The sequence below is a fragment of the Brevibacillus panacihumi genome, assembly GCF_003710985.1.
GTDB lineage: Bacteria > Bacillota > Bacilli > Brevibacillales > Brevibacillaceae > Brevibacillus > Brevibacillus panacihumi.
On the sequence record NZ_RHHT01000015.1, the window covers coordinates 57,672 to 115,342 of the forward strand.

Consider the following 57,671-nt stretch of genomic DNA (forward strand, 5'->3'; position numbering starts at 1 on the left):
CTTCATTATCTACTGTCTCGTTTCCCAGCAGAGCAAACGTAACCAGGCCATCTGCTTGATTTTGAACAAAATTGGTCACATCAAACTCAACCCAGCCATCGGATGTCTGTAGGTCAACTTTCTTTTTCTTCTGTAGCAAAGGATCTGTTTCTTTCAGTGGAAATGTCGGGAATGAGGCTTCCCAATTGTCAATACTGGAGCCATATACAGCGATAAAGACGTCTGCATCCTCGACAGTGGAATTGATGGAAGTGATTCTGATGCGAAGGGTTGCTTTGGTAACCGTCTTGCCTTGGAGGTCAGGCAACCTGAACTGGATAGTCGAGCGATCATATTCAAGACTGGGGTCATTCGGTTTGCCAATATAGTTCTCATAAAGTTGATGATCAAAGATACCTTTTGACCATGTGGCGTCTTGCAAGGGTTTCAGTGGAGCAGGGTCCGAAGCGGCCTCAGCTAATTGCGGAGCACAGAATAGTAACGAAGACATTGTCAGAACCGTCGAAACTTTTTTCACATTCCCATCTCTCTTTCGTGATCTAAAATGTTTTCTCATGATGGATTCAATACCAATACAAATCACGAACCAGTTTCACGGCAGAATGAGTGGGAGAAAAGGAGTATGATTATGATTATGGGCATTCAGACCTGAAAAGGCGAAATTTGTCGATTGTAATTTTATCAGAATCGTGAAAAAAGAAATAGAAAATTTTTCGCTTATGTCATACATTTTCCACAAGAAAAACCCTCCTCGGTTTTTCTCCCGGGAGGGTCGACTTTCGAAGCATAGACTGCCATGTTTCCTTCCTCAATAAAACGCCCACTCCAAACCTAACGCTACGACAATGCTGATCAGGATATACACCACACCGTACCCGACGTTCCAGCCCGCCATGCGGAACGGGTTGATTTTCAGCTCGCTGGATAAAAGCGAGACAGACAGGTTGAACGGGCTGTACATGATGGTGGATAGGCCGCATGTCACAAGGACGACAGCGAGAGGCAAGGTTGCCACCTGCGGCAGGATCGGAACGAGAAACTCGGCCAAGAAGGTTTGAGAAATCAAGGGATGAAAGCCGATGAACGCCGTTACCAAAAAATAAGCCCCGATAAAGAGATAGAGAAAGACTGGCGTCTCGGCTGCGTACTGGAAGAGCGGCTCCAAAAACGACAGCATCCCGGAGATTGCCAAAACCCCCACGAACAATCCGGCACTCAAAAACATGAAAAAGTAATTGGCCAACCCATCGACGCGCACCTTCCAATGCGGAATGGTTGCAGACAGAAAAATTTTGGTCTTCTTCAGGCATGCTGCCCAGAAGATAGAAAACGGAACCAGCAGCAGGACTACAGAGAACAGAAAGCCTTGCCCCAGCATTTGCTGCGTAATCGTTACCAGAACAATGAACAGAAAGAGCATGCCCAGCATCTGCGCCACTTTTTTGATGACCTTTTTGAGATCGACTTCCTGCGTCTGCGTCATGGACACCGGGATCTCTTTGTAGCGGCGGCCGGACAGGACAAAGTCCACACCCGTGGCGATCGCTGCGATCCCCAGAACGATGGGAAGAATCATATAGTACTGCGCTTGGGTAATATCGATCGATCTGCTCACGATGACTTCCATGGGGCTCCACGTCAGGCACAGGGCGTAGGCGCGAAGCAGATTTTTCGTGAAAAACTGGTTGATTTCATCCCTGGACATGGTAGGAAGGGATGGCTTGACCGACTGGATCAGCAGGGGCAGGGCAGCCATATTCAAGAACACGCCGAGAAAATGGCAGACCAGAAAGCTACGCTTGTACAGACTGGTCAAGCGCGTCACCCGGTCCTGCAAAAGTTGGCTCAAGCTTTTGTCGTAACGCCCGATCCGAATGAGCGAATTGATAAAGGGCAGGACGACAAAAAGCGACAGAAGGCCCAGCATGGATTGAAACTGCAGGAAAAACGTGTACCACTCCAGGTCGTTGTAGATAAAAAGAAAGATCCCGAGCACGAGAAAAACAAAGCCTGTAATGCGATGCAGACCCCTTGCATGAAAGGCGGAAATGAAGCAGGTTATGACTGCAATGACGCCGATCGTGTAGCTTAGGTACAAATGAGGGATGAATTGCGACAGCATGTACAACAGTATCAAGGTAGTATACAAGAAGACCCGCATTTCATGACTTCCTTTCATAGACGAAACAATAGGTGTTTTCTGAAAATTGTATTGACACCGCTTTCATGTGGAGAATATAATGCTACTAGATCGATCTAGTGCATGAAATCTGCACAAGAAAGGTGGAGTCAGTACAAATAATTTCTCTATTTTATTAGATCGATCCAGTTAAGTCAATATAGACTGCGAGCATGTTCGTGCAGCTCATATCACGGGGCGAGCATATATTTTTTGAGTATTATTAGATCGATCTAATAAAAGGTGAATAACAACATGGTGGTGGGATCAGGTGTTGGAGTTGTTTTTAGAGAAACCAAAAGAAATGAAAATCAGGGAAATGGAGCCTCTTGCAGATCCTGTAGGGGATGAAGTGAAAATCCGTGTCATCTACGGCGGGATCTGCGGTTCCGATGTCGGTGTCTATCTCGGGAAGCTCAAGCATGCTGTCTATCCTCTGCGACCGGGCCATGAATTGGTAGGCACGGTCATCCATGCGGGGCCGGACGCCTCTGTCGAGGTAGGAGCAAGGGTTGTCATTCTGCCCAATACGTTTTGCGGGGAGTGCAGCTACTGCCGGAATGGAGACACCAATATATGTGAGCGCAAGAAATCGCTCGGTGTCAATATGGACGGCGGTTTTTCGCAGGAGTTCCTGATTTCATCCAAATACGTGCTGCCTCTCCCGGATGATCTGCCGAACGAAAAAGCGGTGCTCATCGAGCCTTTTGCGGTTGTCGTGCATGCTTTCAAGAAGGTAAAAATTACGAAGGAGACTACAGTCTGCATTATCGGCTGCGGCAATGAAGGCATGCTGGCAGCGGCATTGGCGCATCATCTGGGAGCGCGGGTCACCGCTGTCGATATCAACCCGCACAAGCTGGAACTGGTAAAGCAGATCGGGGACATCCGCGCAGTATTGCCGGAGGATTTGGCTCTCGAATCCAGGCGCTTTGATGTGGTGATCGAAGCCGGAGGCACAAGCAGCTCTGTGGAGAATGGCATACAGCTCGTCCGTCCAGGCGGTTCCATGGTCGTCATCGGTTTGGCGCCAGAGGCGATCCTCCCTGTGGCCTATGTGGTTCGCAATGAACTGACCCTTTACGGCACGATTATCTATAACTTCCCTTCCGATTACCTGCAAACGATTGAATATTTGCGTGACCCGCATTTTTGCGTCGATGCAATTGTTTCAAGTATCATGCCGTTCACATCTTTTCAGCAAGCATTTGAAAACGCTTTAACAGGCAATTATGGAAAAATCATTCTGTCCTTCAACGGGGTGTGAAACTGGCAGACAGGCATGAATGTTGGGAGAGCGACGTTTGCAGTCAGGGGGGGATCGCCAAAACCTAAAGAGAGGCATTGACCAATAGGTGAGTTAAGCAAAGCAAAATAAAAAAAGCGAATGAGGTGGATGTTTTATGAAAAAGTTTGTTATTTTCTCCGTGTTGACCTGCATGCTCGCTCTGGCTGGATGTTCGTCACAATCTGCAGCTCCGCAAGGCACTAACGGCAGTGGTGAACAGAAAGCCGCCGAGACCAAGGTTGTCAAGCTTGCGGTCGTGACAGCCCAGGACAGATCGCTGACCAAAGGCTTGATCAAGTTTGGCGAAATTCTCGAAAAGGAATCCGCGGGCGCTTTCAAGGTGGAAGTGTATGCCGACGGGAAGCTGGGCGGGGACCGCGCAGTATTTGACGCGATGAAGGTGGGCACGATCCAGGGTTCTACGATGTCCAGCGGACCGATTGCCGTCGACGTCGAACGCTTTACCGCGCTCGACCTGCCGTTCCTGTTCAAGGATGAAAAGACGGCGTACGAGATTTTGGACGGACCGATCGGAAAAGAACTGCTGGATGAATTGCCGGCTGCAGGCGTAATTGGTTTGAACTACTGGGAAAATGGCTTCCGCAACCTGACCAATAACAAGCGGGAAGTCAAAACAGTCGACGACATCAAGGGTCTGAAGATTCGGACATTGGAAAATGAGCTCCACATCGACATGTGGAAGGAAATGGGTGCTACCCCTACGCCAATGGCTTTCACCGAGCTGTTTACCGCATTGGAGCAGAACGTAGTTGATGGACAAGAGAACCCGGCCGGGAATGTCACCTCCTCCAAGTTCTACGAGGTGCAAAAATACTATACCAAAACAGGCCATGTGTACAACGCAAGTCCGTTTTTGCTGAGCAAGAAATTCTGGGATTCGCTTTCGGATCAGGAGAAAGAATGGGTCAAGAAGGCAGCCGACGAGGCGAAAAACTACCAACGCCAATTGAATCAGGAAGAGACCAAGCAGGCAGAGGAGTACCTGGCGAACAACGGCATGACAGTCACTGAACTGACGGCGGAAGAAAAGCAGCGCTTCTTCGAGGCGATGAAGCCGATCTATGATAAATACGCTGCCAAACTGGGAGAAGACCTGGTCAACAAACTGAGAGAAGCAAACAAATAGAGACGGGGGTTCATTTTCTTCTCGAGGAGGGGCATCTATGGCGAAACTTTTCTCCCTGTTTTCCAAAATCACAGATGTGTTGATGGCGATCTGCTTGTCCGGCATGGCGATTCTAGTCTTCGGCAACGTCGTGCTGCGCTATGCCTTCGACTCCGGCATTACCTGGTCGGAGGAAATGTCCCGCTTCTTCTTCGTCTGGCTGACGTTTCTCGGGGCGATCGGGGCCTTGAAGGACAATGGTCATCTTGGAGTCGACATGTTCATTAAAAAGCTGCCATTGCAGGCGAAAAGAATCGCCTTCACCATCAGCAATCTCATCGTTTTGTACGTGCTATGGCTTGTCCTCGACGGCAGCTGGAAATTGACCCTGGTCAGCACGACTGCCCATGCGCCTGCTACGGGACTGCCGATGTCCTTGATTTACGGGATTGGAATCGTCATGAGTGTGGGGATGGGAATTGTCGTACTGCATCATTTGTATATCGCTTTGTTTCATAAGGACCGACTGCATGAATTGATGAGGACCAGGGAGTCTGAAGAAGAGATCATGCTTGAAGCATTGGACACAAATCATAATCAGTCTGTGACGGGAGGGAACCGGTAGATGACACTGGTTGTATTTGCGGGTTCGCTGCTTGCCGTCATGGCGCTGGGAATGCCGATTGCGCTGGCGTTGCTCGTCAGCGGAGTCGCCCTGATGATTTTGCTGGGCCTGTTCGACAGCCAGATTATCGCGCAGAACCTGATCAATGGAGCTGACAGCTTTCCGATGATGGCGGTGCCGTTCTTCATTTTGGCAGGGGAACTGATGAATGCCGGCGGGATTTCCAGCCGGATCATCAACTTCGCCATGTCGATCTTTGGTCATATTCGCGGAGGACTGGGCTATGTGGCTATTCTCGCCAGCGTTCTGTTTGCAGGTCTGTCTGGTTCTGCTGTAGCGGATACCGCAGCACTCGGAGCCATCCTGATTCCGATGATGATCAAAGCGGGGTATGATCGCAACCGTTCGGCAGGTCTGATCGCAGCCGGCGGGATTATCGCTCCCATCATTCCGCCGAGCATTCCATTCATTATATTCGGGGTGACGAGCGGAGTATCGATCACCAAGCTGTTTATGGCGGGGATCGTCCCGGGGCTTCTGATCGGAATCGGGCTGATGGTTACCTGGTGGCTGGTAGTCCGAAAAGACGATGTCCAAGTATTCCCGCGCAAGACACCGAAAGAGATTTGGCTTGCAGCACGCCAGGCGATCTGGGCACTGATGCTGCCAGTCATCATTATCGCCGGACTGCGCGGAGGGATCTTTACGCCGACGGAGGCTGCGGTCGTGGCGGCATTTTACGCCTTGTTTGTGGGGCTATGCGTCTATCGCGAGCTGAAATTGGGCGAGCTGTACAGGGTGCTCGTCGCTGCAGCGAAGACGACAAGCACCGTCATGTTCCTGGTAGCAGCCGCGATGGTGACAGCCTGGCTGATTACGGTGGCCAATATCCCTGACCTGATGAACCATCTGCTTGCGCCGTTGATTGAGCATCCGCTGCTTCTGCTGCTTGCGATCAACGCATTGGTCTTGATAGTGGGGACTGCCATGGATTCAACCCCGACTATCCTGATCCTGACTCCTGTGCTGATGCCAATTGTGAACGCAGCAGGGATTGACCCTGTGTATTTCGGAGTCATTTTCGTCCTCAACAACTGCATTGGTCTGTTGACGCCTCCAGTCGGCACGGTTCTGAATGTGGCATGTGGCGTAGGAAAAATCGGAATTGATGACATCATGAAAGGGATCTGGCCGTTTTTGCTGGTGGAAGTGCTGATCCTCCTGTTGCTCACCTTGTTCCCGTCCATCGTATTGGTGCCGCTGGAGTGGTTCATGTAGTCGCCATTTCAAACCATAATTGCTTCTATGCCAATGTTTGAGACAATGGTAAAATATTGATGTTCATTGACTACATGCGGCAAGCAGGTGATTCCAATCGAGAAACGGGAAAAAAGACGCCGCGTTACGCTTCAACAGGTAGCAGAACACGCCGGAGTCTCACGCGCTACCGCTTCCTTGATCGTGCGCGGCAGCACCAACATTTCCGAGGCTACCCGCAAGAAAGTACTGGAGTCGATGCGGGAATTAGGCTATGTCTATGATCGTGTCGCCGCTAATCTGCGGTCCCAGCACTCGTCAACAGTCGGGTTGCTCATTACCGAGATCGACAACCCGTTCTTTTCCGAATTGCTGGTCGGTGTCCATCAGTCGCTAGATAAGGATGGCTATACGGTTATTCTCGGAACCACCTTTGACTTGAAGGACAAGCAAGACACGCTCTTGTCCACCATGCTGGAATACCGAGTCGGTGGGGTGATCCTGAGTCCAGTCTCCAAAAGCACGATGGAAACCATCGAGCGTTTGCGAAAATGGGACATCCCTGTCGTGCTGGTCGCCAAGGACATTCCCGGGTCCAATTGTGACTACGTGGGAATCGACAACGTCGAGGGCGGAAAACTGGCCGTGGATCACCTCATCAGATTGGGGCATCGACGGATCGCTTTTCTCGGGGGACCATCGGAGTCTACGGCATGGAAAGACCGGAATCGCGGCTATTTGCTCGCACATGAAGAGGCCGGTTTGGCCGTCGACCGATCTCTGTGGATTGAGGGACATGCCACTGTGCAAGGTGGGGTAGAAGTATTGCGGAAGGTCCTCAACAGCCCGAATCCGCCGACTGCGGCATTTTGCTACAACGACGTCGTCTCGTTTGGCGTCATGCACGGCTTGAAAGAGGCGGGATTGACTCCCGGCAAGGATTTGGCCATCGTGGGCTTTGACAATATTAAAGAGGCAGCCATCTACAACCCCAGTCTGACGACGATCGCGGCCACCCCCGAGCTGGTCGGAGCGCATGCCGCAGATCTTTTGCATCAGCGTATACGCGGATTGGACGAGGGTCCCCAGCGGATTATTTTGAAGCCACAGCTCGTGGTGCGTGAATCATGCGCCTCCGGATTGGCTGGTTCCGCTTTCTGAACAAAAAATCCAAATCGGTACAAAAAAAGTCTTCAGATCCATGTTGGCATTGGGTCTGAAGACTTCTTTGTTTTTCTGTTTCCTCTACACCTCAATAGAAGCAGGTACGGTTACTACGTTTTCATTAATCAAATATACTGCGATTCGGCTCGTATATGTCCCACGCCAGCTTCAATGACTCGACGATCTGATCGGCTACGGACTCGGCGTCCAGCTCGCTGGTCGTAATCCGGGAATGATGGATATTGTAGGCGGACCGTCTGTTCAGGAACAGCTCCTCGATTTCATCCAGAGACTTGTTTTGCAGAATTGGCCGGCTGTCGATGATCAGCGGAATCCGTTCTTTCCAGGACTCCCAGGACAGATCGAGGAAAAAGACGATGCAGTTGGCCAGGCAAGCCTTGCGCACTTCTTCTTGAAGATACGCCCCTCCGCCCAGAGACAGAATCTTGACACGAGTATTTTTGCAAAGGGAGACGATCAGCTCGCGCTCCATCTTGCGGAAGCTCGCTTCTCCCATTTCCTTGAAAATCTGGGAGATCGGCATCTGATGAATGCGTTCGATCTCCTCGTCGATGTCGATGAAATCCCGGTACAGCTTTTTGGCGACAAGCTGGCCGATGGTGGTTTTGCCGGCACCCATGAAACCGATGAAGGCAATGTTTTTCTCGCGAATCGATATATCTATATTTTCAGTCATTTTTTTACTCTCTTTCCTTGTTCTTGTAGCTCACTGGCGAACTTTATAACGTCCATTATGAAGCGAAAAAGCAGTTTGTGTCAATGTAAATTGGCCGGATTTCTTTATTGATTTACATTCCTAAAGCTGGGTGGAAAAAATACGCAAACAGAGATGGAGGAAAGGGCAATTTTCGAAAAATTGATATTTGTTTGACAAGGTGAAAGTGGCCTGATTATAATCTACTGTATCGATATAGTATATCGAAATACTAAATCGATACACTAATTGTTTTTACAGTGCTTTTGCGCAGAAAGTCAAACAGAGATGGGAGTGATTGGGCTGTGAAACCATTGCGAAAGGGAAATGCGGTTTTGGTTGTCAGCGCCGATGAGGCGGTCAAGTGGATTCCCTCGGGAGCGACTATCACTTTTTGTGGCGCCGGTGGCGGTTTGCTGGAGCCGACACAGGTGATCGATGCTCTTGCTCGGCGTTTCCGGGACACCCAGGAACCGTGTGATCTCACATACTGGCATTCGACAGGCCTGGGAGATCGTGCAGAGCGTGGGATGTCCCCGCTGGCTCAGCCTGGAATGGTCAAACGCATTATCGGCGGACACTGGGGACAGTCGCCACGCCTTGCTGAAATGGCGGAACGAAATGAGATTGAAGCCTACAATTTTCCACAGGGTGTCATGAGCCAGCTGTTGCGGGCTGCAGCAGCAGGACATCCGGGAATCCTTAGCCATGTTGGTTTGGGAACCTTCGTCGATCCGAGGCAAAAGGGAGGGAGATTGAACGAGCGGACACAGGAAGAACTCATCCGACTGATGGAAATCGATGGAGAAAAATGGCTGTTCTATCCGGCAATACGGCCTGACGTCGCGATCATCCGGGGAACGACAGCCGACACCGAAGGATATATCAGCATGGAAGACGAGATCGCTTATCTGGATGCGCTGGCGATGGCTCAGGCTGCTCACAACAACGGGGGAATTGTCATCGCGCAGGTCCAACGCCTGGTCAAGTCGCGCACGCTGCATCCGAAGTCGGTCAAAATTCCGGGCTATCTCGTGGATGCGGTCGTCGTGGATCATGATCAGCCCCAGTTGTACGCCGGTTCGGTCAATCGATTTTTTTCCGGGGACTATGTCATGGAGACGGGAGAGGTCATTCCGCTTCCGCTTAACGAGCGCAAGGTAATCGCTCGTCGTGCCCTACATGAAGTGAAGCCAGGCGATGTCGGAAATGTCGGAGTGGGGATCTCGGACGGCATCGGAATGGTCGCTCGTGAAGAAGGCGTGAGCGAAGAGATGACATTGACGGTGGAGACGGGTCCAATCGGCGGGGTTAGTGCCCAAGGCATCTTTTTCGGGGCAAGCGTGAATATGCAGGCATTGCTGGACATGCCGGCGCAATTCGACTTTTACGACGGCGGAGGGTTGGATGTCTGCTTCTTGAGCTTTGCCGAGGCAGATCAATCGGGACATGTGAACGTCCATAAGTTCAACGGAAAAATCATGGGGACAGGCGGGTTTATCAATATCAGCCAGAACACGAAAAAAGTGATTTTCAGCGGTACCTTGACGGCTGGCGGATTAAAGACAGAAATCGAAAACGGGAGTGTGCGGATTGCCCAGGAGGGACGCTTTCAGAAACTGGTTCCACATGTGTCAGAAATCACATTTAACGGCATGGATGCCCTTCGTCGCGGACAGGAAGTCATCTACATAACAGAACGTGCCGTCTTTCGTCTGACGCCAACAGGCCTGGAGCTGTGTGAAATCGCTCCGGGACTGGACGTGGAGCAGGACGTCATCCGTCACATGGGTTTCCGGCCGCAGATAGCGGATGATCTCAAAGAAATGGACCGCCGCCTGTTCCTGCCGCAGCCGATGGGGATTCGCAACGAGTGGATAAACAAAACGAAATGAACGAAAAATCCGAGGAGGAATGAACATGAGTAACGTATTGCCTTTTCAAGTAGGGGACACCTGCTCTTTTTCCAAAACAATCACAGAGACAGAGGTGTATCAATTCGCCGACATCACCGGAGATTACAGCCAAATGCATACCGACGAAGAATTCATGAAAACCACCAAATACAAGACGCGGATCGCGCACGGCATCATCTCGCTTGCAATCGGTTCCACGGCTTCGACCCTGATCCAGGTGCAGGCAAAAGCAAGCCTGCCGAGCGTCTCTTACGGGTATGACCGACTGCGCTTTATCAAGCCGGTCTTTTTTGGAGACACCCTTACAGCCAAGTACACGATTATCGAGGTAGATGAAGCGAATTTGCGAACGAGAGCCAAGGTGGAAGTGTTTAACCAAAACGACGAGATCTGCACCTATGCAGAGCATATCCTGAAATTTTTCCCAGTCTAGCAAGCTATTCGTAAAGGAGGCTGTGATATGTTCCGTTTTCGCAAAACATTCACTTTTCTGATCGTTTCTGCTATGATGTTGACCGCAGGATGCGGATCGTCAACCAGTACATCTGCCGGACAATCCGCAGTGGATGACTACCCAAGGCAAACAATAACGGGTGTGATCCCTTGGGGGGCCGGCGGCGATACTGACACGATCACACGTGCAATTGTGCCGTTGGCTGAGAAGAATTTGGGGCAGTCCATCGTTCTCAGCAATAAAACAGGTGCCAATGGGGCGATTGGTTTGCAGTATGTCGCAGATAAAAAGCCGGACGGCTACCATCTGCTCTTCACGGCTGAAAATGCAGCGAGCTACGGTGTGCTGGGCATTTCCAAAACGGATTTTGCAGACTTTTACCCGATCAATATTATGGCGAGTGCCGTACCGGCAATTATTGTCTCGACAGAGTCTCCTTATCATACGATCGATGATCTGATTCAGGAAGCGTTGGCGAATCCAGGAAAAGTCAAAATGGGTTCGACCGGACAGGCTACCATGGATTTCATTGTCAGTACCATGCTGAGCGCAGCAACGAATGTGGAGTTTAACATGGTTCCTTTCGAAGGCGGCGGACCGGCCTTGACGGCAGTACTCGGCGGTCACGTCGATGTAACAGTGACCGGATTGACGGCAGCGTTGGAAAACATGAAAGCCGGAAAAGTGCGAATCCTCGCAGTCGTGAACGAAGAGCGTGTCGAACAGGCCAAAGACGTGCCGGCCATTTTGGAATCGGTTCCAGACATTAAGAAGTTTTTGCCGTGGGGTCCTTTTTACGGCGTCTGGGTCAAAGCCGATACCCCTGACGAGATCAAGCGCAGACTGGTTGCCGACTTTGCAAAAGCACAGCAAGAGCCGGAATTTCAGGAATTTTTAAAGCAAAGAGGAGCTGTCTCGTTGGGGTTGTCCGGTGAAGAAGCGGTGAAGTTCTGGAAGGACTGGCAATCGACGACTGCATGGCTGCTGCAAGATGCGGGAGTGGCAAAAGTCCATCCAGAAGAACTCGGAATCAAGAGAAAAGACTAAGCAAGTAGAATCGAAAGCAGTCTGTGGGGGGAGCAAGGTGAAAATAGCGATTCTGGGATCAGGGGCATTGGGCAGCGTCATCGGTGGTGTCTTGACCGAAGCGGGATCAGAAGTGTATCTGATTCGGCGATCTGCGGAATATGTCCACATCATGAACAGGGAAGGACTGACCCTGCATGAAGGCACCCATAGGCGTAATGTCCGGGTGCGGGCAACGACAGACTGTTCGTCGATAGGTACAGTCGATCTGGTGATCGTGTTGGTGAAATCCTACCACACGAAAGAAGCGATCGAGATGGCTCGCCCGATGATCGGGAAGCATACCATGGTGATGTCTTTGCAGAACGGACTTGGCAACGAAGAAATGATCGCAGAGGCAGTAGGGAAGGAGCATGTGCTGGTCGGGCGGACATACGTCGGCGGGGTTATGCTCGATCCTGGACAAGTCAGTGCTGGCACGAAAGGCAAACACACCTATATTGGCGAGCTGGACGGTCAGGTAACCGAGAGGGTCAAGCGCGTAGCCGATGTGTTCAATCAGTCCGGCTTGGAGACGACGGTCAGCGACAATATCATGGGGATCATGTGGGACAAACTGCTGATCAACCTAGCTACCGGTGCCTTGTGCAGCATTACTAGGCTGCCGTACGGCGGATTGTACAGCGTCCCGGAATTGCGGAATTGCGCGCTTTCAGCGGTAGCAGAAGGGATCGCAGTGGCGCAAGCAGCAGGGGTAGAGCTATCGATCCAAGCCCCAGAGCAAGCCTGGATCAAAGCCGCCGAGGGGTTGCCGGATGATTTCAAGCCTTCCATGCTGCAGAGTATCGAAAGCGGAATGCCGACCGAAATCGATTTTATCAATGGCTCCGTCGTGCGCTGGGGAGCGAAGTGGGGTGTACCGACGCCGGTCAACAGTGTGCTGATGGCCTGCGTGAAGGGAATCGAATACGGGTTGAGGCATAAACGCTCTTGACCGGTCTGGCTCATCTGAGGAAAAAGCGCTAGAGGGGGAGCTTTGGGTGTATCCAAAAAAATCGTATGTGGAGCATGTCGCCTTTTCTGTGAAGGATATCCACTGGCATATCCGCTTTTTTCAGGAGGCATTGGGCTTGCCGCTCGTCAATGTCGATGGGACTAGAGAGGAGCCAAAACAGGCTTGGCTGCTGGGTGGCCTGCAATTGATCGCGGATAGTGATTTTTCCGGCGGTCAGGGGCGGTTGGGTCATATCGCCATCATGACAGAGGATCTGGAACAGGCGTTGGAAGAGGTGTACGCCTGGGGCTGCACTTCTCTACCAAAAGGAAAAAATTGGGTCTTATTGCCGGACGGGCTGGTTCTGGAGTTCATTCAGGCGAAACCGGGCGCCATCGACAAGCTGTTGGATGTGGAAGTAAGCTATAGAAAGTGATAGTTGCATAAAGGCTGTCTCCCGAGGCAAATCTTTGGGTACAGCCTTTTTTGCTTTCATGGAAGGCAGGGGAGGCACGAAGCGGCGCGGGACCGCCGTTCCTTTACTTGCTGTTCTTTTTGGTTTAGGATGAATTTGTGCTGTTCTATATGATTACGAGGTGGTACCCAATCGTGAAACAGAAAAAAAGAACACGTGTGACGCTGCAGCAGGTAGCAGATCACGCAGGTGTATCGAAGACGACTGCCTCCTTGATCGTCAGAAACAAATGTCAGAATATTTCTGAAGCTACTCAAAAAAGAGTCCTCGCATCGATGAGCGAACTGGGGTATGTATATGACCGCGTCGCAGCCAACCTGCGCAGCCAAAGCTCATCGACCGTAGGGATGATTATAACGGAAATTGCCAATCCGTATTTTTCCGAACTTCTGGACGGGGTTCATCAGGAACTGGACAAGCACGGCTACACGGTCTTGCTCGGGACGACATCCGAATCGGGCAAAAAGCAGGACAGCCTGCTTTCTACGATGATGGAATACCGGGTGGGCGGCGTCATCCTCTGCCCTGCTACGAAGAGTTCGATCGAAACGATCAACAAGATGGTGAATCTGGGAATTCCGGTTATTCTGGTCGGCAAGGAGATCTCGGGAACAGATACGGATTATGTCGGCGTTGATTTTAGACCGGGAGCCAAGATCGCTGTGCAGCATCTCATCGCAAAAGGGCATCGTCGCATCGCATTGCTGGGAGGCCCGATGGAAGCTCATTCGTGGAAGGACAGAGAGGCCGGGTACCGTGAGGCTTTTGAAGAAGCCGGACTGGAAGTAGACGAATCGTTGATGATCGGAAGTACCATGACGAGAGAGGGAGGGCTGGAAGCGGTAAGGGAAATCCTGCGTCATCCCGAACCGCCGACTGCCATCTTCTGCTATAACGATGTCATTGCTTTTGGTGCGATGGTAGGACTGAAGGAGGCGGGGCTGAACCCGGGCAAGGACATTGCAGTTGTCGGCTTTGACGATATTAAAGAGGCGGCAACCTCTATTCCCAGCCTGACGACCGTTTCTTCGTCTCCGCAGTTGATCGGTACTTATGCGGCAGACCTTCTCCATAAACGAATAGAAGGGCTGGATATGAAGTCACAGCGTATCATACTGCAGCCGCAAATCGTAGTCCGTGATTCCAGTGCATACGAGATCGGGTAGAGGAGGCAGCGATACATGGAATGGCAGCAGCTTGAGTATTTTCAGGCATTGGCCAAGCATCAGAATTTTACCAAGGCAGCGGATGAACTCGCATTGACCCAATCGGCACTCAGCCGCTCCATTGCCAAGCTGGAAGAGGAGCTGGGCGTTCCCCTGTTTGATCGCAAAGTAAGGGGCGTGACGCTGAATCAATATGGAGAAATTCTGTTGCCATATGTGAACCGGGTCATTCAGGAGATCAACCAGGCCAAACAAGAGATCAGGGATTTGGACAATCCATATCAAGGCACGATCTCTCTTGCCTTTATCCATACCTTGGGATCAAGCTTCGTCCCCGATCTGATCAGTGTTTTTCGCGAAAAATACCCCGGCATCCAGTTTCAGTTGACCCAGGACTCGACCCGCAAAATCATGAATCTGCTGGAGGCTGGCGAAATCGATCTGGGTCTGTGCTCGCCCAATGAGCAGATGAAAAACAAGTATATCGAATCGGTCGTGGCGATCGACGAACCGCTCTATCTGATCGTGCCGAAGGAGCATCGATTTGCTGCACGGACAAAAATTGAACTGCAGGAAGTGGCGGACGAGCCATTCGTCTCCTACAAGCATGAGAGCGGCATTCGCGAAGTGATCGAAAGGCTTTGCCAGGAAGCGGGCTTCAAGCCGAACGTCACGTTTGAAGGCGTCGGGGATGAGACGATCGCGGGGTTTGTGGCTGCCAACTTCGGCGTAGCGCTGATTCCGTATATTCCGGGGCTGGACATGGAGAAAATTTCGATTCTGACCGTTACCAAGCCAGTATGCAAACGCGTGATTCAGATGGTCTGGCGCAATGATCGCTACATGTCCCCGGCAGTCGTCCAATTCAAGAGGTTTCTCAAGCAAAGTCACGGCATAATCAAATAACCAATTCCTAAAACTCATGGATACCATGAGTTTTATTCATTTTATTCCTAGCAAAGTAACAGCTATACTGTGAGCAAGAGATTTCATGAGAGCAAAGAGAGGTGGAGAGACCGATGAGCAGGAGTGCATTGAGCGCCTATAAGGATGGAGCTGTCTGGTGGGATACCTCCATTAGCCAAATCAAAAAAAATGAAATTATCATCCGCGGTTATCCGATCGAAGAATTGATTGGCACCCTGTCGTATAGCCAAATGCTGTACCTCCTCCTTTGTGGAGAGGTCTTGAGTGAGAAAAAAGCGCGTTTGCTTGAAAGCGTTTTAGTAGCCGGTGCTGATCACGGACCGAGAGCTCCCTCGATTGCAGCAGCTCGCATGGCAGCGACTTGCGGGATTTCGTTCAACTCCTGTGTAGCTACAGGCATCAATGTGCTGGGCGACATTCACGGAGGAGCAGCGGAGAAGGCCATGGCCTTGTTCTACAAAACAAACGCAAGACTCGAAGCCGAGCCTGATCTGGGATTCGATGAAGTCATCGCGGAAGAGCTGGATCTTCTCGAACAGAAGAAAGAGAAGCTGGGCGGCATCGGTCACCAATTGCATGATGACGATCCGCGCATCAGAAGATTGTACGCGCTTGCAGAGGCTCTGGTCGAAGAAGGAGAAATTTCAGGAAAATACCTGAAAATTGCGGAAACGTTCAGGAGTCAGCTGGAAGCGCGCAAAAATAGAAAAATGACCATGAACGTCGACGGGGTGGCTGCAGCGATTCAATGTGAGCTGGGCATACCGGCAGAATCGGCGAAAGGAATCTTTGCACTGTCCCGCGGGATGGGTATCGTAGCCCATGCGCTGGAAGAGTTGCAAAATGGCTTGCTGATCAAAGGGCCTTGCCCGAATCGCGACGATCTGGTCGGGTATTCCGGTCCAGCACTCAGACATCTGCCACAGGAAGAAAAATAAAGCCCTGAACACTCCAGAAGATAAAGCCGAACAACAAGGTGGTGAACAAACGAGTGTTGGAACTGTTGCTAAAAAAGCCGTTCGAAATGGAATTGCGAGAAGCAAACTCACTGCCTGGCCCTGTCGGCGACGAGGTGAAAATCAAGCTGATTTACGGCGGGATCTGCGGCACAGACCTGAGTGTGTACAAAGGCGGACTCACCTATGCCACCTATCCTGTCCGTCCGGGACATGAGCTTCTGGGCACGATTATCGAGGCAGGAGAAGAAGCCCGATACCAGCCCGGCACCCGGGTAGTCGTTCTCCCCAATACATTTTGCGGAACCTGTGTGAAATGCCAAGCGGGCAAGACGAACATCTGCCTGAACAAGAAGTCGCTGGGGATCAACATGGATGGCGGTTTTTCAGAAGAATTCGTCATTTCCTCAAGGTTCGTATTGCCTGTCCCTGATGATTTGCCAGACGAAAAAGCCGTCTTGATCGAACCGTTTGCCGTCGTGGTCCACGCACTGAAAAAGGTGGAGATCCAAAAAGGCACCTCCGTCGCGGTGATCGGCTGCGGCAACGAAGGAAAACTGGCGATCCTGCTCTCTCAATATCTGGGCGCAGAGGTGACGGCGATCGACATCCAGCCCAGGAAGCTGGAAAAGGTCAAAGAGCTCGGACCTGACATCCGTACTGCTTTGCCCAAAGAAGTCAGGGGAGAGACGTTTGATGTGGTCATCGAGGCGGCCGGTACGAAATCTTCCATAGAGGATGGGATCAAACTGGTCACGTCAGGCGGAGCCATGGTCATGATCGGAATCACGCAAGAATCAAGCTTGCCCGTGGCCCATGTCGTGCGAAGCGAGATTACCCTCTACGGCTCGATCATCTACCAGTTCCCGGATGACTATCTGCAGACGATCGAATATTTGCGCAACAAAGCTTTTCACGTCGAACCGGTCGTCTCCAAGATCATGCCGGTGTCAGCTTACAAACAAGCATATGAAAACGCTTTTTCTGGCGACTATGGAAAAATCATTCTCGATTTCAGGGGTGAATCTATCAAATGAAAAAAGATCTGATTTCGCATCAACTGGTCAAGTATTTGGAGGATCGCGGCGTCGAGCATCTTTTCGGACTCTGCGGCCATACCAACATCGCGGTGCTGACAGCCCTCGAATCCAGCAAGATCAAATTTGTGAACACGCGTCATGAGCAGATTGCCGCGCACATCGCAGACGGCTATGCCCGCGCGAAAAAACAGACGGCAGTCGTACTCAGCCACCTGGGACCTGGTCTCACCAATGCGGCCACCGGTGTAGCCAACGCGGCTCTCGACTCGATCCCGATGGTTGTCATCGCCGGGGACGTGCCAAGCCACTACTACGGCAAGCATCCACACCAGGAAGTCAACATGCATGCGGACGCAGCCCAATACGAAATCTATCGTCCTTTCGTCAAACGCGCGTGGCGTGTAGATCGTCCTGACCTGTTCCCGCAAATTCTCGAGAAAGCATTCCAGCTGGCGGAAAGCGGCAGACCAGGACCGGTGCTGGTATCCGTGCCGATGGACATCTTCTCCATGGAGATCGAAGTCGAACTCTTTGAAAAAGTGAAGCAGCACACCAGAACCCTGCACAAGCCGTCACTGGATCAGGAGACAGCTACCCGCATCGTAGAAAAGCTGATTCAAGCGAAAAATCCTGTGTTGTACGTCGGCGGAGGAATCATGCTTGCTGATGCTGCAGCAGAATTGCAAGAGCTCGTCGATCACCTGAGCATTCCCGTGGCGCACAGCCTCATGGGCAAAGGTGCGATCTCGGACGACCATCCATTCACCTTGGGCATGACAGGCTTCTGGGGAACCAAATTCATCAACGACACGACCCGCAATGCCGATTTGATCCTGGCTTTGGGTACCCGTTTTGCCGAAGCGGACGCCAGCTCGTGGGAAAAAGAATACACCTTCGATATTCCGAAAACCAAGCTGATCCACATCGACATCGATCCAAGCGAGATCGGCAGAAACTATCCGGTTGATATCGGCGCCGTCGCTGATTTGAAGCAGGCCTTGAAAGCAATCAACCGCGTGGCCAAAGAACTGCTGCCAGAAGGCAAGAAAAACGAAGAGCTCAAAGCGAAAATCGCTGCCAACCGTGCCGAGTTCCAGGGAGCCAACAAGGAGCATATCGCATCCAATGCCTTCCCGATGACGCCACAGCGCATTTTGCAGGAAGTACGCGACGTATTGCCTCGCAATGCGATCATCACAACCGATGTGGGCTGGAACAAAAACGGGGTAGGGCAGCAATTCCCGGTCTATGAGCCAGGCTCTGTCCTAACGCCAGGCGGATTGGCGACAATGGGCTTCGGTGCTCCTGCTGCCTTGGGTGCCAAGATCGCGCAACCGGATCGCGTCGTTCTCTCGCTTGTCGGCGACGGCGGCTTCGGACAAAACCCTGCCGTATTGGCGACAGCAGCAGAAGAGAACATCCCTGTCGTCTGGGTGATCATGAACAACTACGCGTTCGGAACGATTGCTGGCTTGCAAAAAGCACACTTCGGCACGACTCTGGGCACCTTGTTCAAGCGTGACGGGCAGCCGTACTCGCCGGATTACGCAGCAATCGCCAAGGCATATGGCATTGATGGGGTCAAAATTCAATCGGCAGATGAGTTCAAGTCTGCGTTGGAGACCGCTATTGCGTCCAACAAGCCTTATGTGATCGACGTTCAAATGCAGAATATTCCGACTCCAACGGCTGGACATTGGAATATTATGGATATCTATTCTCCAGACAAGAAAGTACACCACGTAGCAGTCGAGTAATTTCAAGGAGGAAAAAGAAAGATGGCAGAGACAAAAGTAAGAGCAACCGAACTGACACCAGAACAACAGCAAGAGCTGGATCAAGCTTTTGAAAAGGCAAAAGCGGCGCTGGCCATCATCGAAACTTACGACCAGGAGCGCGTAGACCGTCTGTGCCAAGCGGTTGCTTGGGCAGTCGCCAACAAAAAAACATTTGAACGCCTGGTGAAAATGGGAATCGAGGAGAGCCGTCTGGGCGATCCGGAAAGCCGCATGAACAAGCGCTTTAAAATCCGTGGAGTTCTGCGCGATGCCCTGCGCCAGAAAAGCGTCGGCATCATCGAAGAGATTCCGGAAAAGGGAATCGTCAAATACGCGAAGCCAGTCGGAATCATCTCCTCGATCGTACCGACTACCAACCCGGACCTCACTCCGGCAGGCACCGCGATCTATGCGATCAAAGCGCGCAACGTCGTGATTTTCTCTCCGCATCCGCGTTCCAAGAACACCTCTTATGAGACTGTTCGCCTGATGCGTGAAGCATTGGAGAGAGAAGGCGCACCAGCCGACATCCTGCAATGCCTGACCAACGTCAACATCCCGATGACCAAAGCCTTGATGGCGCGTGCTGACCTCGCTCTGGCGACAGGCGGAAAAGACATGGTGAAAAGCGCGTACAGCTCCGGTACTCCCGCATACGGCGTAGGGGCTGGGAACGCAACCATGATCATCGACGAGACAGCCGATACTGCTGATGCGGCACGCAACACCATGCTGAGCAAAACCTCCGACTTCGGTTCTGGCTGCTCTGCAGACGGAAACCTGATCATCAGCGACAAGATCTTTGATGAGATGCTGGAGCAATTGGTCAAAGTCGGCGGCTACCTGGCGAATGATGAAGAAAAAGAAATGCTGCGCAAAGCGATGTGGGATGACGAAGGACATCGTCTGCCAACAACGGTAGCGCTGGCTCCGCAAAAACTGGCGGAAGCGGCAGGCTTCTCCATCCCGGAAGACCGCAAATTCATCATCGTGCACGGCGACGGAATCGGCAAAGAGTATCCGTTCTCCGGCGAGAAGCTGACAACCTTGCTGGCTGTGTACAAATATGAAGGCGAATTTGAAAATGCGCTCGATATGATGCGCGCGATCTATGAAGTGGGTGGAAAAGGCCACTCTTGCGGAATCTACTCCTTCAACGACGATCACATCCATCGCCTGGGACTGGCTGCGCCAGTAAGCCGGATCATGGTGCGCCAGCCACAATCCAAAGCAAATGCGGGAGCGTTCAACAACGGCATGCCGATGACGTCCAGCCTGGGCTGCGGAACATGGGGAGGCAACATCGTATCCGAGAACGTCCACCTGAAGCACTACATGAATACCACTTGGGTATCGCGTCCGATCCCGGAAGACAAACCTTCCGATGAAGAGCTGTTCGGCGAGTTCTACGATCCTGAGCTTGAAAAATAAACGTTTTGCCTGGCATCCACTATCACGCGAATGGAGGAAACAACAAGGTGAATAAACAATTTTCCCTAGCTTACTTGACCGTGTTGGGCTGTCCGCCAGATGAGATGATTGAGATTGCCGCGCGCGCTGGTTATGATTTCGTCAGTCTAAGACCCATTTACATGGGTCTTCCTGGCGAACCAAATTACTCTTTATCCGACAACCCTGACCTGATGAAAAAGACAAAGAAAGCGCTGTCGGATACAGGCGTGAAGCTGCTCGATATCGAATTGGCCCGCATTTATGACGGTCTTGACCCCAAACGATACCTCCCTGCGATGGAATCCGCAGCAGAACTAGGGGGACGGCATGTTCTCAGCAGCATTTGGACGGATGACCGCAATTTTGCCATCGAAAGCTTTGCAGAGCTTTGTGATTTGGCGAAACCTCTGGGGCTTACGGTAGAGCTGGAATTCGTGCCGATCGCGAGCGTTTCTACTCTCGCGGGGGTTCTGGATGTTCTGCATACTGTCAAACGGGATAATGCAGGTGTGATGCTCGACATGCATCACTTCCATCGCTCTCAAGACAAGGTAGAGGATCTGGATGCCGTCCCACGCGAATGGTTCCGCTTCCTTCACCTGTGTGATGCCCCGGCCGAAATCCCGACATCCAAGGAAGAAATGACGCATATCTTGCGCGAAGCCCGGCTGTACGTTGGCGAGGGCGGCATTGATGTCGCAAGCATCGTGAACCGCATTCCGGAGATTCCTTGCTCTATCGAATTGCCGAATACCCAACGTTCCAAGGAACTGGGGTACGCGGAATTCGCCCGTCAGTGTCTGGTTACAGCCAAGGAATACTTCGCCAAGCACCCTCGCGAAGAGCAGGATACCCTCGATAAAAAAAAACTAGTTGAAGTATAGGTGATAGAATATGAAAAAAATTCTAATGCTGCACGGCATCAATCATGACATGTTTGGCAAGCGTGATCCGGTACAATATGGAACCGTTACGCTGGATGAAATCAATGAAAAAATGACCGCACTGGCCAAGGAACTGGGTGTGGAAGTCGAGTTTTTCCACTCCAATCACGAGGGTGAGATGGTTGAGCGCATTCATCGGGCATTCCAGGAAGAGAAGGATGCCGTCATCATCAACGCAGGAGCCTGGACGCACTACAGCTACGGCTTGCGCGACGCTTTGGCGATCCTGACCGTGCCGATCATTGAGATTCACATGTCCAATATTCACGCGCGCGAACCGTTCCGTCACCACTCTGTCTTTGCGGAAATCGCCAAGGGGCAAATCTGCGGTTTTGGAGTCGATAGCTACCTGCTTGGACTGCGTGCAGCGATTGCTTCGATTGCCGATTAAAAAAATCTTCATAATAAAAAAGAAAATAAAAGTAGAAAAAACAGATTTCTATAATATAATCAAATTTATAAAATTTTTAGATCTATTAAAATAAGGGGGTTTCATTTATGTTACGCAAGACTATGATTTCTGTAATCGCTTTCAGCATGCTGGCATTGGCAGGCTGCTCGCAAGGCACTTCCTCCGGCGGAGCTGCTCCGTCCGAACAGCCGCAAGCTGCCCAAGAGGGCGCTAAGTTCCCGAACGGCACAGTAACTGGTGTTGTTCAATGGGGTGCAGGTGGAGCGTTGGACACCATGTCCCGCAAAATTGGACCTCTGGCTGAGAAGTACATGGAAAGCGGCTCTCTCGTTCTTACCAACAAGCCAGGTGCTACGGGCGCGATCGCAACGCAATACGTACATGACAAAAAAGCAGATGGCCACACGCTCCTGTTTGCGGCTGAGAACCCTGCCCTGTACGGCGTAATGAAAATCTCTGACGTAGATTTCAAAGACTTCTATCCAGTAAACATTCTGGCTCGCGGTATCGCGACTGTCGTTGTTCCAGGTGATTCCAAATACAATTCCCTGGAAGATCTGATCAAGGATGCGCAAGCGAATCCTGGTAAAGTGAAAATGGCTTCTACCGGACCAGGAGGACTTCCTTTCACTGTCACGACCATGCTTGGAACCGTTACCAACACCGAATACAACATGGTTCCATTTGACGGAGACGGTCCTTCCCTGACTGCTTTGCTCGGTGGACACCTGGATGCGACAGTTCTGGGTCTGCCTGCTGCGATTGAGAACGCTAAAGCTGGCAAAGTGAAAATTTTGACTGTCATCAATGATGAGAGAATCGAAGAACTGAAAGACGTTCCTGCTGTAGTGGAAACACTGCCTGATATGAAGAAGTACCTCCCATGGGGACCTTTCTATGGCGTATGGGCGAAAAATGGCACTCCAGATGACGTGAAAAAAGCTTTGGTTGACATCTTTGCAAAAGCTCAACAAGATCCTGACTTCCAAGACTTCTTGAAAAACTCTGGTGCCATTTCTGTAGGTATCTCTGGTGATGAAGCTGTGAAGTACTGGAAAGACTGGCAGTCTACTACAGCATGGCTGCTGCAAGATGCTGGTGCAGCGAAAGTGAGTCCGGCTGATCTGAACATCGAGAAAAAGAACTAGGGTGATGACATGGTAGCGGGAAAATATATTTCTACACTCCTGATTGTTCTCAGTCTTGCAGTTGTGGCAATGTCGTTTAACATCGAAGGACAGAGCGTGTTTGATCCTTCATCTCCTGCCTTTTTTCCCGCGTTAGTAGGCGTGGTCATGCTCATCAGTGCTCTTATGATTGCCAGAAGAGGGGTTCAATCCCCCTCTTCTGCGCAAGAAGAGGACAAGGCGCCAAAACCGGTTGCAGGAAATGAAGATGATGAAGAGCTAGAGAAAGACATGTATGAAGTTGAGAACATTACACAAAAAGGCATTAACATTCGCTTGATTTTATTTACATTGCTGGTTGTCTTGTTTGCAGTCCTGATGAATTACTTCAACTTTATGGTTCTCTCTTTCCTGTTCCTCTTTGGAGCAATGCTTCTGCTCAGCAGGGAAAAAGTGCTCAGAAGCCTGATCCTCTCCGCAGTATTTGCTGTAGGCTTCTACTACATTTTCGTCTATGTCTTCCACTTTGTGTTTCCTTCGTAAGGAGTGTTAATCATGCTAGATCAGATTTTAGTACCTTTTACGGACTTACACCTGCTGCTCCTGATCGCTCTTGGTACTCTGTTTGGCGTCGTAAAAGGTCTTTTGCCTGGGCTGTCGGTTACGATGGCGGTCACTCTGCTGGTCTCACTAACCTATACGTGGGACACCATACCAGCGATCGTCACGATGATTGCCGTGTTTTACGGCGGTGTTTACGGCGGAGCACGCTCTTCTATCTTGATCAACGTTCCTGGTTCGGCTTCTTCGCTGGCACATACCTTTGACGGGTATCCGCTGACGAAAAGAGGGGAAGCAGGCGTCGCTATCGGGATTACGACGATTTACGCTGTGATCGGTGGAGCGATCGGTCTTTTGTGCCTGGCTCTCGCTGCTCCGTTTTTGGGAGAACTGGCTCTTGGCTTTGCTGCACGAGACTACTTCCTGATCATGTTCCTCGGATTGCTTCTGGTAGGCGGGCTTAGTGAGGGTTCTATGGCAAAAGCCATTTTCGTGGCTGGCATCGGTGTGACTCTTGGCATGGTGGGGATGGATTCCCTGACTGGTGTAGAACGCTTTACCTTTGGAAATCTGGAATTGAAAAGCGGCATCAACTATATCGCGTGTATGCTAGGCTTGTTTGGATTGTCAGAAGTATTCGTCCAATTGCACAATTTGGGAAAAGTAAAAGCCGATGTGATCATCGGAAAAATACTGCCTCCTCTCATCTATTTGATCAAATTTTTGCCTCTTACAATCCGGACAGCCATTATTGGGGTTGTTGTCGGGATTCTGCCGGGCGCCGGCGGAGAAATCTCATCCTTGATCGCCTATGATCATGCCAAAAAGACAGTGAAAAACCCGACACGTCCATTCGGGAAAGGCGCTTATGAAGGTCTCGTCGCTCCTGAGGTAGCGGTTATGTCTACAAATGGCGGCGCTATGATCCCAATGTTGACTTTGGGAATTCCGGGAGATGCGGTTACAGCTGTTTTGATCGGTGCCATGACCATCCACGGTCTGAAACCAGGTCCTATGCTCATGGTGGAAACTCCAGAATTGTTCTGGGTCATTCTGGGTGCAGCACTCGTTTCTCTAATCTTCATTATTGTTTGGGGACTTTCGGCGATTTCCTTCTTTGCCAGAGTCATTCTGATTCCCAAGTACATTCTGATGCCCATCATCGTCTTCTTTACCGTAATTGGTTCTTACGGAATTAATAACAGTGTTGCGGATGTCTACTGGATGATTGCCTTCGGGGTCATTGGATATTTGCTCAAGCTGTACAAATTCCCGACTGGGCCGATGGTCTTGGGTATTATTCTTGGACCGCAGATGGATGTGTATCTGCGCAGAGCGATCATTACGGAAGAAGGCAGCGTTTGGGGCTTCGTATCCAGTCTGTTTGTCCATCCGATCAGCTTGATCCTGACTCTCTTTGTCCTGTTTACACTGCTCTCACAGACCAACATGTACAAGAAAATGACGAAGCAGCTTTTTCAAAAATTCTCGAAAAAATCTGCATAAGAATCGTTGACAGACATCTCCATCTAAGATTGCCCATACGTCATAGTGCCCTCCGTTCCAGGAGGGATTATGGCCTCGCAATGTGCTCAAAACAGGTTTACGTGTAAGGGAGTAGGTTGAAATGAAAGGTATCGAGGTACCAGGCTTGGACAAAGCCGTTTCAAGACTCATTTTGGGAACGTCCGGTTTATCTACCGATCCACAAGCTGCTTTTGAAATGCTGGATACTTTCGTCGAATTGGGCGGAAACACGCTAGACACTGCTCATCTGTACAACAGGGGAGCCAGTGAGCGGATGATTGGAAAATGGATGCAAGCCCGGCAAAATCGGGATCAAATCACGATCGTCGACAAAGGCGGCCATCATTTCGTAGCAGAAGACGGTACACATGATGCCTCGGTGAGCAGGGTAAATGCCAAGGAGATTACTCGCGATCTCATGGAAAGCTTGGAGAGATTGCAAGTAGAGTACATTGATGTGTACGTGCTTCATCGCGATGACACATCTGTGCCTGTCAGCGAATTGATGGACATGCTGGAAGAGCATATTCAGGCAGGCCGGATCAAGCGTGCGGGAGTGTCCAACTGGAGCTATGGCAGGATCGAGGAAGCGAATCGATATGCGGATCAAAAGGGCTACAAGCGGCTGGTGCTAAATAGTCCGTCTTTTAGCCTGGCGAAAGCGAACGAACCTCGTTGGCCCGGCACCGTCTATATCGACAAGGATTACGAGAACTGGCATGTACGTACGCAGATGCCTCTATTCTCCTGGGCTTCTCAGGCAACCGGCTTTTTCACAGGACGTTTTTCTCCTGAAGTTAAAACCAATGCAGACATCGTACGAGTCTATTACAGCCAAGACAACTGGGAACGTTATCGCAGAGCTGAAGCCTTGGCGAAGCAGAAGGGAAGCCAATATACCCCGAATCATATTGCTCTTTCCTATGTATTGCACCAACCATTTCCCACTTGTGCTGTCATCGGCCCGCAAACGGTTGCCGAACTGCGCGACTGCTTTACGGCCCTCCAACTTTCCTTGTCTCCAGATGAATGCAAATGGCTAAACCTCGAATTGAATGAAGAAAGATAGGTATAAAAAGCAGGGAGAGTTCGCTCTTCCTGCTTTTTATGCTTCTATCGAAACTTGTCTGTTTTCCTCGTATTACTATTTTTTATATGCTCATGAAAGATTCTTATTGGCTATATAGAATGATTAAAAGTAAAATTTTTATGAATATACTGAAAAATCAAATAAAAAAGGGTTTTAGAAAGTGAAAAAAAGAACAAGACACTGGTTGGTCCCAGCTTTGGTTCTTTCGCTGCTCTTCTCCGCTTGTACGCCAGCTAGTCAAGAGAACCCGGAGCCGGGCAATGAGCTTTCGAAAGGCGAGATTGTTGTTGCGGTTGTTTCAGAGCCGGATTCCCTTGATGTCCATAAAACATCATCGATTGGGGAAGCGACGGAGCACCTGTACGCGACGCTGTTCGAACGAAGTGAAAATGGGGAAATCGTTCCGGGCTTGGTCAAGGATTATCAAGTCGCGGATGGGGGAAAAGAGATTACCTTCAACCTGAAAGAGAATGCGGTCTTCCACTCAGGAAAACCGATCAATGCTGAAGCAGTCAAAAAATCGTTTGAACGATTCCTGGAAAAATCACCGTTCAAGACAAATGCAGGTTCGATCAGCAACATCGAGGTGCTTGGCGAATATTCGTTCAAAGTTACGTGGAGCGAGCCGTATGCCCCGTTCTTCAGCAACGCCACTTCGGCTTACCTGGCGCCCTTGGATGTATCGACGTTGGACGAGCAGGGAGAAGGCTTCGACAAAAATGCGAGCGCAGGCGGACAGCTCCAGCTTACGGAGGTCAAGCGAGGGGATTCCGTCGTCTACAAGCCTTTTGAAAAAGCGGATTGGGGTGCCAAGGGTACTCCCGGCTTCAGCAAAGTAACCTTCCGCTTCATCCCTGATGATGAGACCAGAATCCTGGAGTTCAAGAAAGGCTCGGTCAATGTGCTGCTGGATGTTCCCTTCCAATACATCGAGGAGCTGGAAAAAGAGCCGGGTGTGGAATTGGAAAGAGTGTCGGACTATGTGATGAATTACCTCGGGTGGAATAACAAATTGCCGATCTTCCAGGATGTCCGCGTGCGTCATGCGATTGCCCTCGCAGTGGATCGTGAACCGATCATTCAAACAGCGCTAAGAGGTGCAGCAAAGCCTGTCTTCGGACCTTTGCCAGACGTAGTAAACGGGCATAACCCTGCGATCGAGGAGAAAGCGCGCAAAAAATATGCGCAAGACAAGGAAAAGGCCAAGCAGCTTCTGGCGGAAGCAGGTTGGAAGGAAACGAACGGGGAAGGCATTGTAATGAAAGACGGCAAGCCGTTCTCCGTAGAAATGTGGGTGCAAAATGAGCCTGTCATGCAGCGGGTGGCGCAAATTCTTCAGCACCAATTGCGGGAAGTCGGCATCGATGTCCGAATCACCGTCAAGGAATCGGCTGCGATCATCGAACAAACGCCAAAAGGCGGACACCAAATGATTCTGTGGAGCTACGGCTGGTTCGATGCTGATATCTTGTATTTCCTCCTCTTTGGCAAGGGGAAATCGACGCGTCTGCATTATGAAGTGGATGAATTGGATGCCATGCTGCAAAAAGGAAGAATCGAGATGGACCCGGACGCTCGCTATAAAATTTACGAGGAAGCCCAAGATTTCCTGGTGGAGCAGTCTCCGTGGGTTCCACTCTTTGTCAGGGAGAGTGTCACCGCAACCCGGGGACTGAAGAATTTCAAAAAGCATCCGATTTCCAACCGTATTATTTGGGATGACGTAGAGGTAGTCGAGTAGACAAGTTTTTATGACGAGGGGGGCTTGGATTGCCGTCTTATCTTCTCAAGCGATTGTTGACGATGGGTATAACCCTGATCGGCGTATCTCTGCTCGTATTCATGATGCTCCATCTCATACCGGGAGATCCCGTGAGATATATCCTGGGGGACTTCGCCACGCCGGAATCGATTGCCGAGCTGGAGAGCCGATTGGGTTTGGACAAGCCGCTGCCCATGCAGTACCTCCATTATATGGCCGGAGTGATTCAGGGAGATTTGGGCACCTCCTACGTTACCGGATATGCTGTCATGGAAGAGATTGCGAATCGTTTTCCGATTACGGCCCAGCTTGCTGTGTACAGTATTCTCTTTGGCTCTGTCTTCGGCATTTTGATCGGAATCATCGCGGCGATGAAGCAGAATACCATTCTTGACCAGCTTGTGATGGTCATTTCTTTGATCGGCATATCGGCCCCCAGCTTTTGGATCGCCTTGTTCTTGATTCTGCTGTTTGCCTACCATTTGGGGTTTTTTCCCATATCGGGCTATAAAGGCTTTTACTCGCTCATCCTGCCTTCTATCACGTTGGGATTGGGTACAGCCGGGAATATAGCGCGAATGACGCGCTCCAGCATGCTGGAGGTGATCAAGCAGGATTATATCCGTACGGCGCAAGCAAAAGGGGCCAACCTGTACCGGCTGATTTTCCAGCACAGCTTGCAAAACGCGATGATACCTGTCACCACCTTGATCGGCTTGCAATTTGGAGCCTTGATGGCAGGAGCGGTCGTGACAGAGACGGTGTTCGCACTCCCCGGCATGGGAAGCCTGATCGTTTCCGCGATTGCTACCCGAGACATTCCAACGGTGCAAGGCTTGATTTTATTCATGGCGTTCCTCTTCATCGTCGTCAATTTGTTGGTGGATTTGATTTATACCAAACTGGATCCGCGTATCCGCTATGAATAGAGATGGCACGGAGGGGAGTTCTGGCAGATGCTTACCAAAACCGAAACGAATGTACAGCCAGCCAAATTGGATGAGATGGAGTCTGCATCCGTCTCTTTCTTTGGCATGGCATGGAAGAAGCTGAGAAAAAACAAAGGAGCGATGATTGGGGGATCGATCCTGCTCTTTTTTATCCTCACCTCTGTATTTGCTCCGGTTCTTACCCATTACCCGGTCAATGAGATGCGGTATGACGAAACCTTGAAGCCTCCGAGCCGAGAGCATTGGCTCGGAACCGATGAATTCGGCAGGGATATTTACACGCGTATTTTGTACGGCGGCCGCGTCTCGCTGCTCATGGGGCTTGTTGCGGTCTCGATTGCAGGAAGCGTCGGGGTATTCCTGGGTGTTATCGCGGGCTATTACCGAAGGCTTGATCTTTACATCATGCAGCTGATGGACATCCTCCTGGCTTTTCCGTCTCTCTTGATGGCGATTGCGATCGTAGCGGTGTTAGGCGTCGGGCTGACCAATGCGATGATTGCCGTAGCCATTTCGGTCATTCCTTCTTTTGTCCGGGTGGTCAGGGGCTCCGTGCTGGCGGTTCGCGAAAAGGAATACATCGAATCTGCCAGGGCACTGGGTGTACGCGATTGGAAAATCATCGTCCGCCATATTTTGCCTAACATCGCCTCACCGATCATTGTGCTGGCTACCCTGCAATTTGGGGTAAGCATTCTGTCGGCTGCCGCTCTGAGCTTTCTTGGCCTTGGCGCCCAACCGCCCAATCCGGAATGGGGCGCATTGGTTTTTGTGGGCAAGTCCTTCCTGAGCCAGGCTTGGTGGATGACGCTCTATCCCGGTTTGGCGATCATGCTGGTTGTCCTTGGCTTCAATTTACTAGGAGATGGCTTGCGCGACGCTCTCGATCCCAGAATCAAATAAAGACAGACTCGTTCATGAGATGAAAGGGGGCGCCAGACGATGGCTGTGACAGAGGAGAAAGAGCTGCTTCGGGTGGAGCAGTTATGCATCAACTTCAAAACAGAAGACGGCGGGCATATCCAGGCCGTGAAACAGTTGAATCTGACCATAAAAGAAGGGGAAACGCTGGCCTTGGTAGGCGAGTCTGGATGCGGCAAAAGCGTGACCTCGCTGTCATTGATGAGATTGATTCCGAAAAATGCGGGATTTACGGAAGGGAAAATCATCTTTGAGGGCAAAGATCTCAATCGAGTCTCTGAGCGGGAGATGCGCTCCATTCGCGGCAACTCGATGTCGATGATTTTTCAGGAGCCGATGACCTCCTTGAATCCCGTGCATAAAATTGGCAAGCAGATCGGGGAAGTCATTTATCTGCACTCTTCTTTATCCAAAGCGCAAATCAGAGAGAAATCCATCGAGATGCTGAAAAAAGTGGGGATTCCTCGAGCAGAAAAAATCATGGACGAATATCCGCATCAGCTCTCAGGAGGCATGAGGCAGCGGGTCATGATCGCGATGGCGATGGCATGCACGCCGAAGCTGCTGATCGCGGATGAACCGACTACGGCGCTCGACGTCACGATTCAGGCGCAAATCCTGGAACTGATGAACGAGCTGAAGAAGGATTTTCAGACCGCGATTCTCTTGATTACCCATGACCTGGGAGTCGTTGCGGAGATGGCGGATCGCGTCATGGTGATGTATTACGGTCAAATTGTCGAACAAGCCGACGTGCGTACGCTGCTGAAATCGCCAAAGCATCCCTATACGATCGGTCTTTTGAACTCAGTGCCTGACATGGACGACGAAAGCGATAAACCGCTTGTCCCCATCATGGGGAATGTACCGAATCTGGGTGTGATTCAGGCAGGTTGTCCCTTCTATGCGAGATGCCCGCAAGCCTTTCAAAAATGTCATCTGGAAAATCCGCCGTTGTTCAAGCTGGGGGAACAGCTGGTCAGATGCTGGCTGTACGAGAGTCAAGAGGTGATCGCATGACGGATGCCCTGTTGGATGTAAAGGAATTAAAGGTGTATTTTCCCGTAGGCAGCGGAATTTTCCGGAGGCACAGCCATTTCGTCAAGGCGGTTGACGATATTTCGTTTCGCGTGCAAAAAGGCGAAACCTTGGGTATTGTCGGCGAAAGCGGATGTGGAAAATCGACGATGGGCAGAAGCATTCTGCGACTGATCGAACCTACTTCCGGCTCAGTCAAATTCAAAGGGCATGAAGTGACAGCGTTGACGAAAAGCGAGCTGAGGAGATTACGCGCAGACATTCAGATCGTTTTTCAAGACCCGTACGCTTCTCTCAACCCCCAATTGACGATAGAGTCGATTCTGGGAGAAGCGCTCTCCACGCATCAGATCGGAAACAATGCGAAAGAGCGCAAGGAAATGGTAGCGGAGCTGTTGAACAACGTCGGCTTAAGTCCCAGGCACGCGGGGCGCTACCCCCATGAATTCAGCGGCGGACAGCGGCAACGGATCGGAATCGCGCGGGCCATCGCTGTCAATCCTGCCCTGATTATTGCGGATGAGCCAGTATCGGCATTGGATGTTTCCGTACAAGCGCAAATATTGAATCTGTTTCAGCATCTGAAAAAGACGTATGAGCTGACCTACATTTTCATCGCGCATGATTTAAGCGTAGTCAAACATGTCAGTGACCGGATTGGCGTGATGTACCTTGGAAAAATGGTAGAGCTGGCAGGGAAGAAGCAACTGTTCCAGAAGCCGCTGCATCCGTACACCCAAGCTCTCATGTCGGCCATACCGTCTCTCGATCCGGATGTGAAAAGAGAGCGGATCATCTTGAAAGGAGACGTCCCCAGCCCGATCACGCCGCCGCAAGGATGTCATTTTCACCCGAGATGCCACTATCGTATAGAAGCCTGCGAGCATGTGAAACCGCGCCAGATCGAAGTGGAGCCTGGCCATTTTGTGAGCTGCCACCTATACGATACAACCGATAACCTTACCGAGAAATGAGGAGAGCGCATGGCAAAATCTTATGACGAAAGCACCATTCCATCTCTGCAGGATCAATTGGATGGGATCATCTCCCGGGTCGAGCAGACAGGAGCTTCGATCGGAGTACTGATCAAATCCTTGGATCGTCCAGCGGACCAAGCGATCTTGTATCCCCATGACGCAGACAAATTGTTCACGCCTGCCTCCAACACCAAGATCTTGACCGTATTGACGGCTTTGCTGCGTCTCGGAGGAGAGTTCCGCTATCAGACCGAAGTAGCCTGCACAGGCGATTTGCGAGAGAATGGCGTGTTGAAAGGCGATCTGTACATAAAAGGGTACGGAGATCCGACCTTGCATACCGGTGAGCCGTTTCAGGTGCATGCGGGAGTTTCCCTCTCTGATATCGTCGCTTCCATCCGGCAGAAGAACATCCGTGAAATCAACGGCAACATCGTGGTAGACGCATCTTATTTCGATGATCAACGCCTGGGAGACGGGTGGGCTTGGGATTATGAATCGGAGTATTACAGTGCCCAGACCAGCGCCCTTTCCGTGAATCGCGGAGTCGTTCAGGTGCATTATCGTCCGGGAGAGGCGCCGGGAGACAGAGTAGAGGTATCGCTCACACCCAAAACCAGCTATGTTCAGCTGCGTGTAGATGCCAAAACAGTCCCGGCTGGGGAGCCCAATACACTGCAAATCGGCAGACAACGCGGTACCAATGAAATTTGTGTGTCGGGAAATCTGCCAGTTGCAGTGGAGGGCAGCCATTTTGTTACCGTCGATGATCCTGCGCTTTTGGTGGGAACGCTTCTGAAAGAATTGCTTGAGGAAGCGGGAGTGGTGCTCTCAGCCGCATGCCAGGTACAGCAGGGAATCGTGCCTGATCAAAGCGATCAGATCGCTTTGTGCGAATCGGCTCCTTTGAAGGAGATCGTCAAGCATTTGAACAAGACAAGCGACAACCACTACGCCGAAATGCTGTTGAAGACGATGGGCGCAATTCTGAAAGGGGAAGGAAGTGCCCAGGCAGGCATCCAGGTCGTCAGGGAGACGTTGCAGGAGCTGGGCGTCGACAGCAGATATGAATTGCGCGACGGGTCCGGCCTGAGTCCTTACAATCTCATCTCGCCCAGGCAAGTCCTGACTGTGCTGGAGGCGATGATGGATACATCGGAGTATGAAAATCTCCTTCATTCCTTCCCGATCATAGGTGTGGACGGCACGCTGGAATCACGCCTGAAGGACCATCCTCTTTGCGGCCAGGTGAAAGCAAAGACGGGTTCCTTGGTGTCCGTGAGCAGTTTATCGGGATACGCGACCCTTCCATCAGGGGAGAGAGTGGTGTTTTCCATCCTGGGCAATCGCTATCCCGGAGATACCGATTATTTGAAGGAACAGGAAGACAGGATTCTGCAAGCATTGGCAGCTTTTTAAAAGAACAGCCTATCGACCCGAGGACTAAGTCTTGGGGAAGATAGGTTTTTTATTTTTTAAACTTTTCAGAAAACTGCTATTGATAAACGGCGGAATTGGGCATATAATCCAACTAGAGTTATAACTTCAAAAATCGGCAAATGATAAAGTCTAAACTTCACGATGATCTGATTTTGAAAAATCGGAGGGTGAGCGAGCATGAAAATTGTCATTGCGGAGGTCATGCACGAGACCAACACGTTCTCAAACGTCCCTACGACGCGGGATTTGTTTGAGCTGTGGGAATGGGCCAAGGGAGAAGAAATTGTAAGCGCTCACAGAGGGGTGAGGGATTTTCTGGGGGGAATGGTCGATGCAGCGGAAGAGCGCGGCATCGAGGTAGTCGGGGCGTTCGCCGCCAGTGCCTATCCCGCGGGAACCATCACCAGGGAAACCTACGAGGCTTTGCGTGATGAGCTCTTGTCTGGAATCACAGCAGCAGGGAGTGCAGATGCCATCTGCCTGTCGCTGCACGGAGCAGGGGTAGCAGAGGGGATCGACGATCTGGAAGGAGCTCTGCTGAAGGCTGTCCGCCAACAGGTAGGCTATGAGATTCCGCTCGTCGTGACACTGGATCTGCACGGCAATATCACGGATCAGATGATTGCGGAGGCCGACATCCTGCTAGGGGTTCATCTCTATCCGCATACGGACTGCTACGAGCGGGGGAAGGAAGCCGTGGAGCTGGCGGAAAAAATGGTGAAGGGAACGCTGGTCCCACGGATGTATCGAGCAAAATTGCCGCTGATCGTGCCGACCTCTACCACCAATATTTCTCCGGCAAAAGACATCAACGAGGTCTGCTACCAATGGGAGCAAAAGCCAGGCGTCGTGGATTGCGCGTTCTTCCACGGCTTCCCTTACACCGATATTCCAGAACTTGGCGTTACGGTGGTGGCCGTAACGAACAATGATGAGAAGCTGGCGCAGCAGGCTGCTGAAGATGTGGCGCGGGTCATCTGGGAAAAGCGCGAGGAGTTTTCCCTGGACATTCTCTCACCCCAGGAGGGGCTGGAGCTGGCAAAGGCTGCGACGGCCTATCCAGTCGTCATCAATGAAACCTCTGACAATCCAGGGGGTGGAACTCCGGGAGACGGAACCTATCTGCTCCGCGCCATGCTGGAGGCCGATCTTGAGGACGCCTGCTTCGGCTTTATCTACGATCCGGAAGTAGCAGCACTGGCTCACGAGAGTGGGGTAGGTTCCACCATCCAGGTCAGACTGGGAGGCAAGACCGATCAGCTTCACGGTGCCCCGATCGAGCTTACCGCGTATGTCAAAGCACTGACAGACGGTTCGTTTATCACCTCCTCGCCGATGGGCAAAGGATCTCCTGTCCATCTCGGCAAATCGGCGCGTCTGCAAGCCAATGGCGTGGATATCCTCGTCTGCTCGGTCAAAACGCAGGTGCTGGATGAACAAGTCTTCCTCCTGCATGGCATTGATGTGAATAAGTACAAAATCGTCTCCCTGAAGTCCAGCCAACACTTCCGCGCCAGCTTCGAGCCGATCGCTGCGCAGATCATCACCGTAGATTCGCCAGGGCTGACTACTTTGCAGTTCGCGTCCTTTGACTACAAACGCTTGAACAGGCCCGTCTATCCGCTTGATAGCGTCTCACTGCCTTAGACGGACGAGCCAACATTCTAGAAAATAGGTGATTTGATGGAGAGCATGCAAGACAGAATTCGCAAATCATACGAACAATTAACCAACCAGCAAAAAACAGTCGCAAAATACCTACTCGATGAACCGAATCAGGTTGCTCTTCATCCGGCAAAAGTCATCGGGTCCTTGACCGGGACCAGTGAAACAACCGTTATCCGTCTCTGCTACTCGCTGGGTTACTCGGGGTACAGCGAACTGCAAAACGAGATCCGCCAGTCTTTGTTGTTCCCCGTGATACGCGAAAATGTAGTGCAGACCTTTCACGACTCGGCTTATGAATTCCAGGATAGCGATGATGTGATTTCCTTTACGATGGAGCAAGATCTAGCCTTTATCCGCAAAACCTTGGCCGACCTGGATCGGCGCGTCTTTGACCAGGCGATCCAGGCGATTCTTGCAGCGCGAAAGATCGTCGTTCTCGGAGGCCGCACCAGCTACGCTCCTGCCTATTGGCTGTCCTATGCCCTAAATATCGTCAAGGGCGATACCCATCTCTACAGGGGACAGATGGATGACGCCAATTACCTGATCTCGGAAGCGGATGAGGGGTGGCTGGTGATCGTTCTCTATTTTCCGCGGTATTTGCAGGACACCTTGTTTTTTGCCAAGGCTGCCAAAGAAAAAGGAGCTACCGTCTTAGGCGTTACCGACCATGATTTGTCTCCAATCGGCCCTGTCGCAGATGTTCTGCTGAAGGTCTCCACTCCTTCCCCGGCCACACTAAAAGGGATGTCCGCTATTTTCACGCTGCTGAATGCCGTAGTGAGCGGTGTCGCGCAGATGGATCGGGAACAGGTGCAGAAACGAATCAAGCGGTACGATCAGACGAGCGAGCAATTTTATCCGTTTGTTCAACAAAAAGAGTAAGATCATTCAGGGCAAGGGGGCGTATGGCATGATGAAATGGAGAAGTTTGGCACCGATCGGACTTGGCATGGCGTTGTTGTTGGCAGCCTGTTCTTCCAACACGAGTGTCAGCCAGAACAATTCTTCGACACCGCAGCAGCCGGCCGCAGCTACAGAAGGAGGGACGCTCGTCGTGGCTGCCCCGGTGGAGCCGGATACACTGGACTCCCAAAAATCCACCTGGCTGGACAATACCAACAGTCAAAGCTATGATTCCTTCCTCAGCCGCGACATGCAGGGTAAACTGGTCCCGCACCTGGCAGAGTCGTGGGAAGTATCCGATGACGGGAAAGTATGGACCTTGAAGCTGCGTCAGGATGTGAAGTTTCATTCCGGTGCCCCGTTGACAGCAGAAGCGGCCAAGGCATCCATCGAACGCTTCGCCGAAATCTCACCGGTGAAAGATTTGGCAGGCCCCATCGAAAAAGTCGAAGCAGCCGACGCGCATACGGTGAAGGTTACTTTCAAGGAACCGTTTGCCCCGTTTGCCAACATGCTCCTCGGAACCTTCATCACGCCACTGGACCCCGAGCGCCTGAAGGAAAAAGGAGACCAATTCGGAGAAGCGCCCTCGGCCACAGGACCGTTCATGAACCCGGAAATCAAGCGCGGCGCGTCAGTCACCTATGTGAAAAATCCGGATTATAAATGGGGCCATGTGTATGCGGACAATCCGGGTGCGCCGTATGTGGATAAAATCATGTTCCGCTTCCTGAAAGACGATGATACCCGAATCCTCGAGTTCAAAAAAGGCACCATTCATGTCTTGCAAGAAGTCCCCACTACGTATGTTCCGGAATTGCAAGCGATACCCGGCGTCAAAATCGAAACCAATATGGAGCAGGGCATGAAGTATTTGGGCTTTAACAACAAAAAGGACGTTTTCAAGGATGTCCGCGTCAAGCAGGCGATTGCCATGGCTGTCGACCGGGAACCTATCGTCCAGTATGCGTTGTCTGGATTTGCCAAGCCGATCTTCGGACCGCTGCCGCCAACCATTCCGGGACACAGCGAAAAAATCGAGAACATGGCCAAAGAAATGTACGGCTACAACGTAGAAAAAGCAAAACAGCTCCTGGCAGAGGCAGGCTATACAGACAGCAATGGCGACGGAATTGTGGAAAAGGATGGCAAGCCTTTCTCCTTGGAACTTCTATTAATGGATGATCCGGTCTTGCAACGCGTCGCGCAGATTCTGCAAAACCAGCTTAAGGAAATCGGCCTAGACATCAAGATCGCCGTCACGGATGCGGCGACAGTCAAGGATCGGGCCATCAAAGGAAATCATGAACTTTTCCTGCTCTATTTTGGATTGAATGATCCCGACATTCTCTTTTTGCTCATGGAGACAAACAACTCCAAGCGTGTCCATTATTCCGATCCGAAGGTAGATGAGCTTTTGACCAAAGGACGCACCACTCTGAACGAGGAGGAGCGGATGAAAGTCTATGAGGAAGCTATGGAGCTACTGGTGAAGAATCCACCGTGGGTGCCGTTGTATGTCACGGAATCGGTTACCGCAACACGCAACATCGAAGGGTACAAAATAAATCCATTCACAGGCGATATCTTGTTTGGAGACATCAAGATCACCAAATAAAAAGGGAGATGGGGCGTTTGCATCGATATCTATTTCGAAGACTGCTGTCGCTCTTGGGAACGCTGCTGGGCGTCACCATTCTCATCTTTCTGTTGGTACAACTGATTCCTGGGGACCCCGTGCAATATCTGCTCGGGGACTACCCCACGGAAGAGGCCATCGCTGCGATGAACGCCCAGCTCGGTCTGGACCAGCCCTGGATCATGCGCTATTTCAGTTTTCTCGGCAAGCTGCTGCAAGGCGATCTGGGGACGTCCTACATCACAGGGATAACGGTCTGGCAGGAGATTGAGGACCGGTTCCCGATCACACTTCAGCTTGCTTTGTACAGCATCATCCTGGCGACAGTGATCGGCATAGTGGTCGGCATGATAGCAGCGGTGAAGCAGAATACGTGGGTGGACCGCCTCGTCGTCTTTTTTTCCTTGCTCGGAATTTCGGCGCCAGGCTTCTGGATCGCATTGTTTCTGATCTGGATTTTTGCATATCAGCTTTCGATTTTCCCCATATCCGGCTACGACGGATTCTATTCGCTGGTTCTCCCGTCGATCACGCTTGCATTGGGTGGGGCAGGGATGATTGCCAGGATGACGCGATCAAGCATGCTGGATGTGATCAAGCAGGAATACATGCGGACCGCACAAGCCAAGGGCGCGCCGCGGACGTCGGTAATCCTGATGCACGGCTTGCAAAACGCCATCATTCCCGTCATGACTCTGATCGGACTGGAGTTTGGCTCCTTGTTGGCTGGAGCCATCGTGACCGAGACGGTTTTCTCTTTGCAGGGATTGGGCAGCCTGGCGATCGAAGCCATTGGCAAAAGGGATATGCCGACCATCCAGGGAATCGTGTTTTTCGCAGCCGTCCTGTTCGCCTTGACCAATCTCTTGGTCGATTTGTTGTACACCCTGTTCGATCCGCGGATTAAATACGAGTAGGAAGGAGCGGGAAAACATGAATGGAAACGCGAGTCAACTTGAAATCGCAGATGAGAGCAGGACATCGTCTCCGAGTCGGGTTGCCGAAAATCAGGTGGCTCCTCCTCCGGTATCCTACTGGCTGCAAGTGTTGAAGCGTCTGGCGCGCAACAAAACGGCGATGTTCGGCGCCGTGATCTTGCTTGTGTTTACGATCGGATGTGCCAGTGCGCCGCTGATTGCCCCATATCCGATTGATGAGATGAATTTCAAGGATCGGCTGATGGCTCCAGGTTCTGCACATCTTCTGGGGACGGATGACTTTGGCCGCGACATCTTTTCCAGACTTTTATACGGAGGCCGCATCTCGCTGTTGACAGGATTGGTCACCGTAACCGTCGCGTCCTTGATCGGAGTTACCCTCGGCGTGATTGCTGGGTACTACCGCAAAGTGGAGCTCTACATCATGCAGGTGATGGATATTTTGCTTGCCTTGCCTGCCTTGCTGTTGGCAATCGCCATCATCGCGGTGCTGGGACCGGGTTTGACCAATGCCATGATTGCCATCGTCATCGCCGTAATCCCTTCCTATGTGCGGGTCGTCCGGGCCCAGGTCCTCTCCATTCGGGAAAAAGAGTACATCGAAGCCGTACGGGCATTGGGAATCCGCGACCGGGTCATTTTGGTGAAGCATATCCTGCCGAACATCTTGTCCCCCATCATCGTCTTGATGACCTTGCAATTCGGCACCAGCATACTCGCTGCCGCAGCGCTCAGCTTTCTGGGTCTGGGGGCACAGCCGCCAGCGCCGGAGTGGGGGGCCATGGTCTACGTCGGCAAGGCATTTCTGGGGCAGGCATGGTGGATGTCTATCTTTCCCGGCTTGGCGATCATGCTGGTAGTCTTGGGCTTTAACCTTTTGGGCGATGGACTGCGCGATGCGTTGGATCCTAAATAACCGTTGGGACAGAGAGGGGAACATATTATGAACCTGCAGCAAAAGCTGGAGTCTGTATTGTCGGAAAGTTCAGGAACCTTCGGGGTGGCTGTCAAGCATATGGGTACCGGTGAAGAGGCTCAGATTCGGGCCGAACAGTATTTTCAGATGGCCAGCACGTTCAAGGTGCCGATCCTGGCAGCTCTCTTTCGCGATGCGGATGCCGGCTTAGTCAGCCTGGAGCAGAGGTATCGTCTGAGCGAAGCGGATCTGGTCCCGGGCTCGGGGGTATTGAAGGAATTTCTTCCGGGGGCAGAGGTGGCTCTGAAGGACCTTGCGACACTGATGATCATCGTCAGCGACAACCTGGCTACGGACAAAGTGCTGGAGATCATCGGCAAGGAGCGAGTGGAGGCATACATGCGAGAGTTGGGCTTGACGCAAATCTCCATCAAGCACGATTGCTGGGAGCTGCTAAGCATCGGAGCGGGGATGGCCGGGGAGAAAAAAGGGGCTGAAGGCTTTCGGAAGCTGACGGAATCTTTTCAGACGTCGGGTTTTGATCCCGACAGCTTCATTTTCCAAGCGTCACCTGAAAACAATGTGGCGACACCGGCAGACATGGGCAGGTTGCTGGAGCTGATCGGCACGGGAAAATTGGCGTCTGAGCAAGCGTCCGATGGCGTGCTCGATATCATGAAGCGGCAGCAATTGCGCAATCGCATCCCGTATCTGTTGCCGGATGAGACCATCATCGCCTGCAAATCCGGTACGGTCGGTCATGTGGTGAATGATGTCGGCATTGTCTATCTTTCCGATGACAAAGGGGCGTTTGCCATCGCAGTGCTTTCCTCCGGGAATCCTTCCGTCAAAGAGGGAGAGCGTGTGATTGCCCGTCTGGCCCAGACAGCCTATGAGCATTTCGTCCAGGAGTAAAGCAATCGCAAGGATAGGGGGCTGTACGATGAACGAGAAAAAGACCGTGTTGGATATCGACCGGCTCTCTGTAAAGCTGAAGACCGAGCGAGGCATGTTTACGGCAGTCAATCAAGTCAGTTTTGAGATTCAACCGGGAGAAACCGTAGCATTGGTCGGGGAGTCAGGCTGTGGCAAAAGCCTTACTTCCCTGTCGATCATGGGATTGATTGCAAAAAAGCTGGGGGTCGTCGAAGGCAGCATCCGCTTCAAAGACAAGGTGTTGAACCAGCTGCGGGAGCGCGAGATGCGGGCGATTCGCGGCTATGACATCTCGATGATTTTTCAGGAGCCGATGACCTCGCTCAATCCCGTCCATTCCATCGGTCGGCAAATCGACGAGGTATTTCGTCTGCATACGAGTGCAAGCAAGCAGGAAAGACGGGCCCAGACCATCGAGATGCTGCGAAAAGTGGGGATTCCCCGCGCGGAGAAAATCGTCCATGACTTTCCCCATCAGCTTTCCGGGGGGATGAAGCAGCGCGTCATGATCGCCATGGCGATGGCCTGCCAGCCGGACCTCCTGATTGCGGATGAGCCGACCACTGCACTCGATGTCACCATCCAGGCGCAAATCCTCGACCTGATGAATGACTTGAAACGCAAGGCAAATACAGCGATCCTCTTGATCACGCATGATCTCGGGGTCGTAGCGGAGATGGCGGACCGCGTCATGGTGATGTACTACGGAGAAATCGTCGAAGAAGCGGATGTGCAGACCTTGTTTGCCTCGCCCAGACATCCTTATACGGTCGGTCTGCTGCAATCGATCCCGAGTCTGGACAGGGAGAACAAGCGCTTGACGCCGATAGAAGGAAATGTGCCGATTTTGGGAGAGGTGCAGGATGGCTGTCCGTTTCGCTCCCGCTGCACCCATGCCATGGAAAGATGCGCCCGGGAAAAGCCGCCGATGATTCACGCAGGCAAGCATGCCGTGCGCTGCTGGGTGTATGCGGATCAGGAGGTGGCGATATGAACGACACGCTGCTGGTCGTGGAAGACCTCAAAACCTATTTCCCTTTGAAAAAAGGGTTGTTCGGACAAAAGACAGGTGAGATCAGAGCGGTGGACGGCGTCTCCTTTCAACTGCGGCAAGGCGAAACCTTGGGAATCGTCGGAGAAAGCGGCTGCGGCAAATCGACGACAGGGCGCAGCATTCTGCAGCTGGTTCGACCGAGCGCAGGCTCAGTCCGATTCGGAGGAGAAGAATTGATCTCCATGCCGCCAGCCAAGCTGCGAGGGATGCGCAACCAAATGCAAATCATTTTCCAGGACCCGTACGCCTCCCTGAATCCGCGTCTGACGATCTCCACCATTTTGGCGGAGGCCCTCTCGGTAGGAGAGAAGGTTGCGAATCCGACAGAGATGCGCGAGCGGGTACTGGCATTGCTCCAGCTCGTCGGTCTGAATCCGAATCACGCCGACCGCTATCCGCATGAATTCAGTGGTGGGCAAAGACAGCGCATCGGCATCGCACGCGCCATCGCTGCTAGACCCAAGCTGATCGTAGCCGATGAACCTGTGTCGGCGCTGGACGTCTCCATTCAGGCGCAAATCCTGAATTTGCTGCAGGATTTGCAGGAGGAGCTGGGACTGACGTATTTGTTCATCTCGCATGATCTCGGTGTCATCAAGCATATCAGCGACCGGATCGCCGTCATGTATCTGGGGCGTATCGTCGAGATTGCCGACAAGCGGCGACTGTTCGAGCAGCCCATGCATCCGTACACGCAAGCATTGATGTCCGCAGTCCCGATCCCCAATCCCAATCAGAAAAAGGAACGAATCGTACTGGGAGGCGATGTTCCAAGTCCAGCCAATCCGCCGGTAGGCTGCGCCTTTCATCCGAGATGCGCCCAGGCGATGGAGATTTGCCGACGTGTACGGCCCCAGGAGCTTGAAATCGAACGAGAGCATTTTGTTGCTTGCCATCTTTATGGGTCATCAGAAAAGGAGCGATAGCATGAAGATCGAGAAAATTGAAGTAAGACGCTTGCACCTGCCGCTGAAGCACGCATTCGAGACGAGTTTTGGTGTACAGACGAAACGCGATTTCCTGCTGGTCAGTGCGCATGGGGAAGGAGAGACAGGGTACGCGGAAAGCGTAGCCATGCCGTTTCCCTTTTATAATGAAGAAACGACAGATACGATCATCTACATGCTGGAAACCTTTCTGATTCCGCTGGTGCTGACCAGTCCGATCGAGAGGCCGGAAGACGTGGCCCGTCTCTTTGCCCCGATACGCCGCAACAATATGGCGAAGGCAGCCATCGAAGGGGCGGTATGGGATCTGTATGCGAAGCAGAAAGGAATGACCTTGGCTCAAGCACTTGGCGGCGAACGCACGGAAATCGAAGTGGGCGTCAGCGTGGGGATCGAACCTTCAGTGGAGGATGTCGTGCGGAAAGTAGAAGGCTTTGTTGCCGAGGGCTACAAAAAAATCAAGGTGAAAATCAAGCCGGGCTTTGACATTGCCTTGATTGAAGCTCTTCGCAAACGCTTTGGCGACTCGCTGCCGCTGATGGCAGATGCCAACTCGGCGTATACCCTGGAGCAGATCGACATCATGAAAGAACTGGACCAGTACAATCTGATCATGATCGAACAGCCCCTCGCACACGATGACATCGTCGATCACGCCTTTTTGCAAAATCAATTGAAGACGCCAATATGTCTCGACGAAAGCATTCATACAGCGGAGGATGCCAGACGTGCCATCGAACTGGGGAGCTGCAAGATCATCAACATCAAGATCGGACGCGTAGGAGGACTGACGGAATCCAAAAAAATCCACGATCTCTGCCAGGCGCACAACATGCCGGTTTGGTGCGGAGGCATGCTGGAGAGCGGGATCGGCAGAGCGCACAATATAGCAATAACGTCATTGCCGAATTTTACCATACCAGGCGATACCTCTACGTCCAACCGCTACTGGGAGCAGGACATCGTCGTTCCCGAGGTGGCTTTCCTGAAGCCAGGCATTCTGGCTGTTCCGGGAGGACCGGGGATTGGCTACGCGATCAATTGGTCGGCGGTTCAAGCCCTGCAAGTGCAGGAAAAAAGCTACACAATGGCGGATGTAAAATCCTGATTCCGAGGTGAGCGAACAAATGAATCAGGTACTGGAATACCGAACCGTTACATCCGCTGCCCGGATGGCCGAAATCGAAGAGCTGCAATGCGAGATATGGGGAGAAGGAGTCATGACTCCGGCTGCCCAGCTGTTGGCTGCGTCTCACAATGGCGGAGTCGTGATCGCAGCATATGATGGAGACTTGCCAGTCGGCTTTTGCTATGGTTTCGCCGGATTTCGGGAAGGCCAAGGATTTCTTTGCTCGCATATGCTGGGAATTCTGCCAGAGTACCGGGACATGGGCATCGGCAAGAAGCTCAAGCTGATGCAGCGTGAATGGGCCTTGGATTACGGATACGACAGGATTGTCTGGACCTATGATCCGCTAGAGGCGCGCAATGCCTACCTCAACTTGTGCAAACTGGGCGGCAAGGTGAGGAAATACATGGAATCTTACTACGGTGATATGCATGACGGCATCAACAAGGGATTGCCGTCAGACCGCTTTTTGCTGGAATGGGAGTTGAATGGCAAGCGTACCATGGCTGGGATAGGCGGCGGGAAAAACGAAGAGCCGACTTGGAGCTCGTACCCGCGGCTGCTCGATTGGGAGCTTGACGAACAGAAGCTTCCTCGCCCATTGATTCGGGAAGGCTTGGGTGAGTATCCGGGCATTTTGCTGGGTGTACCTGCGTCGATTCACAGCCTCAAGCATGACGCTCTCCAGGTGGCGATGGATTGGCGCTTAGCATTGCGCGACATGTGCAAGTCGGCTTTTTCACAAGGGTACACCGTGATCGGTTTGCTCAAGAGCGACGAACCGGTTCACGCGTATGTGCTAGAAAAAAATGTCGAGGGGGAAATGTGACATGCATCCATTGGAAGCGTATGCACGAAAACTGATGGAGGACGCCAAGCTGCCCGGTGCCTTTATCGGGATTGCCAAGGATGGGGAGCTGCAGTTTACAGGAGGGCTCGGGTACCGGGATCAGGAAAGGCAGACGGAGATTACGCCAGATACCGTATTTGGCATCGGTTCCATCACCAAGTCCTTTACTTGTGTCGCGATCATGCAGCTGCAAGAGGCAGGCAAGCTTTCGGTTCATGATCCGGTCGTCACGTATTTGCCGGAATTTCGGACGAAAGACGAAGAGCGGACGAAGCGGATCACGATCGCTCACCTGATGTCGCATACCTCTGGGCTGCCGTCGCTGCCCACGCTGTACTACGCGATGCGGCGCAGCATGGAGATGGATCCTGCCGTGCAGGAAAATCAGAGCAGCGTCGATCTTTCGGCTCATGCGCCTATCGATACGTATGAGCAACTGATGGCGTTTATTGACGGGCTGGAAGTAGAACTGCTTGGAGAGCCGGGTACGGAGTTCAGCTACAGCAATGACGGGTACTCGTTGCTGGGTGCGATCATCGAACGGGTCAGCGGACAGTCGTATGAGAGCTACATGAAGGAGCATATCTTTGACCCGGCTGGCATGGAACATACGGTCTTTCTGATAGAAGACCTGGGAGACTACGACAACATTACCACCCTGTATACAAGCAAAAAGGGCGACGAGGGCAAAGAAGTTTTTGCAGCTCCTCTCTGGTGGGATGCTCCTTCGATGCGGGCAGCGGGTTTCATTAAGTCTACAGGCAGGGATATGCTCGCCTATGCCGAGATCTTCCGTACAGGCGGGATGGTTGGGGACGTCCGCATCTTGTCTGAAGAAAGCGTCCGTCAGATGATTGGCAACTATGCAGGTTTGGAGCCATCCCGCCACTACGGCTACGGATTTATGGTGACACCGAATTTTCGCGGGGGGACATTGATCGAGCATGGCGGCGCGATAAAAGGAGTGGCCGCTCAGCTATGCATCATACCCGAGCAAGGAATCGCCTGCGTTGTCCTGACTAATCTGGACGGCTCGCCTTCCGCGGAGCTTTTGGCGGCGGCCATTAACACGGCCCAATCACTTCCGGTCGAAGAACCCATCGCGCTGTATCCTGACTATTCCGTATCTGCGGATCTTTTAAATGAATTCATTGGCGAGTATCGGTCCGGAGAAGGGGAGAAGGTTCAGGTTTCCTTGAATGACGAAGGACTCGAGCTGCAGTTCCAAGGCATGACCCTCCCGCTGCGTGCAGTGAAGGAAGACAGCTTTGTCTTTAAGCTGGGGACAGGACAGGAGAGGTACATTCGCTTTATCCGCAGCAATACCGGCGAAGTCAGTCGCGTGGCGTTCCATTTCCGTCAACTGATCAAAGAAAAGGAGGAGGCATGAGATGAGCGTCCAGACATGGGAACAGACTTTTGAGTCATACGCCCAGGACTTGATCGATGAAATGAAAGTGCCGGGAGCTTTCGTCGCCGTTGCCAGGGATGGGCAGTTGATCTATGAAAAAGGCTTTGGCTATCGCGACCGGGAAGCGAAAATTCCTGCCGATCTGGATACGGTCTTCGGCATCGGCTCGATCACCAAATCGTTTACCTGCGTCGCCATCATGCAGCTTCAAGAGCAAGGAAAGCTGTCCGTGCATGATCCGGTAATACGCTATTTGCCCGAGTTCCGCACACCTGACGAAGAGCATACCCGGCAAGTGACGATTCACCATTTTATGACTCATACGCCGGGACTTCCGCCGCTTTCTTCGCTGATCCCTGCCACACAGCGCAGCATGGAGGATGATCCGGCAGCAGAAGAACTGCTGAAGCACCCCGAATTCGCCGGCAAAGAGCCGATCGATACCTTTGAGCAATTGATGGCTTACATCGGCGAACAGCCGATCGAATTGTTGGGTCCGCCGGGCACGGAGTTCAGCTACTCGAATGATGCTTACGCCCTGTTGGGGACCATTATCGAACGTGTCGCTGGGCAAACCTATGAAAGCTATGTGCAAGAACGAATTTTGCAGCCGCTGGGGATGAATCGTTCCGTCTTCTTTGTCGAGGAGCTGGGAGATGACAATCATTCCACCCTATACGCAGCCAAAGATAAGGACGGCGTGAAAGAAGTGTACCGCGCCCCCCTCTGGTGGGATTCGCCAACCATGCGCGCAGCGGGATTTCTCAAGGCGTCTGCGAAAGACATGCTGCGGTATGCGGAATTGTTCCGAACCGGCGGTATTTCGGGTGGCGTCCGCATCCTCTCCGAGGAAAGCGTCAAGCAGATGGTATCGCCTCATGCGAAGGTGGATGCCATCCGCGGCTATGGGTACGGACTAGGGATCATCCCTTTTGCGGAAGGGGTGACACTCGTCCAGCACACGGGAGGATTAAAGGGAATCACGGCACAAATGCTGATCCTGCCGGAAGCAGGCTTGACAGGCATCGTCTTGACCAATATTGGAGATGCTCCGATTTCGGAATTGACGCTGGGATTGCTGAACAACCTGTTCTCCCGTCCGCCGGGGACCCAGTATGCGAGCTTTGCGGACTATGAAATCCCGATTGCGCAGATCAAGGAGTATGAAGGGACATTCAAGTCAGGTGAAGGCGATGAAGTCCAGATTCGGACAGATCAAGATGCTGTACAACTGCTTCTTGGCATGGGAAGTGAGTCATTGCCGCTGCGCCCGATCGGCAAAGATGAATTCCTGTTTACACGACGAGGCGTAGATACGCTCGTCCGCTTTGTCAGGAACCAGTCGGGAGAGATCAAACGCTTCGCTCTGGGCTCGCGTCAATTGCCAAAAGTGGAAGCGTAATCAGAAGGGAGGGGGGCTACTCGTGAAAGTATTTATTTCCTTGGATATGGAAGGGATTTCGGGTATAAGCGAATGGGAGGATGTGATGCCTGGCCGCAGGCATTACGAAGCGGGACGGAAGCTGTTGACGTTGGACGTGAACGCGGCGATTGAAGGAGCTTTGGAAGCGGGCGCGACACAGATTATTGTCAACGAATCCCACGGTCCGATGAACAATCTGATTCTGGAAGAGCTGCATCCCGCGGCAGACGTGATCCGTGGCTTTTTCAAGCCGCTCTGCATGATGCAGGGAATCGATGAAAACTGTGACGCTGCCTTTTTCATCGGTTATCACGGGAAGGCAGGATCAGGCGAGGCCGTGCTCAACCACACGCTGTCCGGGCTGGCCATCCATCGCCTCATATTGAATGGAAAAGAAGTGGGAGAAGCAGGCCTGAATGCTGCCATCGCAGGAGCTTTTGACGTACCGGTTGTTTTGGTGACCGGGGATGAGCAGACGGCTCGGGAAGTGGAAGAGGATATTCCGGGCGTCTTTACCGTTGCCGTAAAATCAGGCATTACCGGGCTCTCCTCTCTGGCCCTTCATCCTCAGCGGGCACGAGAGCTGATCCGCCATAGAGCCAAGGAAGCACTGCTGAACCGAAGTGCCGTAAAACCGATCCAGCAGCAGGAAGAGAATACCCTGGTTGTCGAGTTTACCCGCTCGCAATTTGCGACAGCCGTTAGCTGGATGCCTGGTGTGGAATTGATCGACGGCCGAACCATCCGCTACAAGTCGCAGAATGTCGCCGAGATAATGCCCGTTTTGCAAGCGATGCTGCTAGTGACGAGCCAAGTCAATCGGATGATCACAGGAGCCTAAAATTTGTCCCAAATCAACGCTCAGCCTTTTTCAACGATTTGTTGAATGAGGTTGAGCGTTTTTTTCTTCTTTTGGAAAATTATACGCGCTAAAGCGCGAGAAATAGTGGAAGATAGTATACGTGCAACGATGAATACGCCAAAGATTTGGCGTATTCAAGTTTTCTAATGTTACAATAAAAAGATGATACTATTGATAGAGAATGGAAAAGTCGCGAGGGGGAACCACCATGAAGGCTATTCTAGTCGACGATGAGCGATTAGCTTTGAGCCACCTCAAGCAAATTCTGGAAAAATATGCAACGGATATAGAGTGTGTCGGAGAATTCTCGGATCCTACAATCGTGCTCGAGCAGATCAAAGAGCTACAGCCCGATGTCGTTTTTCTCGATATTCAAATGCCCGAAATTGACGGTTTGCAACTGGGAGAGCAGGTACAAGCAGCTTTTCCGCACATACTGATGGTTTTTGTGACTGCTTTTGACCGTTTTGCCTTGCAGGCATTTGACCTATATGCGCTGGATTATCTCTTGAAACCCGTGTTGCCAGAACGTCTCCAGCAATCCGTCCAGCGTTTGCGCGAAAAGATGGAGGCGGGCAAAGACAGGCAAGTCGTCTCAAGAGAAACAAAGATCTGCTGTTTTCAAAATATCCGCATTCAACTGCCAGGCAGGGAACCGGAATCGCTCAGATGGGGCTCTGCAAAGGCAGTGGAGTTATTCGCGTATTTGCTGCATCATCGAGACCACGTGATTGACAATCAACACTTGATCGAGCTCTTGTGGTCGGACTATGAGGAGTCCAGGGCGGCACAGCAGCTGTTTACAGCCATCTATCACATCCGCCAAACCTTGCAGAACAACGGGATGGGAACCGTCACCATCCGCAGCGGCGAGTTCGGCAAGGGATACATGCTAACGCTCGGTGAGGCGCAAGTCGATACGGAGAAGTGGGAAATGCTGGCGAATCAAGCGCAGCAGCAATTTCCGCAGCAGATTGAGGTTTGTGAGCAAGCATTCAGCATGTATGAAGGAGATTATCTGGGCGCGTACGACTTTTTGTGGGCAGAACCGGAGCGCGAAAGGCTGCGGAACCTATGGCTGAGTCTCGCCGAAAAATTGATCTATTACTATTCTCAGAAAGGAATGCAACGGGAAGCGATGGAGGTTCGTCTGCGTGTCCAACAACTGCTTCCCGTACAAGCCGATTGATGCACAGGCTGAGTATATGCCCCAAGCCCCGCTGTTTTCACGCAGCGGGGTGTTTTTTGTCGAAAAATCATGCTGACTTTTGAAGAAGGAAAACATTAGACCAAATATTCAAAAAATTATAAAATAGGACGAAAAACAGAAGGTGTGAGGAACATGTACGACCAGGAAATGGACAACCGTTCTTATTCGCGCAGAGAATTTCTCACCAAAGCAGCCATGCTTGGTCTAGCTGCAGCGGTCCCGGGCAGCCTGTTGGCAGGCGCCGATCCTGTCAGCGCCCAGGAGTCTGCAGCATCCCAGGCAGCGGCAGGCACAGCGGCAGCACCGGCGGACAGCCTGTTCCAACCGGGCGGTACGATTGTCGATGTGCCAGGGGTCAAAGTTGGACAAATGCAGGATCTGAAAGCCATGACAGGGTGTACAGTTGTAGTGTTGGAGGAAGGCTCGCCATGCGGCGTAGATGTGCGCGGATCGGCACCGGGGACAAGAGAGACGGATTTGCTGAATCCGATCAATATGGTAGAAAAGGTAAATGCCATCGTTTTGACAGGGGGAAGCGCATTTGGCCTCGACTCCGCGAGCGGGGTCATGCGCTTTTTGGAGGAGCAAGGCATCGGACATCCGGTAGGAGTCGGTGTTGTGCCGATCGTACCGGCAGCCGTGATCTTTGATCTGTCCTTTGGCAGCGCCAAGGTTCGACCCGATCAGAAGATGGGATACGAAGCTGCCAAAATCGCCAGCAAGAATCCCGTCAAGCAAGGAAATGCAGGAGCGGGGACAGGGGCGACAGTAGGCAAGCTGGCTGGTGGCAAGCGGGCGATGAAGGGAGGATTGGGCTCCGCATCCGTCCGGCTGCCAAATGGTCTGGTCGTAGGGGCAGTGGTCGCAGTCAATGCCGTCGGACAGGTCCAGGACCCCGTTACAGGGGAAATCCTGGCGGGAGCACGCGACGACCAGGGGCAGATTCGCGATGCCTTGTCCTGGATGATTGAGCAAAGCGCACCGCCTGTTCCAAGCGGCACGAATACGACGATTGCCGTCGTCGCCAGCAATGCCAATCTGAACAAGACGCAAGCCAACAAGGTAGCGCAGATGGCGCACAACGGCCTCGCGAAGTCCATCTTTCCCGTCCATACCATGAGTGACGGCGATACCATATTCGCGGTAGCTACAGGCGGAGTGGACGCATCGGTCAACCTGGTCGGGACCTTGTCTGCTGAGGTTCTGGCGGCAGCTGTCGTCAATGCCATCAAAGCGGCGGAAGGGGCAGAGGGGCTGCCAGCTTACCGCGATCTGGCCTCCCGCTAATCCTTGGACTGCGTTGGCTCCGTCACGTACGCGATATATCCAATGCCATCCGTAACATCGGCGATTCGCGTCTCTTTCCCGAATTTTCGCAACGTCCAGAGGATGTATCCATCTCCGAATGCGCCGAGAATCATGATGATGCTCCACAAATACCAGAAGAGGGATTGCGCATAAAGAGCGATACAGTACGGAATGATCCCGAGCAAGAAGCCGGGAAGAATGACCGCCAGACGATAGTAGAAGATCGGAAGCGGTCGTAAGCAGCAGGCGTAGAAAATCATTTTTTTCCACACCACGCCAAAACGAATATCGGACCAGGCTGCTTTTCCACTCAGATAAAACCCAAGCCCGTGCAAGGCTTCGTGGACGACAATCCCCACCGCGATCAAAAGGATAAAGAACAGAAGGTCCGGCAGCGTAATGGAAAAATGAATCTCCTCACCATACAAGAATATCGATATCACGAAGAACAGAACGGAAAAGACAGCTCCGTAAACGTTTGCCTTCCAAGGCTGCAAGGTGACATGCTGCTCTTTCACATGTGTTTCCAAGAATGATACCCCTCCCAGTCGTTGTAAACGTGATGAAAGCCCTTCCCTGACAGGAAGGGCTTTTTTCGCATGAGTCGGTCTTTTGCTACAGCCAAGCATCCGGGAGAAGCTCGCCGGAGGCTACTATTTTAGCGTTTCCTTCCATGATTACTTCCTGTGCCAGCCCATCTGCAAGCTGATAGGAAATTTGCAGGATGCCGCCCCGAGTATGGACGTTGACAGGAGAATCTGCCTCTACCAGCCCCAGCATTCCGGCAATGACCGCCGCGGCTGTCGAGCCGGAGCCGCATGCATAGGTCTCCGCTTCGACTCCGCGCTCGTAGGTTCGGATCTGCAAGGTATGCGGGTCCAGGACCTCGACAAAATTGACGTTGGTCCCTTGAGGGAAGTGAGTTTTATCATAGCGAATCTGTCTGCCCCAGTCAATGATTTGCCGATCGGAAATCGCTGCGAGGCCGTCGACGAACCAGACCGTATGGGGGACCCCGACCCAGCCGTAATGATACAGCGCAGATGGACCATCTGTTGGATAGGGCTGATTCAGCTTCAGCTCATTCAGTACGACATCAGGATAACTTACGCTTACGAGCTGTGATTCCGGTTGAATGTGCGCATGGTAGAACCCTGCCAGAGTTTCGAACCACATCGTGTCCTTTGCTATACCGACGGCATGGGCGAAGCGGGACAAGCATCTCGCTCCGTTGCCGCACATCTCCCCTTCGCTGCCGTCTGCGTTGAAATAGCGCATCTTGAAGTCCGCACGATCGGAGTGCTCCAGCATCATAAAGCCATCAGCCCCCAGCGAGATTCCTCGCGCGCATACGCGTTGGACAAACTGGGACAAATCAAAACCGTCCATAATCCCCTGGCGATTGTCGACGACGATGAAATCGTTGCCGCAGCCGTTCATTTTCATAAAAGGAATCTTGAGAGAGGTCACGATTGTTCTCCTTTACATGGAAGCCGTTTCTTCCTGGCCGAGTATCTTCTTCTTCATCCACTCTTTCCCGTCGACGATGCGTGCGACCATCATGCTGGCGACAGTATCACCGGTAGCGTTGACCATGGTGGCAGGCGGATCGACTAATGTACCGAGCATGGCGATGATAGGCAGTGCCTCAGGAGGAAAGCCGTACATGGTGACAATCAGCATCTCTCCGATAAAACCGCCGCCCGGAACACCGGACATGACGACCCCGCTCAATACGGCGATCATGATCGCGGTCAGATAGGTGTCCAAACCGTGGAACGGCATATTAAACAGTCCGAAGATGAATGAAATTTTCAGGATTGCGCTCAGACAGGATCCATCCATATGGGCGGTAGCTCCGAACGGGATGACAATCTCCCGCACGTCCTTGGGAACGCCGATTTTTTCGGTAGCTTCCAAATTCACCGGAATCGTGGCGACGCTGCTGCCAGTGGCGAAGGAAGTAACAGCGGGAGAGATCGCATTTTTCCAGAAGAGGCGAGGTCCTCCCTTGCCCATGGACAGATAGGCGTATATTGTGAAAGCGATCAGAAAATAAAGGAAAGAGATCGGATAGTAGATGACCATCGCTCTCGCATATGAGCCCAGCAGGTCGGGACCAAACACGCCGACCAGGTTGGCGAAATAGGCGCCAAGACCGATGGGAGCATAGTACATCAAAATCTTGATCATCTTGATCATGACGTCCGACAGGGCATTCAATCCTTCCGCGACTTTACGTCCCTTCTCGCCAGCCAGACTGACAGATAATCCAAATAAGATCGAAAAGACAATGAGGGCAAGCATGTTCTTGCGGGATAAAAGATCGCTGAAATTGGACACGGTGAAGGCTTGCACAAACTGGTCAGCCGTGTTGAGCTGGTTGATTTCTTCCGGTGCCTTCAGTTCCACGTTGATTCCTTCTGATGGCGGAAAAATCGAGACTCCGACCAGCATGAGGATGGATGAGATAATGCCGGTAATCACGAAGACGGCGAGCATGACCCCGAGGATTTTTCCCAACCGCTTTAAGTCGACGATGTTGGCTACTGCGCTGCTGATGTTGACGAAGACGAGCGGGACGACAATCGTAAACATCATGTTGATGAAGATGTCGCCAAAGGGCTTCAAGGCCTCGGCGTCTTTGCCCATCATGATCCCGATGACAGCACCAAGCGCGATACAGATGAGGAGCATAATGGGATAGCGATACGATTGCCAAACACTGCTTTTCGTTCCTGCAACCATACAAGATTCCCTCCCTATCAAAAAAATCATAAAGTCTAGTATCATTATACAGACTTTCTTTTTAAAATCTTCAGAAAATAATTTGTGGTGACAGAATCTTTTTTGGTTGTGCTACCATAAGACTGGTAGGAAAATTTTTCAAGGAAGAAGTCAGCAGATGGGGAGGAATTATGGATGAAAGCCGTGATGGTCACTGCTTTTGGCGGCCCGGAAAACATGATCTATACCGACACGCAGCTGCCTTTGATTCATGCCAAGCAGGTTCTGATCCGGGTTGCAGCCACCAGTGTGAACTTTGCAGACATCAAGGCCAGATACGGAAAAAAGGGAGGAGGCAAACTTCCGTTCATTCCAGGCTTGGATGTGGCAGGGGTGGTTGAACGCGTAGGAGCGGAAGTAACGCATATTCAAGCGGGTCAAAAGGTCATCGCATTCCCTGCCAACGGCTCGTACGCCGAGTATGTGGCTGCGGACGAGGATCTGACCTTCGCCATTCCGGATCATCTGGATTTCCGAACAGCAGCAGCGTGCCCAATCGTCTCCTTTACTTCCTACAAGCTGCTCGCGGACGTAGCGAGGGTAGAGCAAGGAGAGACTGTACTGATCCACGCGGCGTCAGGCGGAATCGGGACTACGGCGATTCAACTGGCAAAAATGCTGGGGGCAGGGCTGGTTATCGGCACTGTCGGCAGCGAGAGCAAAGCGCAATTTGCCCGGGAAGCAGGAGCCGATACCGTCATATGCCATCAGCAGGAGGATTTTGCTGCGCGGGTCAACGAGCTTACCCGCGGAGTTGGAGCTGATGTGATCCTCGACTCGATCTCCGGACGTGTTTCCGAACAAAGCATGGCTTGTCTGGCCCCCTATGGCAGGCTCGTCCATTTCGGCAACGCGAGCGGTGAAGTGGGGAATTTCCAGACGGTGGATCTGCATGCAAGTTGCCGTTCGGTACTCGGCTTCAGCTTTGGTACGACACGGCAAAAACGCCCGCATCTGCTTCGACCCGTAGCGGAACGAGTCCTGCCCCTGATTGCGGACGGGAAGCTGCAGATCAAGATAGGTCGCACGTTTCCTCTGCAGGAAGCTGCTTTGGCGCATGAATGGGTTGAGAGCCGCCAAAGTACGGGAAAAGTAGTGCTGGAGGTTAACCAAGGGATCAGTGCGGGTCTGCAGGAATAAAATCATTCATAGAAAACTCTCATTCGATTGCCTTGCAATCAGGGATGAGAGTTTTTTACTTTTACTATAATATATATTCGCTATTAAAATTTCTTATAGCAAATCGCTCGAAACCAATATATGCAATATAGGACTATTGTTTACTAGCACTTGACGGATTCCATTACTTTCAAGCTATAATTGACTTATAATTTAGATTTATCAAATATTTATGAAAATGCATCTGCATGCATGAAAACATCCACGAAGGAGAGGAGTGAGCAAATGGGTCGTTATATTGTGAAAAGGATTGTCGCAGGACTCATAACCATGTTCGTACTGACAACCGTCACCTTTTTCCTCATGCATGCGATCCCGGGGGGACCGTTCAGCCCCGCAGAAGAACGAAAAGTACCGAAACAGGTACTGGAAAAAATCGAAGAGAAATACGGTCTGAATGACCCGATTCCTGTACAGTATGTGAACTACTTGAAGAATCTGGCCCAAGGGGATTTCGGTCTTTCGTTCAAACAAAGAGACGTGACCGTGAATGAGATCATCGAACAGGGGTTTCCCGTTTCCGCCAAAGTCGGGAGCATAGCCATCGTTGTCGCATTGCTGGTGGGAATTCCGCTCGGGATCACGTCCGCGATCAAAAGAGGGAAGTGGGCTGACTGGCTCGCGATGATTATCGCGACTGTAGGAATTTCCATTCCCAGCTTCGTATTATCGGTGCTGATGCTTTTCTTGTTTGCTGTCGTGTTGAAGGTCTTGCCGACATTCGGACTTACCTCCTGGCAGCACTACATTCTTCCCGTTGCCGGACTTTCGTTTGGCCCCATCGCCTACATAGCGAGATTGATGCGCTCCAGCATGCTCGAAGTGATGAGATACGACTACATCCGCACGGCCCGTGCCAAAGGTGTGCATGAGCTGAAAGTCATTTGCAAGCACGCATTGAAAAATGCCATTATTCCTATTGTTACCTATTTGGGCCCATTGGTGGCCATACTATTGACCGGGAGCTTTGTCATTGAGCGGATTTTCTCCATCCCCGGGATCGGCAGGGACTTCGTGACAGGGATCAGCGACCGTGACTATTCTGTCATTTTAGGCATGACGGTCTTCTTCGGAGCATTCATCGTCGTCGCCAATATCATTGTGGATGTTCTCTATGCGGTGATTGATCGTCGCGTAAAAATGGATGAGTAGGTGATGATATGATTCATACGGCCCGCATGAAAGAAAGAGAAGATGGCCCGTTCTCCCCGGGCGCTGCTGCTGATCTTCCAGACGACCTGTTTGAAAAGCTGGATGAATCCGATCGGCAAGACAATGAAGAGATTACTCGTCCGAGCAAGTCATACTGGCAGGATGCCTGGTCTCGCTTTCGCAAAGATCCTTTGGCGATGATCGGCTTATGCGTCATCGTCGTGATGGCGGTCGCAGCCATTTTCGGACCTATATTTTCTGAATATACATACGATGGTCAAAATTTAGAAAACGGGAACCAACCTCCTTCTGCCGAGCACTGGTTTGGAACGGACAAGTTTGGACGAGACATTTTCGTCAGAACGCTGTACGGTGCGAGAATCAGTCTCTTGATCGGGTTTGTCGCTGCAGCCATCAACATGGTGATCGGCATCATCTACGGCGGCATATCCGGGTATTTTGGAGGCAGAGTCGACATGCTGCTGATGCGCATCGTCGATATCATGATCGGGGTGCCGGATCTGCTCTACATCATTTTGGTGATGATGTTCCTCGGCAACAGTATCCAGAGCATCTTGATCGCCTTGTGCCTGACTTCCTGGATCGGGACGGCGCGTATCGTCCGCTCGCAGGTCGTGACGCTCAAGCATCAGGAATACGCACTCGCTGCACGGTCCATTGGTTCCTCCAATCTGCGCATCTTGTTTAAACACCTCATACCCAACAGCATTGGGCCGATTATCGTGACCGTTACCTTCCTGGTTCCATCCGCGATCTTTTCCGAAGCGTTCCTGAGCTTTCTCGGGATCGGGATTCAGGTGCCGATCGCAAGCTGGGGCACACTCGTGAACGACGCCATCCCCACTTTGTTTACCCAACCGTACCAGATGCTGTTCCCTGCGCTCGCGATCAGCGTAACGATGTTTGCGCTCAATTTTATCGGCGACGGGTTGAGGGATGCGCTGGATCCACGTCTGAAGAAATAGGGGGGATAACCTGTGAAATTGCTACAAGTCAACAATTTACGAACCACCTTCCATATCGAAGCAGGGCAAGTTCAGGCCGTTCGCGGGATCTCCTTTCATGTCGAGAAAGGGGAATCAGTGGGAATTGTCGGAGAGTCGGGCTCTGGAAAAAGCGTCTCCATGCTGTCGATCATGCGCCTGTTGCCTGACAACGCGAAAATCGAAGCGGACCGCCTTTTGTTTGATGGCATAGAGATCATGGATATGGATCATAAGCAGATGCGCCGGTTGCATGGCAACGATATCGGAATGATTTTTCAAGACCCGATGACTTCGCTCAATCCTTTGTTTACCATTGGCGATCAGCTTATGGAGCCGATTCGCATCCATTTGAAGCTTTCCAAGGCAGAAGCAAAGAAAAAGGCCATCGAAGTACTGAAAATGGTGGAGATCCCGAGTCCTGAAACCAGGCTCAATCAATATCCGCACGAATTTTCCGGGGGAATGAGGCAGCGGGTGATGATCGCCATCGCAATCTCTTGCAACCCCAAGCTGTTAATCGCTGATGAACCGACGACCGCGCTGGACGTGACGATCCAAGCCCAGATTCTCGATTTGATGCGGGATTTGAAAAAGAAAAGCAATACCTCTATTGTACTGATCACCCATGATTTGGGCGTCGTCGCCAGTATGTGCAGTCGGATCATTGTCATGTACGGCGGCCAGATCGTAGAGGAAGGCACGACGCGGGAAGTCTTCTACAATCCGCAGCATCCCTACACATGGGGACTGATTCGTTCCATGCCCAAGGTCTCCGAAGGGGAAAAGAAAAAGCTGATTCCGATCCCGGGGAGTCCGCCTGATTTGTTGGCCCCGCCGCAGGGATGTGCGTTCGCTGCCCGCTGCGAGCATGCGATGAAGGTTTGCACGAAGTATTCTCCGGCCGCCATCTCTTTGAGCGAGAGCCATCGGGCTGCATGCTGGCTGATGCACCCGAAAGCTGCAAAAGCAGAAAGAGAGGTGATTGGCTCATGACCCAAACGACTGAAAATCTGATCGAAGTCAAACATTTGAAGAAGTACTTTGATGTGAAAAAAGGCTTGT

At 51.9% G+C, this 57,671-nt stretch carries 54 protein-coding genes (2 of these 54 cut by a window edge); 48 read left to right on the plus strand and 6 right to left on the minus strand.

Translation table 11 applies throughout. The annotated features are described in order from the left end of the window. Together EDM58_RS08075 and EDM58_RS08080 are read right to left on the minus strand one after the other, a co-directional pair. Nucleotides 1-556 carry the start of a tandem-95 repeat protein gene (locus EDM58_RS08075; protein WP_122912883.1) on the minus strand. Its footprint begins 4,049 nt before the window's first position, so 556 of the gene's 4,605 nt are visible here — the first part of the coding sequence; the start codon lies at nt 554-556; its stop codon lies off the left edge, out of view. A gap of 252 nt (nt 557-808) precedes the next feature. After that, a complete protein-coding gene (locus tag EDM58_RS08080) occupies nt 809-2,161 on the minus strand; it encodes a hypothetical protein (protein ID WP_122912884.1) in 1,353 nt (450 codons plus the stop codon). A 289-nt stretch (nt 2,162-2,450) separates the two neighbouring features. Between EDM58_RS08080 and EDM58_RS08085 the strand changes: the two genes are divergently transcribed. From EDM58_RS08085 to EDM58_RS08105, 5 genes are all read left to right on the plus strand, one after another. Further along, nucleotides 2,451-3,446 (plus strand): zinc-dependent alcohol dehydrogenase, encoded by a 996-nt coding sequence (locus tag EDM58_RS08085; RefSeq protein ID WP_122912885.1) that lies wholly within the window; start codon nt 2,451-2,453, stop codon nt 3,444-3,446. Nucleotides 3,447-3,582: 136 nt separating this feature from the next. Further along, a complete protein-coding gene (locus tag EDM58_RS08090; protein ID WP_122912886.1) occupies nt 3,583-4,614 on the plus strand; it encodes a TRAP transporter substrate-binding protein in 1,032 nt (343 codons plus the stop codon). Nucleotides 4,615-4,651: 37 nt separating this feature from the next. Then, entirely contained in the window at nt 4,652-5,218 is a 567-nt protein-coding gene (locus EDM58_RS08095) for a TRAP transporter small permease (protein WP_246000574.1), read from the plus strand. Continuing rightward, entirely contained in the window at nt 5,219-6,496 is a 1,278-nt protein-coding gene (locus EDM58_RS08100; protein ID WP_122912887.1) for a TRAP transporter large permease, read from the plus strand. Nucleotides 6,497-6,583: 87 nt separating this feature from the next. Then, a complete protein-coding gene (locus EDM58_RS08105) occupies nt 6,584-7,636 on the plus strand; it encodes a LacI family DNA-binding transcriptional regulator (RefSeq protein WP_246000576.1) in 1,053 nt (350 codons plus the stop codon). Between the two features lie 124 nt (nt 7,637-7,760). Here the strand turns inward: EDM58_RS08105 and EDM58_RS08110 are convergent, their stop codons facing one another. Then, entirely contained in the window at nt 7,761-8,336 is a 576-nt protein-coding gene (locus EDM58_RS08110) for a shikimate kinase (RefSeq protein WP_122912889.1), read from the minus strand. Nucleotides 8,337-8,659: 323 nt separating this feature from the next. On the opposite strand from EDM58_RS08110, the gene EDM58_RS08115 reads away from it, so the two are divergent. From EDM58_RS08115 to EDM58_RS08300, 38 genes are all read left to right on the plus strand, one after another. Further along, nucleotides 8,660-10,249 carry an acyl CoA:acetate/3-ketoacid CoA transferase gene (locus EDM58_RS08115; RefSeq protein WP_221175405.1) on the plus strand — a complete coding sequence of 530 codons (1,590 nt, stop codon included), beginning with the start codon at nt 8,660-8,662 and terminating at the stop codon, nt 10,247-10,249. A gap of 25 nt (nt 10,250-10,274) precedes the next feature. Continuing rightward, nucleotides 10,275-10,703 carry a MaoC family dehydratase gene (locus EDM58_RS08120; protein WP_122912890.1) on the plus strand — a complete coding sequence of 143 codons (429 nt, stop codon included), beginning with the start codon at nt 10,275-10,277 and terminating at the stop codon, nt 10,701-10,703. Between the two features lie 27 nt (nt 10,704-10,730). After that, nucleotides 10,731-11,771, plus strand: coding sequence for a Bug family tripartite tricarboxylate transporter substrate binding protein (locus EDM58_RS08125; protein WP_122912891.1), 1,041 nt, complete (start codon nt 10,731-10,733; stop codon nt 11,769-11,771). A 37-nt stretch (nt 11,772-11,808) separates the two neighbouring features. Next, a complete protein-coding gene (locus EDM58_RS08130) occupies nt 11,809-12,744 on the plus strand; it encodes a ketopantoate reductase family protein (RefSeq protein ID WP_122912892.1) in 936 nt (311 codons plus the stop codon). 46 nt (nt 12,745-12,790) lie between these two features. Beyond that, nucleotides 12,791-13,180 (plus strand): VOC family protein, encoded by a 390-nt coding sequence (locus tag EDM58_RS08135; protein ID WP_122912893.1) that lies wholly within the window; start codon nt 12,791-12,793, stop codon nt 13,178-13,180. A 173-nt stretch (nt 13,181-13,353) separates the two neighbouring features. After that, complete coding sequence (locus EDM58_RS08140; protein WP_246000577.1) at nt 13,354-14,385, plus strand: LacI family DNA-binding transcriptional regulator; 1,032 nt, start codon at nt 13,354-13,356, stop codon at nt 14,383-14,385. 15 nt (nt 14,386-14,400) lie between these two features. Then, nucleotides 14,401-15,291, plus strand: coding sequence for a LysR family transcriptional regulator (locus EDM58_RS08145; protein WP_122912894.1), 891 nt, complete (start codon nt 14,401-14,403; stop codon nt 15,289-15,291). A gap of 113 nt (nt 15,292-15,404) precedes the next feature. Further along, the gene (locus EDM58_RS08150) at nt 15,405-16,250 is read left to right on the plus strand and encodes a citryl-CoA lyase (protein WP_023557551.1); all 846 of its coding nucleotides are present in this window, start codon (nt 15,405-15,407) and stop codon (nt 16,248-16,250) included. Nucleotides 16,251-16,303: 53 nt separating this feature from the next. Next, nucleotides 16,304-17,305: a zinc-dependent alcohol dehydrogenase gene (locus tag EDM58_RS08155; RefSeq protein ID WP_122912895.1), complete on the plus strand. Its 1,002-nt coding sequence runs from the start codon at nt 16,304-16,306 to the stop codon at nt 17,303-17,305. Beyond that, nucleotides 17,302-19,065 (plus strand): thiamine pyrophosphate-binding protein, encoded by a 1,764-nt coding sequence (locus EDM58_RS08160; RefSeq protein WP_122912896.1) that lies wholly within the window; start codon nt 17,302-17,304, stop codon nt 19,063-19,065. The genes EDM58_RS08155 and EDM58_RS08160 overlap by 4 nt, the downstream gene beginning before the upstream one ends. A gap of 21 nt (nt 19,066-19,086) precedes the next feature. Further along, nucleotides 19,087-20,517, plus strand: coding sequence for an aldehyde dehydrogenase family protein (locus EDM58_RS08165; protein WP_023557548.1), 1,431 nt, complete (start codon nt 19,087-19,089; stop codon nt 20,515-20,517). Between the two features lie 47 nt (nt 20,518-20,564). Next, nucleotides 20,565-21,422 carry a sugar phosphate isomerase/epimerase family protein gene (locus EDM58_RS08170; protein WP_023557546.1) on the plus strand — a complete coding sequence of 286 codons (858 nt, stop codon included), beginning with the start codon at nt 20,565-20,567 and terminating at the stop codon, nt 21,420-21,422. 10 nt (nt 21,423-21,432) lie between these two features. Further along, nucleotides 21,433-21,873 carry a type II 3-dehydroquinate dehydratase gene (aroQ, locus tag EDM58_RS08175; RefSeq protein ID WP_023557545.1) on the plus strand — a complete coding sequence of 147 codons (441 nt, stop codon included), beginning with the start codon at nt 21,433-21,435 and terminating at the stop codon, nt 21,871-21,873. A 107-nt stretch (nt 21,874-21,980) separates the two neighbouring features. Continuing rightward, nucleotides 21,981-23,042, plus strand: coding sequence for a Bug family tripartite tricarboxylate transporter substrate binding protein (locus EDM58_RS08180; RefSeq protein ID WP_122912897.1), 1,062 nt, complete (start codon nt 21,981-21,983; stop codon nt 23,040-23,042). A gap of 9 nt (nt 23,043-23,051) precedes the next feature. Continuing rightward, nucleotides 23,052-23,564, plus strand: a complete 513-nt coding sequence (locus tag EDM58_RS08185) for a tripartite tricarboxylate transporter TctB family protein (RefSeq protein ID WP_122912898.1) — start codon at nt 23,052-23,054, stop codon at nt 23,562-23,564. A gap of 12 nt (nt 23,565-23,576) precedes the next feature. Beyond that, complete coding sequence (locus EDM58_RS08190) at nt 23,577-25,088, plus strand: tripartite tricarboxylate transporter permease (protein WP_023557541.1); 1,512 nt, start codon at nt 23,577-23,579, stop codon at nt 25,086-25,088. A 121-nt stretch (nt 25,089-25,209) separates the two neighbouring features. Further along, nucleotides 25,210-26,178, plus strand: coding sequence for an aldo/keto reductase (locus tag EDM58_RS08195; protein WP_122912899.1), 969 nt, complete (start codon nt 25,210-25,212; stop codon nt 26,176-26,178). 181 nt (nt 26,179-26,359) lie between these two features. After that, nucleotides 26,360-27,940, plus strand: coding sequence for an ABC transporter substrate-binding protein (locus EDM58_RS08200; protein ID WP_122912900.1), 1,581 nt, complete (start codon nt 26,360-26,362; stop codon nt 27,938-27,940). Between the two features lie 29 nt (nt 27,941-27,969). Then, complete coding sequence (locus EDM58_RS08205; protein WP_183187452.1) at nt 27,970-28,890, plus strand: ABC transporter permease; 921 nt, start codon at nt 27,970-27,972, stop codon at nt 28,888-28,890. 75 nt (nt 28,891-28,965) lie between these two features. Continuing rightward, a complete protein-coding gene (locus EDM58_RS08210) occupies nt 28,966-29,814 on the plus strand; it encodes an ABC transporter permease (protein WP_031305925.1) in 849 nt (282 codons plus the stop codon). A gap of 39 nt (nt 29,815-29,853) precedes the next feature. Next, nucleotides 29,854-30,852: an ABC transporter ATP-binding protein gene (locus tag EDM58_RS08215; RefSeq protein ID WP_122912901.1), complete on the plus strand. Its 999-nt coding sequence runs from the start codon at nt 29,854-29,856 to the stop codon at nt 30,850-30,852. Further along, a complete protein-coding gene (locus EDM58_RS08220) occupies nt 30,849-31,844 on the plus strand; it encodes an ABC transporter ATP-binding protein (RefSeq protein WP_122912902.1) in 996 nt (331 codons plus the stop codon). The genes EDM58_RS08215 and EDM58_RS08220 overlap by 4 nt, the downstream gene beginning before the upstream one ends. Before the next feature lie 9 nt (nt 31,845-31,853). Continuing rightward, a complete protein-coding gene (gene dacB, locus EDM58_RS08225) occupies nt 31,854-33,266 on the plus strand; it encodes a D-alanyl-D-alanine carboxypeptidase/D-alanyl-D-alanine endopeptidase (RefSeq protein WP_122912903.1) in 1,413 nt (470 codons plus the stop codon). A gap of 198 nt (nt 33,267-33,464) precedes the next feature. Beyond that, entirely contained in the window at nt 33,465-34,934 is a 1,470-nt protein-coding gene (locus EDM58_RS08230) for a M81 family metallopeptidase (RefSeq protein WP_122912904.1), read from the plus strand. A gap of 45 nt (nt 34,935-34,979) precedes the next feature. Next, nucleotides 34,980-35,840 carry a MurR/RpiR family transcriptional regulator gene (locus EDM58_RS08235; protein WP_246000580.1) on the plus strand — a complete coding sequence of 287 codons (861 nt, stop codon included), beginning with the start codon at nt 34,980-34,982 and terminating at the stop codon, nt 35,838-35,840. A 28-nt stretch (nt 35,841-35,868) separates the two neighbouring features. Next, nucleotides 35,869-37,479, plus strand: a complete 1,611-nt coding sequence (locus EDM58_RS08240; protein WP_023557528.1) for an ABC transporter substrate-binding protein — start codon at nt 35,869-35,871, stop codon at nt 37,477-37,479. Between the two features lie 8 nt (nt 37,480-37,487). Then, the gene (locus tag EDM58_RS08245) at nt 37,488-38,417 is read left to right on the plus strand and encodes an ABC transporter permease (RefSeq protein ID WP_246000581.1); all 930 of its coding nucleotides are present in this window, start codon (nt 37,488-37,490) and stop codon (nt 38,415-38,417) included. 43 nt (nt 38,418-38,460) lie between these two features. Beyond that, entirely contained in the window at nt 38,461-39,354 is an 894-nt protein-coding gene (locus tag EDM58_RS08250) for an ABC transporter permease (protein WP_246000615.1), read from the plus strand. Nucleotides 39,355-39,381: 27 nt separating this feature from the next. Continuing rightward, nucleotides 39,382-40,269 (plus strand): serine hydrolase, encoded by an 888-nt coding sequence (locus tag EDM58_RS08255; RefSeq protein WP_122912906.1) that lies wholly within the window; start codon nt 39,382-39,384, stop codon nt 40,267-40,269. 28 nt (nt 40,270-40,297) lie between these two features. Continuing rightward, nucleotides 40,298-41,284, plus strand: coding sequence for an ABC transporter ATP-binding protein (locus EDM58_RS08260; protein WP_122912907.1), 987 nt, complete (start codon nt 40,298-40,300; stop codon nt 41,282-41,284). Continuing rightward, nucleotides 41,281-42,270 carry an ABC transporter ATP-binding protein gene (locus tag EDM58_RS08265; RefSeq protein WP_122912908.1) on the plus strand — a complete coding sequence of 330 codons (990 nt, stop codon included), beginning with the start codon at nt 41,281-41,283 and terminating at the stop codon, nt 42,268-42,270. Before EDM58_RS08260 ends, EDM58_RS08265 begins: the two co-directional genes overlap by 4 nt. A 1-nt stretch (nt 42,271) precedes the next feature. Beyond that, complete coding sequence (menC, locus tag EDM58_RS08270) at nt 42,272-43,399, plus strand: o-succinylbenzoate synthase (RefSeq protein ID WP_122912909.1); 1,128 nt, start codon at nt 42,272-42,274, stop codon at nt 43,397-43,399. A 19-nt stretch (nt 43,400-43,418) separates the two neighbouring features. Further along, nucleotides 43,419-44,249, plus strand: coding sequence for a GNAT family N-acetyltransferase (locus tag EDM58_RS08275; protein WP_122912910.1), 831 nt, complete (start codon nt 43,419-43,421; stop codon nt 44,247-44,249). Between the two features lies 1 nt (nt 44,250). Then, entirely contained in the window at nt 44,251-45,660 is a 1,410-nt protein-coding gene (locus tag EDM58_RS08280) for a serine hydrolase (RefSeq protein WP_122912911.1), read from the plus strand. 1 nt (nt 45,661) lies between these two features. Beyond that, nucleotides 45,662-47,083 (plus strand): serine hydrolase domain-containing protein, encoded by a 1,422-nt coding sequence (locus EDM58_RS08285; protein ID WP_122912912.1) that lies wholly within the window; start codon nt 45,662-45,664, stop codon nt 47,081-47,083. A gap of 22 nt (nt 47,084-47,105) precedes the next feature. After that, nucleotides 47,106-47,945, plus strand: a complete 840-nt coding sequence (locus EDM58_RS08290; protein WP_122912913.1) for a M55 family metallopeptidase — start codon at nt 47,106-47,108, stop codon at nt 47,943-47,945. Between the two features lie 229 nt (nt 47,946-48,174). Then, a complete protein-coding gene (locus tag EDM58_RS08295; RefSeq protein ID WP_183187453.1) occupies nt 48,175-49,155 on the plus strand; it encodes a response regulator in 981 nt (326 codons plus the stop codon). Between the two features lie 153 nt (nt 49,156-49,308). Then, nucleotides 49,309-50,463, plus strand: a complete 1,155-nt coding sequence (locus EDM58_RS08300; RefSeq protein ID WP_281275081.1) for a P1 family peptidase — start codon at nt 49,309-49,311, stop codon at nt 50,461-50,463. Here the strand turns inward: EDM58_RS08300 and EDM58_RS08305 are convergent. The 3 genes from EDM58_RS08305 to EDM58_RS08315 form a co-directional block, all read right to left on the minus strand. Beyond that, entirely contained in the window at nt 50,460-51,014 is a 555-nt protein-coding gene (locus tag EDM58_RS08305) for a DUF3267 domain-containing protein (protein ID WP_246000589.1), read from the minus strand. The genes EDM58_RS08300 and EDM58_RS08305 overlap by 4 nt on opposite strands. Before the next feature lie 85 nt (nt 51,015-51,099). Then, nucleotides 51,100-51,954 carry a diaminopimelate epimerase gene (gene dapF, locus EDM58_RS08310; RefSeq protein ID WP_122912916.1) on the minus strand — a complete coding sequence of 285 codons (855 nt, stop codon included), beginning with the start codon at nt 51,952-51,954 and terminating at the stop codon, nt 51,100-51,102. A gap of 12 nt (nt 51,955-51,966) precedes the next feature. Continuing rightward, entirely contained in the window at nt 51,967-53,232 is a 1,266-nt protein-coding gene (locus tag EDM58_RS08315; RefSeq protein WP_122912917.1) for a dicarboxylate/amino acid:cation symporter, read from the minus strand. A gap of 174 nt (nt 53,233-53,406) precedes the next feature. Between EDM58_RS08315 and EDM58_RS08320 the strand changes: the two genes are divergently transcribed. The 5 genes from EDM58_RS08320 to EDM58_RS08340 form a co-directional block, all read left to right on the plus strand. Next, the gene (locus EDM58_RS08320) at nt 53,407-54,411 is read left to right on the plus strand and encodes a quinone oxidoreductase family protein (RefSeq protein ID WP_122912918.1); all 1,005 of its coding nucleotides are present in this window, start codon (nt 53,407-53,409) and stop codon (nt 54,409-54,411) included. A 264-nt stretch (nt 54,412-54,675) separates the two neighbouring features. After that, on the plus strand, nt 54,676-55,602 hold the full coding sequence (locus EDM58_RS08325) for an ABC transporter permease (RefSeq protein WP_023557512.1): 927 nt from the start codon (nt 54,676-54,678) through the stop codon (nt 55,600-55,602). 8 nt (nt 55,603-55,610) lie between these two features. After that, the gene (locus tag EDM58_RS08330; RefSeq protein ID WP_122912919.1) at nt 55,611-56,588 is read left to right on the plus strand and encodes an ABC transporter permease; all 978 of its coding nucleotides are present in this window, start codon (nt 55,611-55,613) and stop codon (nt 56,586-56,588) included. A 12-nt stretch (nt 56,589-56,600) separates the two neighbouring features. Further along, a complete protein-coding gene (locus EDM58_RS08335) occupies nt 56,601-57,602 on the plus strand; it encodes an ABC transporter ATP-binding protein (protein ID WP_122912920.1) in 1,002 nt (333 codons plus the stop codon). Further along, nucleotides 57,599-57,671 carry the 5' end (the start) of an ABC transporter ATP-binding protein gene (locus EDM58_RS08340; RefSeq protein WP_122912921.1) on the plus strand. Its footprint extends 911 nt past the window's final position, so only the first 73 of its 984 coding nucleotides appear in the window; the start codon lies at nt 57,599-57,601; its stop codon lies beyond the right edge, outside the window. Before EDM58_RS08335 ends, EDM58_RS08340 begins: the two co-directional genes overlap by 4 nt.

Bases quoted from the DNA above. Each gene is read 5' to 3' on its own strand.
- EDM58_RS08080 (WP_122912884.1), bottom strand. From the start codon at position 2,161: ATGCGGGTCTTCTTGTATACTACCTTGATACTGTTGTACATGCTGTCG.
- EDM58_RS08090 (WP_122912886.1), top strand. From the start codon at position 3,583: ATGAAAAAGTTTGTTATTTTCTCCGTGTTGACCTGCATGCTCGCTCTG.
- EDM58_RS08095 (WP_246000574.1), top strand. From the start codon at position 4,652: ATGGCGAAACTTTTCTCCCTGTTTTCCAAAATCACAGATGTGTTGATG.
- EDM58_RS08100 (WP_122912887.1), top strand. From the start codon at position 5,219: ATGACACTGGTTGTATTTGCGGGTTCGCTGCTTGCCGTCATGGCGCTG.
- EDM58_RS08110 (WP_122912889.1), bottom strand. From the start codon at position 8,336: ATGACTGAAAATATAGATATATCGATTCGCGAGAAAAACATTGCCTTC.
- EDM58_RS08120 (WP_122912890.1), top strand. From the start codon at position 10,275: ATGAGTAACGTATTGCCTTTTCAAGTAGGGGACACCTGCTCTTTTTCC.
- EDM58_RS08125 (WP_122912891.1), top strand. From the start codon at position 10,731: ATGTTCCGTTTTCGCAAAACATTCACTTTTCTGATCGTTTCTGCTATG.
- EDM58_RS08145 (WP_122912894.1), top strand. From the start codon at position 14,401: ATGGAATGGCAGCAGCTTGAGTATTTTCAGGCATTGGCCAAGCATCAG.
- EDM58_RS08150 (WP_023557551.1), top strand. From the start codon at position 15,405: ATGAGCAGGAGTGCATTGAGCGCCTATAAGGATGGAGCTGTCTGGTGG.
- EDM58_RS08160 (WP_122912896.1), top strand. From the start codon at position 17,302: ATGAAAAAAGATCTGATTTCGCATCAACTGGTCAAGTATTTGGAGGAT.
- EDM58_RS08165 (WP_023557548.1), top strand. From the start codon at position 19,087: ATGGCAGAGACAAAAGTAAGAGCAACCGAACTGACACCAGAACAACAG.
- aroQ (WP_023557545.1), top strand. From the start codon at position 21,433: ATGAAAAAAATTCTAATGCTGCACGGCATCAATCATGACATGTTTGGC.
- EDM58_RS08180 (WP_122912897.1), top strand. From the start codon at position 21,981: ATGTTACGCAAGACTATGATTTCTGTAATCGCTTTCAGCATGCTGGCA.
- EDM58_RS08185 (WP_122912898.1), top strand. From the start codon at position 23,052: ATGGTAGCGGGAAAATATATTTCTACACTCCTGATTGTTCTCAGTCTT.
- EDM58_RS08190 (WP_023557541.1), top strand. From the start codon at position 23,577: ATGCTAGATCAGATTTTAGTACCTTTTACGGACTTACACCTGCTGCTC.
- EDM58_RS08195 (WP_122912899.1), top strand. From the start codon at position 25,210: ATGAAAGGTATCGAGGTACCAGGCTTGGACAAAGCCGTTTCAAGACTC.
- EDM58_RS08210 (WP_031305925.1), top strand. From the start codon at position 28,966: ATGGAGTCTGCATCCGTCTCTTTCTTTGGCATGGCATGGAAGAAGCTG.
- EDM58_RS08215 (WP_122912901.1), top strand. From the start codon at position 29,854: ATGGCTGTGACAGAGGAGAAAGAGCTGCTTCGGGTGGAGCAGTTATGC.
- EDM58_RS08220 (WP_122912902.1), top strand. From the start codon at position 30,849: ATGACGGATGCCCTGTTGGATGTAAAGGAATTAAAGGTGTATTTTCCC.
- dacB (WP_122912903.1), top strand. From the start codon at position 31,854: ATGGCAAAATCTTATGACGAAAGCACCATTCCATCTCTGCAGGATCAA.
- EDM58_RS08230 (WP_122912904.1), top strand. From the start codon at position 33,465: ATGAAAATTGTCATTGCGGAGGTCATGCACGAGACCAACACGTTCTCA.
- EDM58_RS08235 (WP_246000580.1), top strand. From the start codon at position 34,980: ATGCAAGACAGAATTCGCAAATCATACGAACAATTAACCAACCAGCAA.
- EDM58_RS08240 (WP_023557528.1), top strand. From the start codon at position 35,869: ATGATGAAATGGAGAAGTTTGGCACCGATCGGACTTGGCATGGCGTTG.
- EDM58_RS08245 (WP_246000581.1), top strand. From the start codon at position 37,488: ATGGGGCGTTTGCATCGATATCTATTTCGAAGACTGCTGTCGCTCTTG.
- EDM58_RS08255 (WP_122912906.1), top strand. From the start codon at position 39,382: ATGAACCTGCAGCAAAAGCTGGAGTCTGTATTGTCGGAAAGTTCAGGA.
- EDM58_RS08260 (WP_122912907.1), top strand. From the start codon at position 40,298: ATGAACGAGAAAAAGACCGTGTTGGATATCGACCGGCTCTCTGTAAAG.
- EDM58_RS08265 (WP_122912908.1), top strand. From the start codon at position 41,281: ATGAACGACACGCTGCTGGTCGTGGAAGACCTCAAAACCTATTTCCCT.
- menC (WP_122912909.1), top strand. From the start codon at position 42,272: ATGAAGATCGAGAAAATTGAAGTAAGACGCTTGCACCTGCCGCTGAAG.
- EDM58_RS08275 (WP_122912910.1), top strand. From the start codon at position 43,419: ATGAATCAGGTACTGGAATACCGAACCGTTACATCCGCTGCCCGGATG.
- EDM58_RS08280 (WP_122912911.1), top strand. From the start codon at position 44,251: ATGCATCCATTGGAAGCGTATGCACGAAAACTGATGGAGGACGCCAAG.
- EDM58_RS08285 (WP_122912912.1), top strand. From the start codon at position 45,662: ATGAGCGTCCAGACATGGGAACAGACTTTTGAGTCATACGCCCAGGAC.
- EDM58_RS08295 (WP_183187453.1), top strand. From the start codon at position 48,175: ATGAAGGCTATTCTAGTCGACGATGAGCGATTAGCTTTGAGCCACCTC.
- EDM58_RS08300 (WP_281275081.1), top strand. From the start codon at position 49,309: ATGTACGACCAGGAAATGGACAACCGTTCTTATTCGCGCAGAGAATTT.
- EDM58_RS08315 (WP_122912917.1), bottom strand. From the start codon at position 53,232: ATGGTTGCAGGAACGAAAAGCAGTGTTTGGCAATCGTATCGCTATCCC.
- EDM58_RS08320 (WP_122912918.1), top strand. From the start codon at position 53,407: ATGAAAGCCGTGATGGTCACTGCTTTTGGCGGCCCGGAAAACATGATC.
- EDM58_RS08325 (WP_023557512.1), top strand. From the start codon at position 54,676: ATGGGTCGTTATATTGTGAAAAGGATTGTCGCAGGACTCATAACCATG.
- EDM58_RS08330 (WP_122912919.1), top strand. From the start codon at position 55,611: ATGATTCATACGGCCCGCATGAAAGAAAGAGAAGATGGCCCGTTCTCC.